The organism is Antarctobacter heliothermus, from assembly GCF_900188425.1.
Classification (GTDB): Bacteria; Pseudomonadota; Alphaproteobacteria; order Rhodobacterales; family Rhodobacteraceae; genus Antarctobacter; species Antarctobacter heliothermus.
In genome coordinates this window covers 1-56,147 of sequence record NZ_FZON01000025.1, presented here as the reverse complement: position 1 = coordinate 56,147, position 56,147 = coordinate 1, and the positions used below count along the sequence as shown (strand labels likewise).

55 protein-coding genes and 1 tRNA gene (1 of these 56 running past the window's edge) are annotated in these 56,147 nt (G+C 63.2%); 22 read left to right on the top strand and 34 right to left on the bottom strand.

Going from position 1 to position 56,147, the window contains the following annotated elements:
* Positions 1-117, bottom strand: partial view of a glutamine synthetase family protein gene (locus CHB90_RS13820; RefSeq protein ID WP_089278454.1) — the 5' end (the start) only. Its footprint begins 1,314 nt before the window's first position; 117 of the gene's 1,431 nt are visible here — the first part of the coding sequence; its start codon is at positions 115-117; its stop codon lies beyond the left edge, outside the window.
* Positions 117-1,433 (bottom strand): aromatic ring-hydroxylating dioxygenase subunit alpha, encoded by a 1,317-nt coding sequence (locus CHB90_RS13815; protein ID WP_089278465.1) that lies wholly within the window; start codon positions 1,431-1,433, stop codon positions 117-119. Before CHB90_RS13815 ends, CHB90_RS13820 begins: the two co-directional genes overlap by 1 nt.
* A gap of 188 nt (positions 1,434-1,621) precedes the next feature.
* Here CHB90_RS13815 and CHB90_RS13810 point away from each other — a divergent pair, with 188 nt between their 5' ends.
* The 5 genes from CHB90_RS13810 to CHB90_RS13790 all read left to right on the top strand — a co-directional run bounded on the left by CHB90_RS13810 (position 1,622) and on the right by CHB90_RS13790 (position 6,456).
* Complete coding sequence (locus CHB90_RS13810; RefSeq protein ID WP_089278453.1) at positions 1,622-2,368, top strand: hydroxypyruvate isomerase family protein; 747 nt, start codon at positions 1,622-1,624, stop codon at positions 2,366-2,368.
* A gap of 117 nt (positions 2,369-2,485) precedes the next feature.
* Positions 2,486-3,976, top strand: a complete 1,491-nt coding sequence (locus CHB90_RS13805) for a UbiA family prenyltransferase (RefSeq protein WP_089278452.1) — start codon at positions 2,486-2,488, stop codon at positions 3,974-3,976.
* Position 3,977: 1 nt separating this feature from the next.
* Positions 3,978-4,400, top strand: coding sequence for a GtrA family protein (locus CHB90_RS13800; RefSeq protein ID WP_089278451.1), 423 nt, complete (start codon positions 3,978-3,980; stop codon positions 4,398-4,400).
* Positions 4,397-5,722 carry an FAD-binding oxidoreductase gene (locus CHB90_RS13795; protein ID WP_089278450.1) on the top strand — a complete coding sequence of 442 codons (1,326 nt, stop codon included), beginning with the start codon at positions 4,397-4,399 and terminating at the stop codon, positions 5,720-5,722. The genes CHB90_RS13800 and CHB90_RS13795 overlap by 4 nt, the downstream gene beginning before the upstream one ends.
* Positions 5,719-6,456: an SDR family oxidoreductase gene (locus CHB90_RS13790; RefSeq protein WP_089278449.1), complete on the top strand. Its 738-nt coding sequence runs from the start codon at positions 5,719-5,721 to the stop codon at positions 6,454-6,456. The genes CHB90_RS13795 and CHB90_RS13790 overlap by 4 nt, the downstream gene beginning before the upstream one ends.
* 42 nt (positions 6,457-6,498) lie before the next feature.
* On the opposite strand, the gene CHB90_RS26180 is transcribed toward CHB90_RS13790, so the two are convergent.
* Positions 6,499-7,530, bottom strand: coding sequence for an L-idonate 5-dehydrogenase (locus tag CHB90_RS26180; protein ID WP_141135882.1), 1,032 nt, complete (start codon positions 7,528-7,530; stop codon positions 6,499-6,501).
* Positions 7,531-7,788: 258 nt separating this feature from the next.
* Here CHB90_RS26180 and CHB90_RS13785 point away from each other — a divergent pair, with 258 nt between their 5' ends.
* Positions 7,789-9,315: a winged helix-turn-helix domain-containing protein gene (locus CHB90_RS13785; RefSeq protein WP_170941065.1), complete on the top strand. Its 1,527-nt coding sequence runs from the start codon at positions 7,789-7,791 to the stop codon at positions 9,313-9,315.
* On the opposite strand, the gene CHB90_RS13780 is transcribed toward CHB90_RS13785, so the two are convergent.
* From CHB90_RS13780 to CHB90_RS13770, 3 genes are all read right to left on the bottom strand, one after another.
* The gene (locus CHB90_RS13780) at positions 9,312-9,500 is read right to left on the bottom strand and encodes a hypothetical protein (RefSeq protein WP_089278447.1); all 189 of its coding nucleotides are present in this window, start codon (positions 9,498-9,500) and stop codon (positions 9,312-9,314) included. The genes CHB90_RS13785 and CHB90_RS13780 overlap by 4 nt on opposite strands.
* A gap of 126 nt (positions 9,501-9,626) precedes the next feature.
* Positions 9,627-10,781: an acetylornithine deacetylase gene (argE, locus tag CHB90_RS13775; protein WP_170941064.1), complete on the bottom strand. Its 1,155-nt coding sequence runs from the start codon at positions 10,779-10,781 to the stop codon at positions 9,627-9,629.
* A gap of 1 nt (position 10,782) precedes the next feature.
* A complete protein-coding gene (locus CHB90_RS13770; protein WP_089278446.1) occupies positions 10,783-11,967 on the bottom strand; it encodes a M24 family metallopeptidase in 1,185 nt (394 codons plus the stop codon).
* Positions 11,968-12,301: 334 nt separating this feature from the next.
* Here CHB90_RS13770 and CHB90_RS13765 point away from each other — a divergent pair, with 334 nt between their 5' ends.
* The 6 genes from CHB90_RS13765 to CHB90_RS13740 all read left to right on the top strand — a co-directional run bounded on the left by CHB90_RS13765 (position 12,302) and on the right by CHB90_RS13740 (position 19,441).
* Positions 12,302-13,675 carry an aspartate aminotransferase family protein gene (locus tag CHB90_RS13765; RefSeq protein WP_089278445.1) on the top strand — a complete coding sequence of 458 codons (1,374 nt, stop codon included), beginning with the start codon at positions 12,302-12,304 and terminating at the stop codon, positions 13,673-13,675.
* A 160-nt stretch (positions 13,676-13,835) separates the two neighbouring features.
* Positions 13,836-14,492, top strand: coding sequence for an ABC transporter ATP-binding protein (locus CHB90_RS13760; protein WP_089278444.1), 657 nt, complete (start codon positions 13,836-13,838; stop codon positions 14,490-14,492).
* Positions 14,489-16,885 (top strand): ABC transporter permease, encoded by a 2,397-nt coding sequence (locus tag CHB90_RS13755; protein ID WP_089278443.1) that lies wholly within the window; start codon positions 14,489-14,491, stop codon positions 16,883-16,885. The genes CHB90_RS13760 and CHB90_RS13755 overlap by 4 nt, the downstream gene beginning before the upstream one ends.
* Positions 16,875-17,915, top strand: a complete 1,041-nt coding sequence (locus CHB90_RS13750; RefSeq protein ID WP_089278442.1) for a lipocalin-like domain-containing protein — start codon at positions 16,875-16,877, stop codon at positions 17,913-17,915. Before CHB90_RS13755 ends, CHB90_RS13750 begins: the two co-directional genes overlap by 11 nt.
* Positions 17,916-18,033: 118 nt before the next feature.
* On the top strand, positions 18,034-18,744 hold the full coding sequence (locus tag CHB90_RS13745; protein ID WP_089278441.1) for a hypothetical protein: 711 nt from the start codon (positions 18,034-18,036) through the stop codon (positions 18,742-18,744).
* Between the two features lie 199 nt (positions 18,745-18,943).
* Positions 18,944-19,441: a pseudoazurin gene (locus tag CHB90_RS13740; RefSeq protein ID WP_212591603.1), complete on the top strand. Its 498-nt coding sequence runs from the start codon at positions 18,944-18,946 to the stop codon at positions 19,439-19,441.
* 130 nt (positions 19,442-19,571) lie between these two features.
* On the opposite strand, the gene CHB90_RS13735 is transcribed toward CHB90_RS13740, so the two are convergent.
* Positions 19,572-19,648, bottom strand: a tRNA-Met gene (locus CHB90_RS13735).
* Positions 19,649-19,746: 98 nt separating this feature from the next.
* Positions 19,747-20,766 carry a helix-turn-helix domain-containing protein gene (locus CHB90_RS13730; RefSeq protein ID WP_089278439.1) on the bottom strand — a complete coding sequence of 340 codons (1,020 nt, stop codon included), beginning with the start codon at positions 20,764-20,766 and terminating at the stop codon, positions 19,747-19,749.
* A 135-nt stretch (positions 20,767-20,901) separates the two neighbouring features.
* Here CHB90_RS13730 and CHB90_RS13725 point away from each other — a divergent pair, with 135 nt between their 5' ends.
* Entirely contained in the window at positions 20,902-21,942 is a 1,041-nt protein-coding gene (locus CHB90_RS13725) for an alpha/beta hydrolase family protein (RefSeq protein ID WP_089278463.1), read from the top strand.
* Positions 21,943-21,995: 53 nt separating this feature from the next.
* Here CHB90_RS13725 and CHB90_RS13720 read toward each other — a convergent pair whose 3' ends face one another.
* From CHB90_RS13720 to CHB90_RS13660, 13 genes are all read right to left on the bottom strand, one after another.
* The gene (locus CHB90_RS13720; RefSeq protein WP_089278438.1) at positions 21,996-23,309 is read right to left on the bottom strand and encodes an ATPase; all 1,314 of its coding nucleotides are present in this window, start codon (positions 23,307-23,309) and stop codon (positions 21,996-21,998) included.
* A gap of 133 nt (positions 23,310-23,442) precedes the next feature.
* Positions 23,443-23,949 carry a prepilin peptidase gene (locus CHB90_RS13715; protein WP_089278437.1) on the bottom strand — a complete coding sequence of 169 codons (507 nt, stop codon included), beginning with the start codon at positions 23,947-23,949 and terminating at the stop codon, positions 23,443-23,445.
* A gap of 3 nt (positions 23,950-23,952) precedes the next feature.
* Positions 23,953-24,804, bottom strand: a complete 852-nt coding sequence (locus tag CHB90_RS13710) for a tetratricopeptide repeat protein (protein WP_089278436.1) — start codon at positions 24,802-24,804, stop codon at positions 23,953-23,955.
* Positions 24,805-24,890: 86 nt separating this feature from the next.
* Positions 24,891-25,463: a tetratricopeptide repeat protein gene (locus CHB90_RS13705; RefSeq protein WP_089278435.1), complete on the bottom strand. Its 573-nt coding sequence runs from the start codon at positions 25,461-25,463 to the stop codon at positions 24,891-24,893.
* Between the two features lie 4 nt (positions 25,464-25,467).
* A complete protein-coding gene (locus CHB90_RS13700) occupies positions 25,468-26,445 on the bottom strand; it encodes a type II secretion system F family protein (protein WP_089278434.1) in 978 nt (325 codons plus the stop codon).
* 12 nt (positions 26,446-26,457) lie between these two features.
* Positions 26,458-27,423: a type II secretion system F family protein gene (locus CHB90_RS13695; protein ID WP_089278433.1), complete on the bottom strand. Its 966-nt coding sequence runs from the start codon at positions 27,421-27,423 to the stop codon at positions 26,458-26,460.
* 5 nt (positions 27,424-27,428) lie between these two features.
* Positions 27,429-28,868 carry a TadA family conjugal transfer-associated ATPase gene (locus CHB90_RS13690; protein WP_089278432.1) on the bottom strand — a complete coding sequence of 480 codons (1,440 nt, stop codon included), beginning with the start codon at positions 28,866-28,868 and terminating at the stop codon, positions 27,429-27,431.
* A gap of 14 nt (positions 28,869-28,882) precedes the next feature.
* Positions 28,883-30,136, bottom strand: coding sequence for a CpaE/TadZ family protein (locus tag CHB90_RS13685; protein ID WP_089278431.1), 1,254 nt, complete (start codon positions 30,134-30,136; stop codon positions 28,883-28,885).
* A gap of 392 nt (positions 30,137-30,528) precedes the next feature.
* Complete coding sequence (locus CHB90_RS13680; RefSeq protein WP_425426625.1) at positions 30,529-31,185, bottom strand: OmpA family protein; 657 nt, start codon at positions 31,183-31,185, stop codon at positions 30,529-30,531.
* Between the two features lie 14 nt (positions 31,186-31,199).
* Complete coding sequence (locus CHB90_RS13675) at positions 31,200-32,633, bottom strand: type II and III secretion system protein family protein (protein WP_089278429.1); 1,434 nt, start codon at positions 32,631-32,633, stop codon at positions 31,200-31,202.
* Positions 32,634-32,850: 217 nt separating this feature from the next.
* Positions 32,851-33,705, bottom strand: a complete 855-nt coding sequence (cpaB, locus tag CHB90_RS13670) for a Flp pilus assembly protein CpaB (protein WP_089278428.1) — start codon at positions 33,703-33,705, stop codon at positions 32,851-32,853.
* Between the two features lie 192 nt (positions 33,706-33,897).
* Positions 33,898-34,077, bottom strand: a complete 180-nt coding sequence (locus CHB90_RS13665; protein ID WP_089278427.1) for a hypothetical protein — start codon at positions 34,075-34,077, stop codon at positions 33,898-33,900.
* A 109-nt stretch (positions 34,078-34,186) separates the two neighbouring features.
* Positions 34,187-34,366 carry a hypothetical protein gene (locus CHB90_RS13660; RefSeq protein WP_089278426.1) on the bottom strand — a complete coding sequence of 60 codons (180 nt, stop codon included), beginning with the start codon at positions 34,364-34,366 and terminating at the stop codon, positions 34,187-34,189.
* 361 nt (positions 34,367-34,727) lie between these two features.
* Here CHB90_RS13660 and CHB90_RS13655 point away from each other — a divergent pair, with 361 nt between their 5' ends.
* A complete protein-coding gene (locus CHB90_RS13655) occupies positions 34,728-35,606 on the top strand; it encodes a lytic transglycosylase domain-containing protein (protein ID WP_089278425.1) in 879 nt (292 codons plus the stop codon).
* 41 nt (positions 35,607-35,647) lie between these two features.
* On the opposite strand, the gene CHB90_RS13650 is transcribed toward CHB90_RS13655, so the two are convergent.
* The 11 genes from CHB90_RS13650 to coxB all read right to left on the bottom strand — a co-directional run bounded on the left by CHB90_RS13650 (position 35,648) and on the right by coxB (position 45,664).
* On the bottom strand, positions 35,648-37,063 hold the full coding sequence (locus CHB90_RS13650) for an FAD-binding oxidoreductase (protein ID WP_089278424.1): 1,416 nt from the start codon (positions 37,061-37,063) through the stop codon (positions 35,648-35,650).
* A gap of 113 nt (positions 37,064-37,176) precedes the next feature.
* A complete protein-coding gene (locus CHB90_RS13645) occupies positions 37,177-38,004 on the bottom strand; it encodes an MBL fold metallo-hydrolase (RefSeq protein ID WP_089278423.1) in 828 nt (275 codons plus the stop codon).
* A 130-nt stretch (positions 38,005-38,134) separates the two neighbouring features.
* Positions 38,135-38,719, bottom strand: a complete 585-nt coding sequence (locus tag CHB90_RS13640; RefSeq protein ID WP_089278462.1) for a GNAT family N-acetyltransferase — start codon at positions 38,717-38,719, stop codon at positions 38,135-38,137.
* On the bottom strand, positions 38,719-39,981 hold the full coding sequence (locus CHB90_RS13635; RefSeq protein ID WP_089278422.1) for a M16 family metallopeptidase: 1,263 nt from the start codon (positions 39,979-39,981) through the stop codon (positions 38,719-38,721). The genes CHB90_RS13640 and CHB90_RS13635 overlap by 1 nt, the downstream gene beginning before the upstream one ends.
* Positions 39,978-41,366, bottom strand: a complete 1,389-nt coding sequence (gene thrC, locus CHB90_RS13630) for a threonine synthase (RefSeq protein WP_089278421.1) — start codon at positions 41,364-41,366, stop codon at positions 39,978-39,980. Before thrC ends, CHB90_RS13635 begins: the two co-directional genes overlap by 4 nt.
* Before the next feature lies 1 nt (position 41,367).
* Positions 41,368-42,045 carry an SURF1 family protein gene (locus CHB90_RS13625; protein ID WP_089278461.1) on the bottom strand — a complete coding sequence of 226 codons (678 nt, stop codon included), beginning with the start codon at positions 42,043-42,045 and terminating at the stop codon, positions 41,368-41,370.
* 124 nt (positions 42,046-42,169) lie between these two features.
* Entirely contained in the window at positions 42,170-43,009 is an 840-nt protein-coding gene (locus CHB90_RS13620) for a cytochrome c oxidase subunit 3 (protein ID WP_089278420.1), read from the bottom strand.
* Positions 43,010-43,033: 24 nt separating this feature from the next.
* Positions 43,034-43,615, bottom strand: a complete 582-nt coding sequence (locus tag CHB90_RS13615; RefSeq protein WP_089278419.1) for a cytochrome c oxidase assembly protein — start codon at positions 43,613-43,615, stop codon at positions 43,034-43,036.
* Complete coding sequence (locus CHB90_RS26570) at positions 43,605-43,775, bottom strand: hypothetical protein (protein WP_170941063.1); 171 nt, start codon at positions 43,773-43,775, stop codon at positions 43,605-43,607. The genes CHB90_RS13615 and CHB90_RS26570 overlap by 11 nt, the downstream gene beginning before the upstream one ends.
* A complete protein-coding gene (gene cyoE / locus CHB90_RS13610) occupies positions 43,772-44,707 on the bottom strand; it encodes a heme o synthase (RefSeq protein WP_089278418.1) in 936 nt (311 codons plus the stop codon). The genes CHB90_RS26570 and cyoE overlap by 4 nt, the downstream gene beginning before the upstream one ends.
* 81 nt (positions 44,708-44,788) lie before the next feature.
* Positions 44,789-45,664 (bottom strand): cytochrome c oxidase subunit II, encoded by an 876-nt coding sequence (coxB, locus tag CHB90_RS13605; RefSeq protein ID WP_089278417.1) that lies wholly within the window; start codon positions 45,662-45,664, stop codon positions 44,789-44,791.
* 179 nt (positions 45,665-45,843) lie between these two features.
* Here coxB and tldD point away from each other — a divergent pair, with 179 nt between their 5' ends.
* Positions 45,844-47,265, top strand: coding sequence for a metalloprotease TldD (tldD, locus tag CHB90_RS13600; RefSeq protein ID WP_089278460.1), 1,422 nt, complete (start codon positions 45,844-45,846; stop codon positions 47,263-47,265).
* Positions 47,266-47,550: 285 nt separating this feature from the next.
* Positions 47,551-48,750 carry a DNA-processing protein DprA gene (gene dprA, locus CHB90_RS13595; RefSeq protein ID WP_089278416.1) on the top strand — a complete coding sequence of 400 codons (1,200 nt, stop codon included), beginning with the start codon at positions 47,551-47,553 and terminating at the stop codon, positions 48,748-48,750.
* 6 nt (positions 48,751-48,756) lie between these two features.
* On the opposite strand, the gene CHB90_RS13590 is transcribed toward dprA, so the two are convergent.
* Entirely contained in the window at positions 48,757-49,191 is a 435-nt protein-coding gene (locus CHB90_RS13590; RefSeq protein ID WP_089278415.1) for a hypothetical protein, read from the bottom strand.
* A gap of 186 nt (positions 49,192-49,377) precedes the next feature.
* Here CHB90_RS13590 and topA point away from each other — a divergent pair, with 186 nt between their 5' ends.
* The 6 genes from topA (at position 49,378) to CHB90_RS13560 (ending at position 55,695) form a co-directional block, all read left to right on the top strand.
* Positions 49,378-52,098, top strand: coding sequence for a type I DNA topoisomerase (gene topA / locus CHB90_RS13585; RefSeq protein WP_089278414.1), 2,721 nt, complete (start codon positions 49,378-49,380; stop codon positions 52,096-52,098).
* Between the two features lie 89 nt (positions 52,099-52,187).
* On the top strand, positions 52,188-52,754 hold the full coding sequence (locus CHB90_RS13580) for a L,D-transpeptidase (protein WP_089278459.1): 567 nt from the start codon (positions 52,188-52,190) through the stop codon (positions 52,752-52,754).
* An 87-nt stretch (positions 52,755-52,841) separates the two neighbouring features.
* A complete protein-coding gene (locus tag CHB90_RS13575) occupies positions 52,842-53,546 on the top strand; it encodes a CoA transferase subunit A (protein ID WP_089278413.1) in 705 nt (234 codons plus the stop codon).
* A complete protein-coding gene (locus CHB90_RS13570) occupies positions 53,546-54,169 on the top strand; it encodes a 3-oxoacid CoA-transferase subunit B (protein WP_089278412.1) in 624 nt (207 codons plus the stop codon). Before CHB90_RS13575 ends, CHB90_RS13570 begins: the two co-directional genes overlap by 1 nt.
* A gap of 315 nt (positions 54,170-54,484) precedes the next feature.
* The gene (locus tag CHB90_RS13565) at positions 54,485-54,751 is read left to right on the top strand and encodes a hypothetical protein (RefSeq protein ID WP_089278411.1); all 267 of its coding nucleotides are present in this window, start codon (positions 54,485-54,487) and stop codon (positions 54,749-54,751) included.
* Positions 54,752-54,849: 98 nt separating this feature from the next.
* Positions 54,850-55,695: a hypothetical protein gene (locus CHB90_RS13560; protein WP_089278410.1), complete on the top strand. Its 846-nt coding sequence runs from the start codon at positions 54,850-54,852 to the stop codon at positions 55,693-55,695.
* Positions 55,696-55,843: 148 nt separating this feature from the next.
* Here CHB90_RS13560 and CHB90_RS13555 read toward each other — a convergent pair.
* A partial coding sequence (locus CHB90_RS13555) for a transposase domain-containing protein (RefSeq protein WP_141135879.1) occupies positions 55,844-56,147 on the bottom strand: 304 nt, incomplete at its 5' end.

Sequence of the window (56,147 nt, the reverse complement as noted above, 5' to 3'; positions counted from 1 at the left end):
GACCATGCGCACCGTTTCGATCCCCTCGGCATCGGCGCGGTCCAGGACGTCGGCTGCCGCCGACGCGTCTATCAACCCGTCACCGGCCAGCCGTCCTGCCGCAATCTGCGCCCGCATCAGAGCTTTGCGTCCCAAGGGCAGGCGGCGCGGCGCTCGGCGTCGGCGCGCAGGCTTGCGGCTTCCCAATCGGCGCTGTCGGCGATGGCGTCGTTGGACAGCGGCCCGGCGAGGGCCGCCACATCCGCATCCCCCCGCATCGGCAGCGCCGCCTCATCGCCCGCCTCCAGTGCCGCGATGGCGGCGCGCAACATGCGGCGATAGCGGATGATGCCCACATCGGTCTTGCCAAGGTGCTCCTGCGTGCGGTCCTGAATGGCTCCCATGCTTTCGACGGCCCACTGGTCATGCACGTTGATGTCCAACCCCATGCCGGTATAGGTCTCGTCGGCCTGTTCTGCCGGGTCATAGCCATAGTCGTTGCGCTTGTTCTTCAGCGGCGCGTAGTCGGGCAGGCGGTGTTCTTTCAGGCGTTGTTCGCGCATCAGCTCCTTGTTCACCGGCTGGGTGAAACTTGTGAACATCGAATACCAATAACACGTCGTGTCATCGATCGGCACATGCCACTGGGTGATGGTCATTTCGCGGCTCATCGGAATGCAGATCGCCTGCGGAAAGATCTGGTTGGTCACGCGGACATGGGTCAACCCGTTTTCCATGGCGCGCAGGGCGGTCAGCTTGAGGCCGAAATCCGTTTCATCGACGCGGATTTCCGGGCGGGGATAGTCGCGCAGCAGCTTGGTCATCGGGATATTAGTGTCGGCGGCACTGTCGCGGAACTGCTTGCCGTAGCTGTCCTTGGGGTCTTCGTCCTGCAGGAAACGGTGCAGGAAAGAGGCATGGGCGGGATCGATCCCGACCTCCATCGCCTGCAGCCAGTTGCATTCCCACAACCCCTTGAAGGCAAAGACATGTGTGCCGGGCGCGCGGAAACAGTCAAAGTTCGGAAACGGCGGCGGATCGCCCGGGCCGAGATAGGCAAAGACGATGCCGTTGCGTTCGATCACCGGGTAGGCGGGGGTGCGGACCTGTTCGTGCATCCGGCTGCCTTCGGGTTCGCCCGGTTGTTCGACGCATTGGCCGGTGCGGTCAAAGTGCCAGCCATGAAACGGACAGCGCAGCCCGTTGTCCTCACGCCGACCGAAACACAGATCCGCGCCGCGGTGCGGGCAATGTCGCCCGATCAACCCCAGCGCGCCGTCGTTGTCGCGGAACAGGACCAGCTGTTCGCCCAGCAGGGTCACCGGCACCACCGGGCGAGGTCCGGCCAGTTCGTCGCTCAGAGCGGCGGGCTGCCAATAGCGGCGCAGCACTTCACCCGCAGGCTGGCCTTGGTTCACGCGGGTCAATTGGTCGTTAAGCTCTTGGCTGATCATGTTTGTCTCCCCCACGTCCCGTTTTTTCGGTGACGCCACTCGTTCCTCATCGGCCAGAGTTTGGGACGCGCGGGCGTGTCACGTCAAGGCGATCACGCCGGGCTGATGCAGGTGGCTGTTCATTGCGGGCGTGCCGTGGCCAAATGCTGACGGGCGCCAGAGTTTGCGGCGCGTGGCAGGAGGTGACGATGCCCCGGTTTTCAGCCAATCTCGGGTTCTTGTGGCAGGACCTCCCACTCCCTGATGCCATTCGCGCGGCGGCGCGTGCCGGGTTTGACGCGGTCGAATGCCATTGGCCGTTCGAGGTGCCGGTGGCCGACTTGCGGGCCGCGTTGTTCGACACCGGACTGCCGATGTTGGGTCTGAATACGCGCCGTGGTCCAGAGGGGGCCATGGGGCTGTCCGCGCTGCCGGGGCAGGGACCGCAGGCGCGGGCACTTGTGGATGAGGCCATCGGTTATGCCGAAGCGACAGACACACAGGCGATCCATGTCATGGCGGGTTTGGCACAAGGACCGGCGGCGCACGAGGCGTTTCTGGAAACGCTGGCCTATGCCTGCGCGCAGACCGAGCGCACCATCCTGATCGAACCGTTGAACCGTCACGACGCGCCGGGGTATTTCCTGCGCGACGCCGGGCAGGCACGGGACATTCTGACGGCGCTGGGTTCGTCCAACGCGCGGCTGATGTTCGATTGCTACCATGTGGCCCGGACCGAAGGCGATCTGCTGACTCGTCTGGCCGATCTATTGCCCATCATCGGTCATATCCAGTTTGCCGCCGTGCCGGATCGGGGGCCTCCGGATCATGGCGAAATCGCCTATCCAGAGGTGTTTGCCGCCATCGACCGGCTGGGATGGCCGCACCCGATTGGAGCAGAGTACCGCCCGCCGGGCGCGACGGAGGAATCGCTAAACTGGATGCGCGCGGGCTGACCCGCGCCCCGCCTGTGGCGCGCCGGACACATCTCAAGAGCGCCACATTCCCGCCTCGACGGCACAGACCCGCTCTTTTAGACTGTCTGCAAAACAGATACCTGAGCAGGCAGCAGTATGTTAGCGCAAGAGACAGCAGGCGGTCCGGACGAGGTGTCTGACCGGGCGGGGGGCGTCGCGGATCACGCCAAGGGCTTGCCGATCCTTGTGGTTGATCTCGACGGCACACTGTTGCGCAGCGACATGCTGTACGAAAGCTTTTGGACTGCCTTCGGCCGGGACTGGACCGTTGCGTTGACGGCTGTCCGGGCGCTGGGTCATGGTCGGGCGGTTCTCAAGCAGCGGCTCGCCGAATCCGCCCGGCTGGAAACCGCGACCCTGCCGTTTGACCAACAGGTGCTGGCCTATATCGAGGCGTGGCGTGCCAAAGGGGGCCGCACAGCCCTGGTTACCGCCTCTGACCAATCGCTGGCCGAGGCGATCGCCGACCATCTCAAGGTGTTTGACGAGGTCCACGGCTCTGACGGCAACCGCAATCTCAAGGGACCGACCAAGGCCGACTTTCTGACCGGGCGTTTCGGGGCAGGCGGCTATGTCTACATGGGCGACAGCGCCGCAGATCTGCCGGTCTGGCAACACGCCGCAAAGGCCGTCACCGTCAACGCCTCTGCCCGCCTGCGCGCCGAGGCAGAGGCCGTCTCGAAAGAGGTCGAGCATCTGACCACCGTGCCGCAAAGCATCCGGCCCTACATCAAGGCGCTGCGCCCGCATCAGTGGCTTAAGAACGTCCTTGTCTTTCTGCCCATGCTTGCTGGACATCAGTTCAATGCAGCGACCCTGGCGTTCGCGGTCGCGGCCTTTGTCGCTTACAGCCTGATCGCGTCCAGCGTCTATGTGGTCAACGACATGACCGATCTGAACGCGGACCGGGCGCACCCGCGCAAACGCAAACGCCCCTTTGCCTCTGGCGAGGTGCCCCTGTCACACGGGATGATCATGGCGGCGGGGCTTTTCGCCGCCGGGGCCATCGTATCGTTGTCGGTGGGTCCGTCGTTTTTTGCCGTGGTCTGCGGCTACTTTGTCCTGACAACGGCCTATTCGCTGCACCTGAAACGCAAGATGGTGATCGACATCTGCGTTCTGGCGGGCCTGTACACCATGCGCATCGTCGCAGGTGCGGTGGCGACCGGCATCCCGCTGTCGGTCTGGATGCTGGCCTTTGCCATCTTTTTCTTTCTCTCGCTTGCGGCGGTCAAACGTCAGGCCGAACTGGTCGACAGCGCCCGGCGGGGAACGCTGCGTGCGCGTGGGCGGGGCTATAACGTAGGCGATCTGCCGATCATCACCATGATCGCCATTGCCGCCGGGTATGTCTCTATCCTGGTGCTGGTGCTCTATCTCGACTCGCCGGATGTCATTGTGCTGTACAAGGCGCCGATCATGCTGTGGGGCATCGGTCCGGTGCTGCTGTTCTGGATCACCCGTACTATCATGACCGCCCACCGGGGTCACATGCACGACGATCCGCTGGTCTATGCTGCTCGTGATCGGACCAGTCAGATTTGCATGGTGCTCAGTCTGGGATTCGCAATGGCGGGAACACTGTAACATGTCACGACAGGCCCTGATCCTGCGCTACGCCGGCTTTGCCGTCCTGGCGACCCTGGCCAATCTGGGCGTGCAACGCCTTGTCCTGCTGGGCGGCGACAGCGGCACGGTCTTTGCGCTGGCCGTCGCGGCGGGGACGCTGGCCGGTCTGGTGGTGAAATACGCGCTCGACAAGCGGTGGATCTTTTTCGACGACGCCACCGGCCTGCGGGCGCATGGCCGCAAGTTCACGCTGTACACGGTCATGGGCATCGTCACGACGGCGATCTTCTGGGGGACAGAGACGGCATTCTGGCTGATCTGGCACACCGATGCCATGCGAGAGATGGGCGCGGTGATTGGCCTCATGGTCGGCTACGTCATCAAGTACAATCTGGACCGGCGTTTTGTCTTTACGAACGCGCGTCTAGGAGTCACGTCATGAAACTGTCAGGCTGGGGCCGCTTTCCCGTTGTCGAAACTCAGCTGTGCGCGCCACGCGATGTCGCGGCGTTGCAGGCGTTGGTGACCGGCGATGAGCCTGTCATCGCGCGCGGCAACGGGCGGTCCTACGGCGACAGTGCTGTGGGTGCGCACACAACGCTGGACATGCGCCACTTTGATCACATGCTGTCGTTTGACGCTGAAACCGGCGTGCTGGTGGCTGAGGCCGGTGTGCTGCTGGGGGACGTGATCGACGCCTTCTTGCCGCGTGGCTGGTTCCCGATGGTCACGCCGGGCACGAAATTCGTCACGCTGGGCGGGGCGATTGCCGCGGATGTGCATGGCAAGAACCATCATGTCGACGGCAGTTTCGGCACCTGTGTCGAGTGGATCGACCTGATGGGACCGGACGGGCAGATCAGCCGCATCTCACGCGAGGACGACCCCGACCTGTTCCGCCACACGTTGGGCGGCATGGGGCTGACCGGGGTGATTGTCCGCACCGCCATCCGCCTGCGCCCTGTCGAAACCGCCTGGATCAACCAGACAACTCTGCCCGCCCCGGATCTGGGCGCCGCGATGGACCTCTTTGAGCAGCACGCTCATGTGCCCTATTCGGTGGCCTGGATCGACTGCATGAGCCGGGGAGCGCATCTTGGCCGCTCTTTGGTGATGTTGGGGGACCATGCGGCACGAGCCGACCTGGATGCCAAAAAGGCGCGGACCCCGCTGGATGCCGGGCACAAGGGCGCGCATACGGTGCCGCTCGATTTTCCGGGTTTCGCGCTGAACCGTTGGACGGTGCGCGCCTTCAATGAGCTGTACTACCGCGTCGGCGCGTGGAAGCCGACCAAGGCGTTGGTGGACTGGGACACCTATTTCTACCCCCTCGACGCGGTCCTGAAATGGAACCGCATCTATGGCCGGCGTGGCTTTGCCCAGTTCCAATGCGTCTTGCCGCTGGACACAGCCCGTACCGGACTGACGGAATTGCTGGAGGCGATCACCGAGGCGGGGGCCGGGTCTTTCTTGGCCGTCCTCAAACGATTTGGCCCCCAGGACAGCGCGTTTTCCTTCCCGATGGAGGGGTATACGCTGGCGCTCGATTTCCCGATGAAGCCACATACGCTGGACCTACTGGATCAGCTTGACGCCGTTGCCGTCAGTCACGGGGGGCGGTTCTACCTCGCCAAGGACAGCCGCATGGGGGCTGAAACCCTGCGCGAATCCGACAGCCGCGCCGCTGAATTTGAGGCATTGCGCGAGGCGCGCGGCCTCAAGGAACACTTCGCCTCTGCCCAATCCGAAAGGCTATCGCTTTGACCCCACTCCCCGTCCTCATCCTTGGCGCGCGTTCGGACATGGGGCAGGCTATCGCCCATGCTTTTGCTGCCGCCGGTCATCCGATACAACTGGCCGCGCGCGGCGCTGCGGGGCTGGATACGGTGCAGACCGACCTTGCCCTGCGCCACGGGGTGGACGTCACGCTGCATGAGTTTGACGTGCTGGACAGCAACGGGTTTGGCGGCTTTGTCGACGGCTTGCCTGCCTTGCCCGGCGTTGCGGTCAGTGTTGTGGGATACATGGGTGAGCAGGCGGAAAATGAACAGGATCAGGCTCAGGCCGCTCTTATGATGCGCACCAACTTCGAGGGCCCCGCCGGTATCCTTGCCCTGCTGGCCAATCGGTTTGAGGCGCGCGGATCGGGCACGCTTGTCGGAGTCAGCTCTGTCGCAGGTGATCGGGGCCGGGCCACGAACTACGTCTACGGCTCCGCCAAGGCGGGGTTCACTGCTTTCTTGTCGGGGCTGCGCAACCGGCTGGCGAAAAAGGGCGTGCATGTGGTCACGGTGCTGCCCGGATTTGTGAACACCGCCATGACCGAAGGGCTGGACCTGCCCGAAAAGCTGACCGCCGAGCCGTCAGAGGTCGGCGCGGCGGTGGTGAAGGCGGTGCAGAAGGGGCGCAACGTGATCTATGTGCGCCGCATCTGGTGGCTGGTCATGGCGATCATCCGCAACATTCCCGAACCTGTGTTCAAGAAGCTGAAGCTCTAGTCGGGCCGCCCCGTCCCGGGCTTGACCCGGGACGCCCAGCTTTCACGAAAACCGGATCTGTGCCTTCATCGCGCGATTGCGATCCGAGGCGATCTTGAAGCCGTCTTCAGCCGCCTCCAATGCCACCTCATGAGTGATCAGCGGCTTCACGTTGATCCGCCCCGTCCGCATCAGGTCCACGGCGGAAAAGAACTCTTCGTGAAAGCGGAAAGAGCCGCGCAGTTGCAGTTCCTTGGCGGTGATCGCCTGCACCGGCAAGGTCATGTCGCCGCCCAGCCCGAGCTGCATGATGACCCCGCCGGGGCGCATCGCGGGGATGGCGGCGATCAGGGCCGGGGCCGCGCCGGAGCATTCGAACAGCACGTCGATTTGGCCCTTGTCGGCGGTGTAAGGGGACAGCCCGTCTGGGGTTGTACCCATGTTGACCACGCGGTCCGCGCCGACCTGTGTGGCCATCTTCAGCGTGAAATCGGTCAGGTCTGTCGCCACGATCTCTGCCGCGCCTGCGGCGCGGGCCACCAGCACGGCCAGCGCGCCGATGGGGCCGCAGCCTGTCACCAGCACCCGTTTGCCCAGCAGATCGCCCGCCCGTTTGGCGGCGTGAAGGACAACCGCGAGGGGTTCTGCCATCGCGGCCTCACCGGCGTTGAGATCATCGGCGGGGGCGCATTGGGCCACGTCGGCGACGAGGTATTCGCGAAAGGCACCCTGAATATGGGGGAAGGGCATGGCGGAGCCGTAAAAGCGCATGTTGAGGCAGTGATTGGGCTGGCCTGCGTGGCAAAAGCGGCAGGCATGGCAGGGGCGAGAGGGAGAGATGGCGACGCGTTGGCCGGGGGTCAGCGAGGCGACGTCCGGGCCGAGCGCCTCGATCTTGCCCGCGACCTCGTGGCCGAGGATCATCGGCTCTTTCAGGCGGACCGTGCCAAAGCCGCCCTGATGATAATAATGCAGGTCAGAGCCGCAGATGCCCCCGGATTCGAGCCGGATCAGGACCTGGCCGGGGCCGGGCGAGGGCATGTCCCTCTCTTCGATCCTGAGGTCATGGGCGCCGTGGGCGACGATGGTTTTCATGTGGGCTCCTCCCGCTGGTCTGGCGGCCATGATGGGGGTGGAACGGGGGCTTGTCGAGAGGGGCGGAAAAAGGGTGTCCACGCGTGGGCAGGCGGGCGGTCACGAAAAATCAAGGGCTTACAGAGACGGATTCACAAAGGCTTAACCTTTGCCACCCACAGCCTGACCCGTCTCAAAGGCTTGCGGGGGCGGGGCCTGTTGACCCATACTGCCGGGATATTTTCCCCGGGGCTGGCCCGGAAAAAGGCGGTTTGTCGGGTGACACTGGAAATTCTTCACGCTCAGCGGATCGTCCTGCTGGATGGCACGGAAATCGCACTGGGCACGCGGGCCTTTGACGTGCTGGCGCATCTGGTCGCCAACGCCGACAGGGTGGTGTCCAAGGCCGAACTGCTGGACGCGGTCTGGGCGGGGCTGATGGTCGAGGAGAGCAACCTGACCGTGCAGATCGCCGGGCTGCGCAAGGCGCTGGGCCGCGCAACAATCAAGACGGTGCCGGGGATCGGCTATCGCTTTGTCGCCACCGCCGCCGCAACTGCCACAGAAGACGCCGGGGACGGGTCCGCACCGCAGGCGGCTGCCTTGCCGGTGCCGGACATCCCGTCGCTGGCGGTGCTGCCCTTTGCCAACCTGACCGGCGCGGTCGAGCGCGACTACCTTGTGGACGGCATCGTCAACGAGGTGATCATGGCGTTGTCGCGGGTGTCGGGCTTTTTCGTGATCTCCAGCACGTCGAGTTTCAACTACAAGGGGCGCAGTATCGACCTGTCGGAGGTCGGGCGCGAACTGGGCGTGCGCTATGTGCTGGAGGGCAGCATCCAGCAGGCGGGCGACCAGATGCGGATTTTCACCCAATTGGTCGAGGCGGAAAGCGGGCATACCCTGTGGCGCGACCGGTTCGACGGGCAGGCCAGCGAGATATTCGAGTTGCAGGACCGTGTGGCGGAACATGTCGCTGCCGCGCTGGAACCGCGGCTGATCTGGGCCGAGGCCACGCGGGCGCAGGCCAAGCCCACCGCCAGCCTTGCCGCCTATGATCTGTGCCTGCGTGCCGCGCCGCTGGTCTACCGGCAGAACACGCTGGACAGCCTGATCGAGGGGCTGGACCTGTTGCGGCAGGCGCTGGCACTGGACCCGGACTACCTTCAGGCCAAGGCACTGATTTGTTACGCCCATACCGGGGCCGTTGCGACGCGCTGGTGGACGTTTGAGCAGGCGCGCGCCGCGCTGCCGCTGGCGCACGAGGTACTGGACGCCAATCCCGAAGACCCGCTGGCGCTGGCCTATTGCGGGCATTACATCGCCTATGTGGGCGGTGAGACGCGGCGCGGGTTGACGGCGTTGCAGCGGGCCAAGGTGCTGAACCCCAATTCCGCCACGGTGGCGATGCTGTTGGGTTGGGTTCACAACTATCTCAGTGAAAACGAGGCGGCGATTGCGGAGCTGCGCCGGGCCCGTCGGATCAGCCCGCTGCATCCGGATATCGGGGTCATTACGGCGGGCATCGGCAATGCGTTGTTCCAGATGGGCAAGATTGACGAAGCGGCGGCGCAGTACGAACAGGCGCTGAGCGAATACCCCGAGTTTGCGACCATTCATCTGGGTCTGATGGGGATCTACTGGGCGCTGGGCCGCAAGGAAGAGTCGGCCCAGATGGCAGAGATCCTGCGCCGCAAGGCACCGGACACGACCGTTGCCAATTTTCGCAAGAACCGGCCACAGGACAGTCCCACCTACATCGAGGCGATAGCCGCCGCGCTGGAGGGCAACGGCTTTCCGCCTTAGCAGAGCAGGCGATCGGCGGCGGCGCGGGCCTCGGCGCGGCGGGCTTGGGCGGCGAGAATGTCTTGGGGTGTTTTGCGCGGGCGGGAGACGGCGCGCACAAGCGCATCGCGGAGGATTGCGGTCAGTCCCGAGAGGAAGGCCGGGGCGGCGGTTGTCGGGCGGGACTGGATCGGGAGGAAGGCCATGATGTGCTCTTTCGTGTGCGTGGATCTGATACCTGATCCTGTCACGAAGGCGCGGGCGCGGTCCTGAAGCGGGAATTAAGAGATGTTAAGCGGCTCCGAAATTCGGGAAAACCTTCGGAAGCGCGATCAGGTCAGATGCCGTTCCAACCCCTTGAGCATGTCCAGACAGGCGGATAGCTGGTCGCGGCTGACGTATTCGTCCGGTTTGTGTGCCTGTTCGATAGAGCCCGGCCCGCAGACGACGCAATCCATCCCCAGCGACTGGAACAGCCCGGCCTCGGTGCCAAAGGCCACCACGTCGGTGCCGTTTGCGCCGGTCAGTTCCGACACGATTTCGGCGATGGCGTTGTGCGGGACCGGGTGCAGGCCCTGGGTTTCGGCGATGACCTCACGGATGATACCGGCCTCAGTGTGGACGGCGCGCATGGCGGGCAGCAGGGTTTGTGCGTAGCGGTCGATTTCGCTCAGGACGTGGTCGGCGTCAGAGCGTTGCACCGGGCGCATTTCCCAGTCGATCTCGGCGTGGTCGGGGATCACGTTATGGGCGTGGCCCGCATGGATGCGGCCAATGTTCAGCGTGGTCCAGGGCGGCGAAAACGGGCTGTCCAAAGGCGCGCGGGTGCGCAGATCCTGTTCCAGTTCCATCAGGCGACCGGCGTAACGCGTGGCGCAGACCGCCGCGTTGACACCATGATCGGGGGCCGATCCGTGGCCCGCGCAGCCGGTGATCCGGGTGGTGTATTCGTAACAGCCCTTGTGGCCGTCGATGACGCGCATCATGGTCGGTTCGCCCAGAATGGCGGTGGCGGGGCGCAACTCGCGGGCGCGCAACTCTTCGACCAGCGCGCGGGCGCCGAAACAGCCCACTTCCTCATCGTAGGTCAGCACGATGTGCACGGGGCGTTTGAGCGGCCATTGCGCGATCTCGGGGGCGAGGGCCAGAACGCAGGCGATGAACCCTTTCATGTCGCAGGCGCCGCGCCCGTACAGACGGCCCTCACGGTCTTCCATGACGAAGGGGTCAGAGGACCAGTCCTGATCCGCGACGGGCACCACGTCGGAATGGCCCGACAGGACCAGCCCGCCGTCGCCCTCTGGCCCGAAGGTGGCAAAGAGGTTGGCCTTGTGCCCGGTTTCGTCCAGCGAGACGTCGCAGTGTGCGCCCAGCCCCTTGAGATAGTTGGACGCCCAGCCGATCAGGTCAAGGTTGCCGTCCGCCGAAACGGTCGGGAAGGCGATCAGCTCGCCCAGCAGGGCCTCGGTCCGGTAGAGCAGTTCCATCTCAGTCCTTTACGAACATCTTGCGGGGCCGATCACAGAGGCATTCGGCAGCGCCGTCCTCCTTGATCAGGATGGATTCGGTGATTTCCAGCCCCCAGTCGTCCATCCACAGGCCCGGCATGAAGTGGAAACACATGCCGGGTTGCAGGACTGTGTCGTCGCTGGTGCGGATCGAGATGGTGCGTTCGCCCCAGTCGGGCGGATAGCTGAGGCCGATGGCATAGCCGCAGCGCCCGGTGCGCTGGATGCCGCCCTTGGCGAGCGCCGCATACAGCGCGCGGGCCACGTCACCGGCGGTGTTGCCAGCGCGGGCGGCCTGCAACCCGTCTTCGAGCCCCTCGACCAGCGCCTTTTCCGCGTCGAGCAGGTATTGCGGCGGTTTGCCAAGGAAGACGGTGCGGCAAAACGGCGTGTGATAGCGGCGGTAGCAGCCTGCGAGTTCAAAGAACGTCGCCTCTCCGGTCTCGAATGGCCGTCCGTCCCATGTGAGATGCGGGGCAGAGGCGTCCACGCCCGAGGGCAGCAGCGGCACGATGGCGGCATAGTCGCCCCAGTGGCCATCCGCGCCGCGCACCGCATCGCCAAGGATTTCTGCCACCAGTTCATTCTTGGGCAGGCCGGGTTCGACCCGGTCTAGTATACCATCGACCATCTTTTCCGAGATCCGCGCGGCGCGGCGCATAAAGGTGATCTCTTCGCCGGATTTGACGGCGCGCAGCCAGTTCACCAGCGCGGTGGCGTCGTGGAATGTGGCGTCCGGCAGTTCTGTCAGCATGGTCTGATGGGCGCGGGCGGAATAATAGTAGTTGTCCATCTCAACACCGATGCGCCCGGTGCCGACGCCGTGGGCGCGCAGGTGGGCGGCGAGATCCTGCATCGGGTGGACCTCTGTCGATTGGACAAAGTCATCGGCGTAGCCCAGCACGCGCTCCGGTTTCATCCAGACGGTGCGAAGCGCGCCGTTGGCGTCCATCGTGCGGCCCCACCACAGCGGCGGCTCACCGGGGATGACGATCACACCCTGGTGGACGTAGAACGACCAGCCGTCATAGCCGGTCAGCCAGGCCATGTTGGACGGATCCTGCACGTAGAGCGCGTCCAGCCCCAGCGTTTCCATGCGCCGTTCGACCAGCGTCATGCGGCGGGCATATTCGGCCATCGTAAACGGGAGATGTGGTGCGGTCATGGGGTTGGTGCCTGTCTGTTCATTCCTCCAGCCCTAGGTGCGGGGGGGCGGGGACTTCAAGAGATTTCGGAGTGGAACAGGTTGAGCTTTTACGCGGCGCAAGATTTTCGTGCAGGGAGATTCCCGGCAGGCAAATGGCGGAAAACGACGCTTTGCCGTCGTCTTGACCACTGGTCGCGGCGTCCGGAATCCGTTACGCAGGCGCTACCCCCTGCAATAAAGGCATTGCGCGCTGCTGCCGGGGGGCGAGGAGCCTCTGGCACCCGATCCGCGCGTGACCCGGGGCCTCCTTTCCAGACAACAGCGGCGCGCTGCCGCGACACAGGAGCCATGGATGAAGACCAATGACCAACTGGCGGAATGGGACCGCGAGAATTTCTTTCACCCCTCGACCCATCTGGCGCAGCACGCACGCGGCGAGACGGCAACCCGTGTGATCAAGACCGGCGAGGGCTGTCACATCACCGACCGGGACGGCACCCGGCTGCTGGATGCCTTTGCCGGGCTGTATTGCGTGAACGTGGGCTACGGTCGCCAAGAGATCGCCGAGGCGATTGCCGAACAGGCGCGTGAGCTGGCCTATTACCATGCCTATGTGGGCCACGGGACAGAGGCGTCAATCACCCTGTCCAAGATGATCCTCGACCGCGCGCCTGCGGGCATGTCCAAGGTCTATTTCGGCCTGTCGGGGTCGGACGCGAATGAGACCAACGTCAAGCTGATCTGGTATTACAACAACATCCTTGGCCGTCCCGAGAAGAAAAAGATCATCTCGCGCTGGCGCGGCTATCACGGCTCTGGTCTGGTGACAGGGTCACTGACGGGGCTGGAGCTGTTCCACAAGAAATTCGACCTGCCGCTGGCGCAGGTGGTCCACACCGAGGCGCCCTATTACTATCGCCGTGATAATCTGGACCAGACGCCAGAGCAGTTCACCGCCCATTGCGTGGCCGAACTGGAGGCGCTGATTGCGCGGGAGGGCGCGGACACCATCGCCGCCTTTATCGGTGAGCCGGTGCTGGGCACGGGCGGGATCGTGCCGCCGCCGCCGGGCTATTGGGCCGCCATTCAGGAGGTGCTGCGCAAGCATGACATCCTGCTGGTCGCCGATGAGGTTGTCACCGGCTTTGGCCGTCTGGGCAGCATGTTCGGGTCCGATCACTATGGCATGACGCCAGATCTGATCACCATCGCCAAGGGGCTGACATCGGCCTATGCGCCCTTGTCCGGGTCCATCGTGGGCGACCGCATGTGGAAGGTGCTGGAGCAGGGCACCGATGAGAACGGCCCCATCGGCCACGGCTGGACCTATTCGGCGCATCCCATCGGGGCGGCGGCGGGGGTGGCCAACCTGCAACTGCTGGACGATCTGAAGCTGATCCAGAACGCCGGGGACGTGGGCGCCTATCTGCAAGGGGCGCTGCGCGACGCGCTGGGCGATCACGCCAATGTCGGTGAGATCCGCGGCGAGGGTCTGATGGCGGCGGTGGAATTTGTCGCTGACCGGGATTCGCGCACCTTCTTTGATGCGGGCGAAAAGGTGGGCGCGCGGGTCTCTGCGGCGCTGCTGTCCAAGGGCGTCATTGCGCGGGCGATGCCGCAGGGCGATATCCTTGGCTTTGCGCCGCCGTTCTGCCTGACCCGCGCCGAGGCGGATGAGGTTGCCGGCAAGGTGGCGCAGGCGGTGACCGAGGTGCTGCCGGGCTGAGCCCCTTTGATTTGACATGACGCGGCCCCGGTCCAGTTGATCGGGGCCGCGTTGCGGTGGCGGGGCGACAAACTGCGGCCTTTGATCCACCCATCTGTTGCGCGGTCTGCGGATTTGCTACCTGCCTGTCAGGTATGGTGCGCCGGACGGAGGACGATGGATGCTGCTGGACGTCAGGAACGTGACCAAAAGCTTTGCCGGGGCGGATGGGCCGGTGCCGGTTCTGGCGGGCGTGGATATGGCGCTGGACCTTGGACAGACGCTGTCGTTGCAGGGGGAATCAGGGTCGGGCAAAAGCACGCTGATGCATATTGTCGGCGCGCTGGACACCGCCGACAGCGGTGAGATCCTGTTTGACGGGCGTGACATTGCCGCGCTGGATGAGGCCGGGCGCGCGGCGCTGCGCCGGTCCGAGGTTGGCGTGATCTTTCAGCAGTTCAACCTGATCCCGTCACTGGATGTGACGGAAAACATCCGCTTTCAGGCGCGGCTAGCGGGGCGGGAAGACCCGGCAGGTGTGGCGCATCTGATCGAGGTCTTGGGCCTTGGCCCCCATGCGCGCAAGTACCCTGAACAACTGTCCGGCGGGCAGCAACAGCGGGTGGCCATCGCGCGGGCGCTGGCGGTGCGGCCCCGGCTGATCCTGGCGGATGAGCCGACCGGAAATCTGGATGAGGCGACGGCGGCAGAGGTTCTGGCGCAGATGCTGGCGCTGGTGGCGGACACCGGCGCGGCGCTGATGGTGGTGACGCATTCGCCTGCGGTGGCGGCGCGGATGGACCGGCAGTTGCATCTGCGCGCCGGGCGGTTGGCATGACGCGCGCCTGCCTACAGGCGTTGTGGTCGCATTGGCGGCGCAACCCCTTGCAGTTGTTCACATTCCTTGCCGGTCTGGCGCTGGCGACGGCGCTGTGGTCCGGCGTGCAGGCCATCAACGCCGAGGCGCGCGCCAGCTATGACGCGGCGGCGACGACGCTGGGGGAGGGGCGGTTTGACCAGGTGTTGCCCAAGGCCGGTGAGGGGTTTGCGCAGGAGGTCTATGTCGATCTGCGCCGCGCCGGGTGGCAAGTGTCGCCGGTGGTCGAAGGCCGCCTGCGGCTGGACGATGGCGCGGTGCGGGTGATCGGTCTGGACCCGCTGACAACACCCGGCGCGCTCAGCCCGGTGGCGGGGACGCGGGACATTGACCTGAGTGGCTTTCTGACGGTGGGCGTGCTGTTTGCCGATGTGGCGACGGCGGCGCGGTTGGCCGATCTGCCGCAAGAGGTGGTGGTGGATGCCTCTGTCGCACCGGACACGGTGCTGACGGATGTGGGCGTGGCGCAGCGGCTGCTGGAGCGGCCCGGAACGCTAAGCCGTCTGATTGTCGCGCCGGAGCAGCCGATGGGCCTGTTGCCGCTGGCCGATGTGGCGCCGGGGCTTATGCGGGTTGCGGCGCAAGGTTCCAGCGATGTGGGGCAGTTGACGGACAGTTTTCACCTGAACCTGACCGCCTTTGGCCTGCTGAGTTTCGCCGTCGGTATCTTCATCGTGCATGGCACCATTGGGCTGGTGTTCGAACAGCGAAGGGGCATGGTGCGGACACTGCGCACGTTGGGGGTGCCGTTGCGGCGGCTGATGGGGCTGATGGCGGCAGAGCTGTTGGCGCTGTCGCTGGTGGCCGGGATGATTGGCGTGGTGCTGGGCTATATCGTGGCGGCGCTGTTGCTGCCGGATGTGGCCGCCACGCTGGAGGGGCTGTACGGCGCGCAGGTGGCGGGCGGGCTGCAACTGCGCCCGGTGTGGTGGCTGTCGGGGCTGGGCATCGCGGTGCTGGGCGCGGGTCTGGCCGGGGCGGGGGCGTTGTGGCGGATCGCGCGGATGCCGATATTGGCCAGCGCGCGGCCCCGTGCATGGGCCATGGTGGCTGGGCGCGGGCGGCAGGTGCAGGGGGCCGTGGCGGTGGTCCTGTTGGCATTGGCGGCGGTGATCGGGGCGCTGGATCTGGGTCTGCTGGCCAGCTTTGTCCTGCTGGGCTGTCTGATGATCGGCGCGGCGCTGGCGCTGCCGCTGATCGTGGGGGCGGTGCTGGCGCTGGGACAGGCGCGGGCGCGCGGTGTGATCTCTGGCTGGTTCTGGGCGGATACGCGACAGCAATTGCCGGGGTTGAGCCTTGCACTGATGGCGCTGCTGCTGGCGATGGCGGCGAATGTGGGGGTCTCGACCATGGTGTCGAGCTTTCGGCTGACCTTTGTCGATTTCCTCGACCAGCGGCTGTTTGCGGATGCCTATGTGCGCGGCATCGACCGCGACCAGATGCCCGGGGTTGAGGCCTATCTGATCGCCCAAGGCTATGACGTCCTGCCGTTGCTGTCGGTCGATACACGGCTGGCGGGGGTGCCGTCCGAACTGATGGGCGCGCGGGTGGGACCGGCCTATGCGCGCAACTGGAGCTTTGTCGATGCGGGGCCGGACGCGTGGGCGCAGGTTGCGGCGGGCGAGGCGGTCATCGCCAATGAGCAGTTGGTGCGCCGCGCTGGGCTATGGCTGGGCGATGCGTTGGATATTGGCGACGGGCTGCGCCTGCCGCTGGTCGGGGTTTACGGCGATTATGGCAACCCGGTTGGGCAGGCGATCGTGGCGGAAACGCTGTTCACATCGTTGTTTCCCGAAGAGGCGCCGCGCCAGTTTGGCGTCCTGGGCGCACCGGCAGAGGATTTGCGCGCCGATCTGGGGGCAGAATTTGGCGTGCCGTCCAGCAGCGTGGTGGATCAGGCGGCGGTGAAGGCCTTTTCGCTGGGGATCTTTGAGCGGACATTTACCGTGACGGCGGCGCTGAATGTGCTGACACTGGCGGTGGCCGGCTTTGCGATCCTGATGAGCCTGCTGACCCTGTCGGCGATCCGCCTGCCGCAGCTTGCCCCGGTCTGGGCGATGGGCCTCACGCGCGGGACACTGGCGCGGATCGACCTGTTGCGCGCGCTGGTGCTGGCGGCGCTGACGGCGGTGCTGGCGCTGCCCTTGGGGCTGGCGCTGGCCTGGGTGTTGCTGGCGGTGGTCAATGTGCAGGCCTTTGGCTGGCGGCTGCCGATGTACCTGTTCCCGCTGGACTATGCGCGGCTGGGGGTGCTGACGCTGGCGGCGGCGGGGCTGGCGGCGCTGTGGCCTGCGTTTCGAATGGCGCGCACGCCGGTGTCGCAACTGCTGGGGGTGTTCGCCAATGAGCGTTAGGTGGGTGTTGATCCTGTTGCTGTGGACGCAAGGCGCGCTGGCGCAGGGGTTTGCCGGGCTGGGGTCCGGGGCGGATGGCTTTGCCGTGCCGCGTCCCGATCCGGTGTTCGACTTTCCCGCCGACCACGGCCCGCACCCGGATTACCGGATCGAATGGTGGTATCTGACCGCCAATCTGGCGGCAGAGGACGGCACGGAGTACGGGCTGCAATGGACGCTGTTCCGGTCGGCGCTGGCCCCCGGGGAGGCACCGGGATGGACCTCGCCCCAGGTTTGGTTTTCCCATGCGGCGGTCACGACGCCGGGCGCGCATCACGTCGCCGAACGGTTTGCGCGGGGCGGGATCGGGCAGGCGGGGGTGACGGCGGAGCCGTTCAACGCGTGGATCGACGACTGGCAAATGGCGGGTGAGACGCTGGACACACTGGACCTGAGCGCCAGCGGCGCGGCGTTTCGCTATGACATGCGGCTGGAGGCCGAGGGGCCTTTGGTGTTTCACGGCGATGGCGGGTTTTCGGTGAAATCCGCCGAGGGGCAGGCGAGTTACTACTATTCGCAACCCTTCTACCGGATTGAGGGCACGCTGGACCTGCCAGAGGGGCCGGTTGCGGTCAGCGGGTCGGCGTGGCTGGACCGGGAATGGTCGTCACAGCCCCTGGCAGAGACGCAATCCGGCTGGGACTGGTTCTCTCTGTCGCTGGATGGGGGGGCCAAGCTGATGGGCTTTCTACTGCGTCAGACCGATGGCAGCAGCTACAGTTCGGCCACATGGATCGGCCCGGACGGTGCCACGCAGGCCTATGGCGACGGCGCGTTTGCGGCCAAACCGTTGGAGGTGGCAGAGGTGGCAGGGCGGCAGATCCCGGTGCGCTGGGCGGTGTCGCTGCCCGACAAAGGGGTCGCGGTGACGGTTGAGGCGATGAACCGGGACGCATGGATGGACCTGTCGATCCCCTACTGGGAGGGGCCGGTGCGCGTCAGCGGCAGCCATGCGGGACGCGGCTATCTGGAAATGACGGGATACGAATGACAGGGCGGGCAAGACCCCCCTGTTGCGCGGAGCCTGCGGTGCGGGGCGTGGCGCTGTCGCGGTTTGTCTTGGGGGAAAAGCAGGCTAGACCCCTTGGAACAACCGGAGAAGGACCGTTGTGATCGGACTGGGTCATACCTGCAAGAAACTAGTGCGCGCTGCGGTCCTTGGGGCGGCGGCCTTTTGCGGTGCCGGCCTGTCAGCGGGTGCGGCAGAGCAGATCGAGGTGATCGTGGATCGCGGGACGCGCGGGATCGAGATCTTCCTGGGAATGCCGGCCCGCACTGCCATCACCCGTTTCGGGCTGAACGCCGAGTTTCTGACCGGGCCGGGCGGCGCGGTGGATTTCGCGGATTTCAGCGGCGGCACCTGGGACATTGGCGACCATCTTCTGGCCGGTGTCGATGTTCGGATCGGCAAGGCGGAGGCCGGGTTCGAGGCGACATCTCTCATGGTGCATCTCAAGGACCAGCGCCTGCCGTTCCTGACGCCGATCGACGGGCTGACCGCAATATCGGTCTGCGGGGTGGCACAGCCCGCGATCCCCCCGACGCTGGACGACCTGTATCTGTATGCGGGTTTTGTCGCCTATCCGCCGGATGCGCTGGCGCCGTTGCGATTCACCTTGCCGCAAGCGCCGGGCGAGGCCCTGTCGGTGACGCTCCGCGAATACGGGCCGGGACATGCGGGAACACCCCGGCGTTTGCAACTGGCCCCGGGGGAGCCTTTGATCCTGGGGACGCAAGGCCGGTCGTTTTTCGGGGTTGCGATCCTGGCGGTTGTTGCACTGATTGCGGTGGTGGCGTTGCGCGGTTTCCGCCGGGTCTGATCTGAGCGGACTTGGCGACACCTGCGACAAAGCGACGTGTTTGGGGCATGGTTAGCGCTAAACCGCGACTAAATGCCAAGGGATGAGGGCGTTTGCAGACCCGTGTCGCGCTGGACAAGCCGCCGTCAAATACCGCACCTTGGCGGCATCGCGCCCCGGCCTAGATAACGACCGGACAGCAAACCCGATGGAGGAAATCTTGACACAATTCATCACCCGCCGCACCGCCCTGCTTTCGGCGGCCGCGACAGCATCGCTTGCCCTGAGCTTGCCCGCCCGCGTTCTGGCGGCCACCACGCATGACGTCCAGATGCTGAACAAGCACCCCGAGGACCGCAAGCTGCGCCAGGTGTTTTTCCCGCGCATCATCGTGGTCGAGCCGGGCGATACGGTCAAATTTCTGGCGACCGACAAGGGCCACAATGCCCAGTCGTCCGATGGCATGGCCCCGGACGGCGCCGCCGAATTCAAAGGCAAGATCAACGAAGAGATCGACGTCACCTTTGAGACACCGGGCTTTTACGGCTACCAGTGCCAGCCGCACTACGCCATCGGCATGGTCGGCCTTGTCGTCGTCAAGGGCGAGGGCATGATGGACAACCTGGAGGCCGCCAAAGGCGTCAAGCACCGCGGTAAGGCCAAGGCCGTCTGGGGTGACATCTGGGCCGAAGTGGACGGCATGGAGTTGTCCGCCTGAACGGGCGACACGCAATCGTAGACGACGAAAGGGGGGGCGGCGACGCCTCCCTTTTTTGTGGCGACTGCCAAGAAGACAAAGGCGCTTTTGCGGCCCGTGGCGTCTGCTGTGTGTCCAGGAAAGGGATGACTGGTGGCGTGGGGGGGACTCGAACCCCCGACCTAACGATTATGAGTCGTTCGCTCTAACCAACTGAGCTACCGCGCCATTCAGTGGGTGGTCGGATACGAAAGGCGCGGGCTGGCGTCAAGCCGTATTTCGCCAAAACACGCAGGCAATGCGCCGGTCAAGCGAGATGGGGGCCGTTACATGGCGTCGGCGGCTGTATCCCGCCATGCTGAGGGCGACTGGCCCGTCACGCGCAGGAACTCACGGTTGAAATTGGACTTGGTGTTGAAGCCGCACGCGTAGATCGCCTCTGTGACGGGCACGCCGTTCCGGAGTAGGGCGCAGGCATGGCGAATCCGAAAGCTGTTGACGTGGCGCGACACGTTTTCGCCGGTCTGGCGGTTGATCACGGTCGACAGTTGCTTGGCCGGGACGCGTAGCCGCCGCGCGATGCGGGCCAATGTCAGGTCGGGTTCCAGAAACAGGCGTTCGGTCTGCATCAAACGTTCGAGGCGGGTCAGCAGGTCGGCATCGCTGGTATCCTCGGCCCGATCTTCGGCTCGGTCCTTGGGCGGTGCGGGCGACGAGGGGTCGGTTTCGGGCGGGGCCATGCCGTCGCGGGTCAGGGCCAACACCGCGACCATCACCAGCGAGACGGACGACACCAAGCTGACCACCAGCCCGTGCACCTCTGGCCGCCCGGTCATGAAGGCCAGCGCAATGACCAGATCGCCGACCGCTGACAGCAGCAAGGCGGCGGCCAGAGCCTGCCAAGTGCGGGCGGGCCAGGGGCCGGCGTCCAGTCGGGCGCGGGGCAGCGGATTGGCGGGCCGCAACGCCCAGAGGATGGCCGCGCCGTAGCCGACAAACAGGGCTGGGACGGCAAGGTCCAGCGACGCCGGGGCCGCGATCAGGCAGAACAGGCCAAAGGCGGGAGCCAGCGCATGGGGGGCGGCCCGGGACAGTGTCACGGGTTCAAACAGCGCGGCGCGAAAGGTGAGCCACGCCACCGGCGGCAAGGCACAGGCGACCAGCGGCAGGGCCGGCATCAGCCAGCGCAGGCCATAGTAATGCACCAGCGAAATCGCAAAGCTCTGCCAGGCGCAAAGCGCCAGCAAGGCGATCACCTCACGCCCAGTGCCGCCGTGGCGCAGCGCATGCACCAGCAGGAACAGGATCAGCAGGGCAAAGATCAGCGGCAGCGGCAGGGCAATCATGTCAGGCACCGGATGGTCAGACGTTCGAGGACGTCCTTAAACCCGTTCCGCATGTCCGAAAACCGGTTTCAGGACGCGTTTGGCCGGGGACGCGCGCAGGTTGGCGACAGTGAAACCCAATACCGGAGTGACCCGATGAAACACCTGCTGACCCCCGCGCTGATCGTTCTTGGTGGCCTTGCCCAGGCGCAACCCATGCTGCCCGGCTTTGACCGGATGGATGTCTCGTCCACGCACCGTGCGCGCCCGCTGGATGCCAGTTTCTACTATCCTGCCGACAATCGCACCTACATGACCGTCATTGGCGACAACCCGATCTTTGACGGGGTGCGCGTCTACATGGGGCCGCGCTTTGCCAAGGGGGCGCATCCGCTGGTGCTGTTCTCTCATGGCTCTGGCGGCAGTACGGACGGCATGGCCTGGCTGATGGCCGGTCTGGCAGAGCGCGGCGCCATCGTGCTGGCGGTGAACCACCCCGGCAGCACCAGCGGCGACAGTTCCCCGCGCCGCTCTGTGCGGCTGGATGAACGGGCGCAGGATCTGAGCGCCGCCTTGGACCGTTTCCTGGCAGAGCCAGAGTTCGCCGGGGCCGTGGACCCGGACCGGATCTATACGCTGGGCTTTTCGCTGGGTGGGGCGACGGCACTGGGCCTTGCGGGGTTGCGGTTTGATGCCGGGGCCTATGCGCCCTATTGCCAGGACGGGGGCAACGACGGGGCCAAAGACGGGGCCAACCGCGCCGATTGCGTGTTTTTCGACAAGGGGGGCGTGGATTTCGGCAATCTGCCCGCAGGATTTTCCGCCGACATGCGGGATGTGCGGGTGACGGGGGCAATGGCGATTGACCCGGCCTTTACCTTTGTTGCGACACAGGACAGCGTGGCCGCGTTGGACATGCCGACGCTGTTGATCAACCTTGGCAAGGAACACCGGCTGGGGGCATCCGACATGGGACCGCAGGGCAGCGGTTTTGCCGCGCGTCTGCCGCAGGCGCAGTACGCCGAGATTGCCCCGGCGATCCACTTTACCGCGCTGCCAGAGTGCAAACCCAGAGCCGCCGAAGTGCTGGAAGAAGAGCAGGACGACCCGATCTGCACCGATCCCGAGGGCACCGACCGCAAAGCCGTCCATGAGCAGATGCTGGACCAGATCGCGGGGTTCATGGGGCTGGACTGACGGGCGAGGGCAGACCTGTCAGGCGGGGGCTGCGCGACGGCGCAGCCCATACGTCATTTGACGATATGTTCATCCTTGACGAACATGTTGTCCCAGGCGCGGTCGATCAGCTCTGGCGTCATCTTGTAGGGGATGCCCTCAAAGTCGCAGACAGAGATCATCTGGTCGATGAGAAAGATCGGCTGATAGTTGGCGTAGATATTCTTGATCGTCGGATACTTGTTGCGCAGCAGGTGGACGAGGCTGGCCTCATCCAGTTGCATCTTTTTCTTGCGTGCCACGAGGCTGAAGATCTTGAGGAAGTCCTGCTGGTGCGGCCCGTCGATCTTGATCTTGAAAAAGATCCGGCGCAGGGCGGCCTGGTCGAAGATCTCATTCGGGTGAAAGTTGGTGGAAAAGATCACCAGAGTGTCAAAGGGCACCTCGAACTTTTCACCCGATTGCAGGGCAAGGATGTCCTTGGATTCCTCCAGTGGCACAATCCAGCGGTTGACCAGCTTTTGCGGCGGTTCGGCCTGTCGGCCAAGGTCATCGACGATAAAGATGCCGCCGGTGGATTTCAGTTGCAGCGGTGCCTGATAGGTGCGCGCCGTGGGGTTGTAGACGAGGTCGAGCATGTTCAGCGACAGTTCACCCCCGGTGATGATCGTGGGCCGCTGGCACAGCACATAGCGGCGGTCGAACCGGGCGGTGCGGCGCAGGGAATTGGGGTTTTCATCGTCGCCTTCGGCCTTGGAATGCACGATCGGGTCATAAACGGTGATGACCTGACCAGAGTATTCGATGGCGCGCGGGACATAGATCCGGTCGCCCATGGCGTCGCGAATCCCGTTCGAGATCGAGGATTTGCCGTTGCCCGGCGGGCCATACATCAGGATCGAGCGGCCCGAGGACACCGCAGGCCCAAGGTTCGAGATCAGATCATCGGGCAGCACGAGATGGCCCATGGCCCCCGTCAACTGGTCACGGGTGATCTGGATATTGCGGATCGATTGGCGTTTGACCTGTTCGGCGTAGACAGCCAGCGGGACGGGCATCGGGCCAAAGTATTCCGACTGCGCCAACGCATCCAGCGCCCGCGCCTTGCCGGTATCGGTCAACTGATAGGGCATCTCGGACGACACCTCGCCGGAGGGGCCCATGGTGCCCATGGCCTCCATCAACCCCTGTCCGCGGCACATGTCGATCAGTTCCTGGGTCACCGGGACGGGCAGGCAGACCGTCCGGGCCAGATCTGTCACCACGTTGGTGTTCTTGCGGAACATCGTCTTGAGGATGATGTCGCGCATCATCACCAGCGGAAGCTGCATCTCTTCGATGCGCTTGGGTAGCGGCGGGGCCATGACGGCGCCGGTCTCCATGTTCATGTCGGATCTGCCCTCAACTGCGTTGCATCAACACTGCCGCCGGATTGTGGCGGCAGGGGGGCAGAGGTGAGGAAACACGCGGACCGATGGCCCTGCGGGTGGCCAAGGCGCGCGGTGCGGCCTTGGCTGGGGGTCAGGGGATTGCGGGCTGACCGTAGAACAGACCCAGTCCGAGGTAGATCGCCAGCGTTCCACCCAGGGCCAGACCCATCGGGAATTTGGAGCCTGCCTCCCAGCTGTGCCAGTCCGGGGCCAGCTGTCGCAGGGGGGATCTCTTGGCCAGCCGGTGCGCCACGAAGGCCGCCAACAGATTGGCCGCGAATAGCGCCATGAGAAAGCGCAGATCGGCAAGGTGGATAAAGGGCGCGGCGGCGGCGGCGAATTTGGCGTCGCCCGCGCCCATGGCCCCGCCGGCGTTCAGCGCAATTCCCGCCACCAGAACGACCACCAGGTGCAGGTAGCGCCACAGGTAGGCCTCCAGCGGCAGCGCGATCACACCAACAAACAGATAAACGATAAACAGCGCCACAACCGCATGGTTGGGGATGCGCATACCCTTCATGTCGGTGTAGCAAATATAGATGCAGATCGGCAGCGCGAAGGGCAGGAACCACGCCGCCGCAAGAACGCTCTGGGACACGGGTCAGACCTCTTCGAGGGCGGCCAGCGCGCGGGCGGCGGCGTCAAAGTGCTGCGGATGGGTTTCCAGTGCCTCGCGCAGCAGCGCCTTGCCGGTCTTGACGTCGCCGCTTTTGATGGCCGCCAGACCAAGGGTGTGCAGCAGTTCGGCGCGTTCCACCTGAGTCATCGGGATCACGGGCAGTTCGTATTTGCCCTGCGCGCCGCGCGCCATCACCAGGTTGTTCTTGGCGGTGAACAGCTTTTCATCGTGGCGGATCGCCTCGACAAACAGCTTTTCGGCGGCGGGCAGGTCACCGCGCGCCAGTTTGGAATAGCCCCAGTTGTTCAGGACAGAGGCGGGTTTGGTCGTCAGGCCAACCGCCACCTCATAGAAACTGTCGGCCTTTTTCCACTCTTCGTTGCCGTCGGCGATCATCGCCTCCAGCCGGTAGCGTTTGAAGGTTTCAAAGGTTGGCGGGATGGCGTCCAGCACCTTTTCGGCCTGATCCCAGTCGCCCGCGCGGATCAACGTGTCCGCCAGTTGCACCTTGTCACCGTCGTTGCTGTCGGCGTGGTCGACCACTTTGGCCCAGGCCACCTTGGCCTCTGGGATGCGTTTTGCCCGCACCAGTGAGATGGACAGCCCGCGCAAGACGTCGATCCGGTCGGGGTTTTCCGATGCGGTGCGCTGGAAATAGGCGACGGCCTCATTCGGGTCGCCCACGGTCAGCATGACCTCGTTCAGATCGCTTTCGTCGACGACGTTCACGCCCTGGAACTTGCGGTCCATCTCGGCGCTGTCGATGCCTTTTTCACAGGCCGAAAGCGCGACCACGCCGGCCGCGCAAATAGAAACGAGTATGGGATGGCGCATGTTGCCTGCGTCCTTGTGCTGCTCTGCCTCTGTCCCGCCTTTTTGGCGGTTGTTTTTGTGCCCTGATGTTACAGGGCGGGTGATCGTCAGCTGCCGGTGTGGCGGATGAGATAATCTCCGTGCCCGCGGCGAACGATCTTGTATTCTTGCTCTAACTCCGGACCATAAACGGAATTTTCCATTTTTGCGAGCGCCAAGCGCAGATTGTCGCGAATTGAGTCACTTTGGCCATTGTCCAGCGCATAGGCGCGGCGAAAGACCTCTGACGCCTCTGCCGTCTCGCCCTTTTCGATCAGCACGATGCCCAGATTGTTCCACGCCTCTGCCCATTCCGGTTCGGCCTTGACGGCGCGGCGCAGCAGCGGTTCGGACTGGTGCAACCGCCCCAGCCCGAGGTTCGCGGACCCCAGCGCCATCAGAACCTCGCCGTTGAGACCCTGATCCGCCGCGGCGCGCGTAAACGCCTCCAGCGCCAGTTCGTATTGCCCCGCCGCCATCAGCCGATGGCCGACGGTCAGCCCGTCGACCGCATCGCCGCCCGGATCAAGACCCGGCGCATAGGGCGAGGCGTCCGGGTCAGGCCCAACCGCAGAAGGGCCGCCTGCGGTGCAGGCGGCCAGATGAGTCAGGATCAGTATGGCCCAAAGAGCCTGTTTCATTCGGTCATTGACCCACAGCAAGCGAACCCATTTGCGTGATGCCAACCGCGGACGGGCCCACGAGGATGATCAACAGCGGCGGCACTGTCAGCATCATAGTGACCAGCGTCATCTTTGTCGGCAGTTTGTTGGCCGCTTCTTCGGCACGCATGACTCTTTTGTCACGCATTTCATCCGAGTAGACGCGCAAGGCGTCGGAAATCGAGGTGCCGAAGGAGGTCGCCTGGTTCAACACGGTCACAAAGGACGAAATGTCGGGCAGGCCACAGCGATCGGACATGTCGTTGAGAACCTGGTTCCTGTCCTTACCCGCCTTCATTTCGTGACTGATGATCTCGTATTCGTCGGCGAGATCGGGAAACGAGGTCCGCAGTTCCTTGGCCACGCGCACGATGGATTGATCCATCGACTGCCCGGCCTCGACGCAGACCAGCATCATGTCGAGACTGTCGGGAAACCCCTGCTGGATCTGTTCCTGACGTTTGCCGACCCGTTTGTTGACCCAGTATTTCGGACCCATATACCCAAGGCCGCCGGGGCCGAGGATATACATGATCTTGTTCTGCATGGTCGCCGTTTCGGGATCGACGAACATCAGGTAGTAGAAGACCCCAGCACAGAGCAGGGCGATCCCCAGCGCGAATTGCGCAAAGTAGTAGATCTGCACCGCGTCCTTGGACCGATACCCCGCCTGCATCAGCTTTGTGCGGATCTCGGACAGTTCCTTGGCGTCCTGCGGTTCCAGGAATTGGGCATATTTGTTGAGTTTGTCGTTCTTGCTTTTCTCGCGCAGGACAGCGCGCGTTTCTGCATCCATCCGCCGCTGACCGCTTTCCTTCAGCTTGTCCAGCGGATCGGGCTTGGAATTGAGGAAAATCGGGATGGTGGCGACGATCAGCAGCGCGGCCAGCCCGGCGACGACGATCAGCGGCCCGGCCGGGCCCAGCAGATCGGTGATCGCAGTATTGAGACTATCGAACATTGGCAGCGTTCCTCAGACCTTGATGTTCACCAGCCAGCGCATGACAAGCATGTTGGCGACCAGCATGATACCCACGATAAAGCAGGCGGGAATGAACCAGGGGTGGTCCAGAACCTCGTCGTAGTAGTCCGGTTTGGCGACCTGGATGAAGATCAACGCCCCGATGGGAAAGCCCGACAGGAACTTGCCCGACCATTGCGCCTCGGCGGTGATGGCCTTGACCCGGCGGAACAGGCGGAACCGCGCGCGGATCACCTTGGACAGGCCTTCGAGGATTTCGGCAAGGTTGCCGCCCGCCTGCTGCTGGATCGCCACGGCGACGGCCAGAAAGCGCAGATCCTGCATGTCCAACCGTTCGGCCATGTGTTTGAGCGCCTCGCCCACGTCGCGGCCATAGGTCGATTCGTCCGCGATGATGCCAAATTCGGTGGCTAGCGGGTCTTTGAGTTCCTTGGCGACGATGGAAATGGCCGAGGAAAACGGATGGCCGACGCGCAAGCTGCGGACCATCAGTTCCACTGCGTCGGGCAGCTGTTCCTCGATCATGCCAAGGCGTTTCTTGGCGCGGTGGTTGACCCAGAAATAGACGCCACCCACGCCCATGAAAACGGACATGACCGCGCGCACGGCCACGCCGGCCTCTGTGCCGACGCTCAGACCGACAAAGGCAAAGACCGAGGCCGCCGCCATCACCATGATCAACTGTTGTGGCGTAAAGGCGAGCGCCGCTTTTTGAGCCTGGCTTGCCAGCATCGAATAGATGGGCAGCGAGCGGCTTTGCATGTGCTGGTCCATCTCCTTGCGGAGCTTGGCCAGAACGTCCTCTCGGCGTTCGCCCTTGTCGAGCATCTCAAGGCGGCGGTTGACCCGGCTGGTCAGGCTGATCGACTTGCCGAAGGCGACAAGATAGACGCCGTTGACCAGGATCAGGACCCCTAGAAAGATCCCTCCGTAAATGATCGGTTCTGCGCTGAGCATCTGCCTTACTCCGGTCTGAAGGGTTCGTAGATCGAGGCCGGAACATCATAGCCCCACATGCGGAAGCGTTCCGCATAGGCGCTGCGCACGCCGGTGGCGGTGAAATGGCCCAGGATCTTGTTGTCCGGGGTCAGGCCGACGCGCTGAAAGCGGAACAGTTCCTGCATGGAAATCACGTCGCCCTCCATGCCGGTGATCTCGGTGATAGAAGTCATCCGGCGTGAGCCGTCCTGAAGGCGGCTGGCTTGCACGATCAGGTTCACAGCCGAAGAGATCTGGCTGCGCATCGCCTTGAGCGGCATTTCGATGCCCGCCATGGCGATCATGTTTTCCAGACGCGCGACACCGTCGCGGGCGCTGTTGGCGTGGATCGTGGTCATGGAACCGTCGTGGCCGGTGTTCATGGCCTGCAACATGTCGATGACTTCCTCGCCGCGCGTCTCGCCGACAATGATCCGGTCGGGACGCATCCGCAGGGCGTTCTTCAGGCAATCGCGCGGGGTGACAGCGCCTTTGCCCTCCACGTTGGGCGGGCGGCTTTCCATCCGGCCCACATGGGACTGTTGCAGCTGAAGTTCGGCGGTGTCTTCGATGGTCAGGATGCGTTCGGCATCGTCGATGAACGATGACAACGCGTTGAGCGTGGTGGTTTTGCCCGAACCTGTACCGCCCGAGACGATGATGTTCAGGCGCGTGGCGACAGCGGCCTGAAGGTAGACGGCCATTTCCTCTGTAAAAGCGCCGAAATTCACCAGGTCGTCGATGCCCAACTTGTCCTTCTTGAACTTACGAATGGAGACAAGAGAGCCGTCGATGGCGACAGGCGGGACCATGGCGTTGAAACGCGATCCGTCCTGGAGACGCGCATCGACATAGGGATTCGATTCATCGACGCGGCGACCGACGGCAGAGACAATCTTGTCGATGATTCGCATCAGGTGGCGTTCGTCCTTGAACGTCACATCCGACAGGGTCAGCTTGCCGTTTTGTTCGATAAAGATCTGGTGCGGGCCATTGACCAGAATATCCGAGATATTCTCATCCTTGAGCAGCGGTTCCAGCGGGCCAAGGCCCTTAACCTCATCATAAAGGTCGGTCATCATGGCGCGCCGCTCATCACGGTTCAGCACAACGCCTTTGTCTTGCAGCGTTTCCTGCGCGATGGAACTGATCTCTTCGCGTAGATCACCCTCTGATGCCTTGTCCAGCGCGGCAAGGTTGAGGTTTTCCAACAGGGCGCGGTGCAGCTCCAGCTTGATTTCGCCCAGCCGCTCCTTGCGCTTTTTCTCCTTGTCGACAGGCCCGGCCTGGGCGGCGGTGCTGGGCACCACCTTGCGTCGCGACGCGGTAGGTTTGGCGGCTGTGGCCGCCGGGGCCGGGGCAGGGGCCGCGGCCTTGACAGGTGTCGCGTCTGGCGCGGCAGGTTTTTTATAGCGCGAAAACATCACGGTCCTCGTATTCAGGCGGCCTCGGCATCACTGGCGCCGATGGCATTAAGCTGTTGTGCAAGCTTGACGATCTCGCGGCGGAGCGGGTTCTTGGCGGCATGGTTGGCCAGCGGCATACCGTGGTCGCAGGCCTGCATCACGGTGCGGCCACCGTCCGGCAGTTGCACATCCAGGGCGATGGCCAGACTGTCGGCCAGACGTTTGACCCTGCTTTTGCCCTGAAGATCGGTGAATTTCGGCGCGCGGTTGAGCGCAAACCGGATCTTTTCGAACGGCAGGTCTTCGGATTGCAGCGCGCGTTTCAGGCGCAACGTGTTTTGCGCCGACCGCATGTCGAGTTCGATCAGGGCGAAATACAGCTGCGATTCCGTCAGGACGGTTTCGGTCCACTGCACCAGCGTCGAAGGCATGTCGACAATGACATAGTCGAAATGCTCCCGCGTGATGTTGAGAAGTTTCTTGATTTCGGGGGGGCCGATGATGTCCAGCGGCAGGATGTCGGTGGGTGCGGTAAAGACCTGCAACCTGTCCTCGAAGCTGACGAGCGCCTGAGCGAAGGCGTCGCCGTCCATCGATTCGATGTCCGACAAGGTTTCAAAGACCGCCTCGCGGCGCGGCAGGTCGAGATAGGTGGCGACCGATCCGAATTGCAGGCCGAGGTCGATCAGGCAAACCTTGGGCTGTTTGTCCTTGCCGCCGATGGCCAGCTCATAGGCCAGGTTCACCGCCAGCGTGGTGGCGCCGACGCCGCCGGCCAATCCGTGTACCCCGATCAGCACACCGTCGCCGCCGCCTGAAAGCTTGACCGCCTCAGAGCCGGCACCAGCGGCAGGTGCGGCAGCGACAGCCGCAGGGGCGGGTTTGCGCAGACGTTCCAGCGCACCGGCAAGTTCGCCCTCAGGCAGGGGGTAGGGCACAAATTCATCCGCCCCGTCCCGCAACAGATGGTGCAGTGAGGCAGGGGTGACGTCCTCTGCGATCAGGATCACCTTGACGCCGTTTTCCTTGGCCGCGCGGATCACGCTGGTCAGCATCGGCAGGTCGGGTTCGTCAATGGCGTCGATGGCCATGGCGACAAACTCCAGCGACCGGGCATCCGGCTGGCGCAAAAAGGCGGCGGCCTCGTCAAAGCCCAGGTCGCCCCAGCCTTCTCCCAGCAGGGCTTCCATGTCGTCGATGAGCAGGTCGAAGTTCTGGACATCGCGGCTGATCGTGCAGGCCACGATCGGCGCTGGCTCCATTTGCTGTGATGTCGCGTTCGTCATGCCTGTCGTCCTCTAGGTTTGCCGGATCGGATGGACGTGGTGTCGTGGTGTCCCCCGGTCCCGCGGTGCGCGACTCGGGTCGCGGCACGCACTGGTTCTCCAAGGGGACATTCCCCCACAAACGAGGCAACATTTGGGCCAAAAAACCGAAATTGTGCGGTGAACGGGGACCGAAGCAGGGTCCGGGGGCGCAATCGTGCTGGTCTGGCGGTCAAACGAAAACCGGCAACAATTTTCAGTTTCGCGGCTGCGGGCAAGGGGCAAAACGTCCCCGACCTGGGGGCTGGCTGTGCGAAAAACGGCAGGTCCGGGGACAGATCGGGCACTGCAGACCTGACAGCAAAAAGGGGCCCAAAGGCCCCTTGTCGCGGTGTCGCTGGTGTGTGGCCGAATTACTGGGTTACTGCCAGATCCTGCCCCTGAAGGCCGGTCAACCCGGTCACAGGTTCCGCGCTGCGGATATATTCGCGGTAGATGACTTCGGCATATTTGCCGTCCATTACTGTCGGGTGACGCGCAACAAAGCCCGAAACCTCTGTCACGGTGCGCCGGTTGCGACGCTCGCGGCCTTCGGTCACGATCAGGGGCTGGGTTTCGCCGTAGGACACAACCGCCTCCAGCCGCGACTTGCTGATGCCCTGGCTGGAAAGATAGTTCACAACCGCGTGCGCCCGGCGCAGGCCCAGCCGCTTGTTGAACGCATCGCCGCCAACCTTGTCGGTGTGGCCATAGACGCGAAAGCGAATCTCGGGGAATTGGCGAATCCACTGCGCCTGTTCGCGCAGGGTGTCGCGAGCGCCGTGGTCAAGCTCGGCGCTGTTGAAGGCAAAGTTGACCGTTGTCATCACCTCAGAGGCAAACCGTTGCGACAGATCGTAGATGATCTGTTTTTCGCCGGTCATCAGCTGATGGTTGTTCATCGTCGCGTTGCCAAAATGGCCCGTGTCGATCAGCGCGCCCGCCTGACGGTCAAACCCGTCCGGTGTCTGAGTGCATCCAGAGATCACAAGGCCCATTGCCAGGGCGGCGGTTATCGGAAACCTGGTCATTTTGCGCCTCTGCATCAGTCCATCACATATCCGTAAGACCCGGTGAAATCCTGCTTGGCCACTTCGCCCGCAGCGCCAGTTTTCGGCACGTTGCCGCCGGGTTTGCCAGCCACCTTGCCGCGCAGGAAAAGGTCACGTTCGGTCGGTGGGACAACGCGGTCGGTGGGCAGGGCAAAGTATTCGCCCCTTGTCGGAGTCACCAGATGCGGTGTCACGATGATCACCAATTCGGATTGCGCACGCTCAAACTCGGCGCTGCGGAACAGCGCCCCCAGAACCGGCACATCGCCCAGCCACGGCAGCTGGGAATTGGAGTCGGTGAAATCATCCATCAGCAGACCGGCGATGGCAAAACTTTCGCCGTCGCGCAGTTCCACCGTGGTCGAGGTCTCGCGCCGCTTGAAGGCGTTGACGGAAATGTCCGACAGAACGATGGCGTTGCCGGTGTCGATGGACGAGACTGCCGCCTCGAGCTCGAGGTTGATCAGATCGCCGTCGATCACCCTGGGAATAAAGTTCAGCTCAACACCGAAGGGTTTGTATTCGATGGTGATCGTGTTGTTCTGTTGGCTGACCGGGATCGGGTATTCGCCGCCTGCAAGGAACTTCGCCTCTTGGCCCGAGAGGGCGGTCAGGTTCGGTTCAGCCAGTGTGCGGACAACGCCTTTGCGTTCCAGCGATTCCAGCATGATGCCCACTTCGAGCCCGCCAGCGTTGAACCCAAAGAGTACCGCACCTTCAACGTCTACCGCCTTGGGCGCCAGTTTGTTGGCCACCGCGTCCACATCGGCCAGCGAGGCCGCGTTTCCGGTGCCCAATTCCAACCCAAGATCGCCGTTCAGCACCGACCCACCAGTGGCCAGCGATGTACGCAGCATCTTGGCCGCCGTGCGTTCCATTTCGGCAAAGCGGACCTTCAGCATGACCTGCTGAACGCCACCCACCGACATCAGGTTCGATACCCGATCAGGGGCATAGCGTTCCGCTAGGTCCAGCGCGCGCTGCATCCGTCCAGTCGAGGTGACGGTACCTGACAGGACAATGCCGTCGTTTGCTGTGCGCACTTCGATCTTTTCCTGCGGCAGGATCTGCCGCAGACGTTCCTTGAACTCGGACACATCCGGCGACACCCGGATATCGACGTTGGTGATCAACTCACCCGCCGCATCCAGAATGGTCAGCGTCGTTGTCCCCGGCGATTTGCCCAGAACATAGATGTTTCGGTCGTTGAGTGACGAAATATCGGCGATGGCGGGGTTGGCGATGGAAAGCTCCGCAAAGGGAAGGTCGCTTTCGACGACCAGCGCCCGGTTCATCGGAACATTCAACACCGGCTGAGAGCCGTTGCGCAGGATGCGCAGCGTGTCCGCCTGCACCTTTGCCGCAAACGGCGCAGCCGTCAACGACAGGCCCAAAAGGGCCGCCTTAAGGAATCTGTCAATTTTCATGTGACCTGCCTCTCGATCACGCCTCGGTCGCAGGTCTAGCGCCTGCCTTTTCCCGAACATGCGGCAATTCTTGTTTTTTTGCAAGAATCAAAGGCTTCAGGGTGGTCATTTATGTGGATAACCCGCAACAGGCGGGTTTTTGCAACACACGAAAGGCCCCCGCGATGGCGGGGGCCTGTGTGAGGCAAGCGGTTGAATTCGCCCGGTGAAACAGCGGTCAGTTGGTGCAGGGGATCGGGATCTCGACCACGTCAGCGCCGCGGCGCACGCGGGTGGTGCAGGTCTTTGCTATCTTTTTCTCCACCCGTTCCTCGGTGGTGATGCCCAACAAAGAAAGCTGATCGACTTCAATCGCCTCTGCAACGGTGTCGTCCAGCTGGGACATCAACGACAGAGACAGTTTCCCGGTCGACTGGGCCTGCGCCAGCGCGGCAACCTGCTGCGGGCTGGCCGCGACGGTTACGGTGCGCGCGATGGTGGCGGTGTTGTATTCGGTGTCCGAAGTCTGGTCGATGGCGATCAGATTGATGCCCGTCTGGATAAGTTTGGTTACTTCGCCAGAGGACCGCTCACCGATTTCACCCGGCAGGCGACCTGTCCAGTAGACGTCAACCCGGTCACCGGGGCGCAGGAAGCCAGACACGCCAGAGGCCACGTCAACCTTGATGGCAAAGGCGCGCTGCCCACGCGCCAAACGCGAGGTCAGACCGGCATCGCCGCCCGGCTCCGAGACTTTGACGGCCATGAGGACTTCGGCCTTTTCGATCGGGCGCATGGCAAGGCGCGCGCCTTCCCCGGTCACGAAAAACGGGTTTTCCGCGTCGAAGAACGTCTCTGGCAGGGCCTTTTGAGGCCAGGGTGTCAGGACCACGTCTTCTTTCGTGATCTCTTCGCCATAGCTGATGGCCCGCGTTGTGACGTAGACCTCCTTCACTGGAACAGATGAGCCCGATTTGGCACGTTCCTGCGCCAACGCACTTTCGTAAGCGCCAATGTAATTCTGCGCCATGTAGACGGCAAAGCCCGCCAGGGCGAGGCCGGCGATGAGCACAAGTCCGAATACGAGTCGCATGGGTCACCTCACTTGGAATGTCACTGCTTTTTCCGGCGAACCGGCTTGGGGTCAGAATGCCCTGCAATTGCGGCAAGAACGGGACAGGGGCGGGGCGCTTTGGCGACCCACCCCTGTTCCCGCCAAGCGGCCGTTGCACAGCATAGGGCGGCCCGGATACCGGGCCGCCCTGGGTTTGCGTGGCAGCAAGGGTCAGAAATCGTTCTGGCGCACCAGTTCGGCGGACACGCCGTCGCGCAGGCCGAGCGTGGCGGTTTCCGCAGCGGTATAGGCAGCGATGCAGAGACCCACGATAGCAGCAGTCAGAACGACCCAATCCACGGTCACGGCACCATCTTCCTTTGACAAAAAGGCACTGAGCAGAACGCGCATGGTGTAACTCCGGGGCTGGGGGGCCGCACGTCAAGACATGCGGGTGTGAAAAAGGCGCGCACCGCAGCGCGCGCCTGGTCGTCAGGTGATCGTCAAGCGATCAAGTGACTTAGAAGTTGTTTTCGAGAGCCACACGAGCAGCCGCTGCGTCGATCAGGGCCTGGGAGTTGGTTTCGATGGTCGAGTAGGCGGCCACGGCCAGGCCCACGACGGCTGCGGTCAGAACGACCCAGTCAACTGTTACGGCGCCGTCTTCGTCCTTGCGGAAGTTCTTGATGAAGTTGATCATTGTTCTCTCTCCGTAGATGTGTGCGTTTGTTCGCATTCACCGTCTCGGGGTCGTAGCGGGCCTCTCTCAACTTGCCCTGTCCCTCGTCGGTATGACTGTAAATTGCCGGTGGTTTGGGGCGAGAGTGTGGCTTGAATGGTTTGATTTTGGAGCGTCGCATTTTTTTGACTTACATTTCGTTAAGCGACTGCTTTTTATTGATAAATTAAATTTGGCCGATGCTCATCCAGTAGGAGTTTGACCCGGTGCCCCCCGCTTTGGCGGGCGATGGTTTTCCAAAGCGCAACACTGATGGATAAATCAGTCGGATTGTGCGAGAATGAGAATAATAAGGACCGAAAAACAGGGATCGAGCAGGCCCATGGTCGTCAGAACGTTATTGAGCGCCGCAATTGCGGCCAATTTGATCTGTGCGGCGGGCGTGCAGGCGCAGGAGGCGGCCAGTTCGCCCCCGGCTTTCAAGGATTTCACCTTCAAACGGGTCAAACCACCCGAATCCGGCACCAAGAAGCGGATCACCGTGCAGATTGCGCCGCGCGCGAATCCTGCGGTTGCTCCGCCGCTGCCATCCGCGCCGGCGCCAAACCCTGCGCCGCAGTCCGGCGTGGTGACGGGCGCCATTGCAGGTGCGCCCGCCGTTCCGCTGGGCAGTTATGCGTGGTTCTGGAACACGGTCTCTCCCGAGGTTACGGCCACCGGGCCGGGTCGTCTGTCGCCAGCGCTGGCCACATTGACAAAGGGCCCAGAGGGGCAAAGCGTCGGTGCGCCGCGTCTGCAAGGGTTGCAGGAGATTGCACAAGTGCATGGAATTGATCTGTTGCGGGAAACGGTTGGGACGCGTGTGTCTCCCGCGCTGGCGCTTGCGGTGATTGCGGTTGAATCAGCCGGAGAGTCGCGCGCCAAAAGCAAGGCAGGCGCGCAGGGGCTGATGCAGTTGATGCCCGCCACGGCAGAGCGTTTTGGCGTCAAGGATGCCTTTGACGCGACGCAGAACATCCGGGGCGGCGTGGCATTTCTCGATTTCCTGATGGAAAAATTCGAGGGCGATCCGATCTTGGTGCTGGCCGGGTACAACGCCGGGGAAAACTCTATTGGAAAGCACAGCGGCGTCCCGCCCTATGCCGAGACGCGCGACTATGTTCCCAAGGTGCTTGCCGCCTTCAGCGTGGCGCGCGGCCTGTGCATGACCCCGCCGGAACTGATTTCGGACGGCTGCGTCTTTCGGGTGATGTCGCCGTAGAACGACCCTGTCCCGGACTTGATCCAGGACCTTGCCGCGACTCAGGCCCGCAAGACCGCGCCCGGGTTCATGATGCTCCTGGGGTCCAACGCCGCCTTGATTGCCCGCATCGCCGCCAGTTTGGCCGGGTCGCCGTAGCGTTCCAGATCGTCGACCTTGAGCCGCCCGACGCCGTGTTCGGCGCTGATCGACCCGCCAAGGTCATGCACGAGGTCGTGCACGCAGGTCTTGATCGCATCGCGCTGATTGACGTGATCTTCGCGGGTGCGCCCCGGCGCGGGAAAAACATTATAGTGCAGGTTGCCATCCCCCACATGCCCAAAGCAGTTGATCCGCCAGTCACCCAGCGTGGCCAGCGCGGCCCCGGCGCGGGTGATGAAGTCGGGGATCAGGCCCAGCGGGACGGAAATGTCATGGCTCGACACCGCTCCGATACGCCGGTTCGCCTCGGGGATGTGTTCGCGCAGGGTCCAGAGATCCCGAGACTGCCCGACCGATTGTGCGATAATCCCGTCCGACACCAGACCGGCCTCAAAGGCCTCGGCGAAGATCTCTTCCAGCGCGGCCGACGGGTCAGCGCCCGCGCCTTGGCCGATCTCGATCAACACCGACCAGTCCGGCGCGGTGGCCCAGGGCTGGCGCAGGTCCGGCAGGGTTTCGGCCAGAAAGTCAAACCCGGTGCGGTGCAGCAACTCGAACGCGCTGACCGTCTCGCCCAGCTGTCCGCGCGCCATGGCCAACAACGCCAGCGCCGCCTCGGGGGAGGGGACGGTCATCAGCGCCGTCCCGATGGTGGTGGGACGGGGGGCAAGTTTCAGGCTGGCGGCGGTGATGATGCCCAGCGTGCCCTCGGCACCGATCAGCAGGTGACGCAGATCGTAGCCGGTGTTGTCCTTTCGTAACCGTTTCAGGCCGTGCCAGATCGACCCGTCGGGGAGGACCGCCTCCAGCCCCAGCACCAGGTCGCGCGCATTGCCATAGCGCAGCGTGTTGACGCCGCCCGCATTGGTTCCGAGCAACCCGCCGATCTGCGCCGACCCTTCGGAGGCCAGCGATAGCGGAAAGAGTCGATCCGCCTCTTCGGCGGCGCGCTGAACATCCGCCAGAATTGCCCCAGCCTCGACCACGGCGACGTTTTCCTGCGGGTAGACGGCGCGGATCGCGGACATGCGTTCCAGCGAAATCACCAGCGGGGCGGGGCCTTCGGGCTGCAACTGTCCGCCAACGAGGCCGGTGCCACCCCCAAAGGGGACGATGCCGATCCCCTCTTCGGCGCAGGCAGTCACGATCGCTGCCACCTCTTCGACCTTGCGCGGCAGGGCGACCCATGTTGCGGTGCTGGTCCAGCGCCCGCGCGGTTCTTCGAGGAAGCGCGGCTCTGCCGGGCGCAAGGTGTCAGCTGGCAAGGTCTGGCCCAGGCGGCTGGCAAAGGCATCGTCGGCGGGGGCGAGTGGCATGAAGTCCTCCGGGCAAAGATCGATGCGTTTGTGGCACGGGCAGGTGTGAGGGGCCAGCCCCTCACGCACCCCGGAGTATTTCGGCAAAGAAGAAGCACAAGGAAGTGTCCGGGTCAGTCCGGGTCGCTCAGGAAACTTGGCTGCAACACGATGACCGTGGGCCGGGAGGGCAGATCGCGCAAAGAGATTTCCAGCGCGGCGCTATCGCGCCTGTCTATGGCAAAGGTGTCGCCGACGCTGGTGAGGAATTGTTCCAGCGCATAGCCCGAAAACCAATGCATCGGGATCACGACAGAGCTTTTCAGCCGGTCCACGATTCGTTCCACCGTTGCAAGCGGGATCGTCATGCCACCGTCCACCGGCACCATCAGGATGTCGGCCCGCCCCAGCGCTGCGTATTGGCGCGAGGTGGGTTCATGGTGCAGGTGGCCCAGGTGGGCGATGCACAGACCCTCGACCTCGAAGATGAAAATCGAGTTTCCGTTCGGCTCATCGCCGCCATAGGCAGAGCGGATATCAGTCGAAACATTGCGGATCAGCATTTCGTCCAGATCGAGATGGTGTTCGATCCCGCTGCCAAACTCTTCTCCCCAGCCGCGCAGCACATGCGGAATCGCCGGGTCCAATGCGTTGGTCCAGTGGGTGGTGTGGGCATGGTTCATTGTCACGACGTCGGGGATCAGCCGCGTGTTGCCAATGAAGCCGTTGAAATCGGTCACCGCCTCCAGCCCGCCGCGCGTCTGGATCATGAAGGACGCATGGGCGATGTAGTGGATGCGCACGCTGTAGTCGGGGATCGGATCTGTCCAACTGGCCTTGTGCAGGTATTCCAGCCCGGGCGCTGCGTCTGCGATGGCGATGCAATGACTGGGGCGGCGCTGTTCCTGCGCGCTGAGGGCGCTGGCAAGAAGGCAGAGCATGGCGGCGGCGAGGCGGATCATCGGACGCTCCTACGGCGGACACTATGGGGTGCCGTAAGGGTAGCGCGTGGGCGCAAATTGCCAAATGCACAACTGCGTGGATCGGGGGCAGAGCAGGGCGGATGCCGGAAAACCATGCACGCGGCGCGGATCAGCCGATGTCGGTTCGTCCGCGCCGGTCGATCCTGAGCGCCGCGTACAGAACATGGGTCCGCCAGCGTCCGTTGATCTGCAGATAGCTTTGCGCGACGCCTTCGTATTTGAAACCCGACTGTTCCAGCAAGCCGCGCGAGGCGACGTTTTCGGGAAGGCAGGCGGCCTCTAGTCGGCTGAGCCCCATGTGTTCAAAGGCGTAGTGGACCATGGCGGCGATGGCCTCGGACATGTAGCCGTGCCGCGTATATCGCTCGCCGACCCAATACCCCAAGGTGCCGGCCTGCGCCGGGCCGCGGCGGATGTTGTCCAGCGTGATGGCGCCCAGCAGGGCCTGATCGTCACGGCGCACGACAAACATCGGCAGCGCACTGCCGGACCCGATAGAGCGGGACGCCCAGTAGACGCGGTTGGTAAACGCCTTGCGCGTCAGGTGGTCCGGAGCCCAGGACGGTTCCCACGGGGTCAGGAATGTCTCGCTTTCCCGGCGCAGGAGCGACCAGGGCGTGTAATCGGAATGGATCGGCGGGCGCAGGGTCAGCCGCTCGGTCTCTAGCTTAACCTTGCGCCGGAACGCCAGCATCATGCCGCTCGGCGCGCCTGCACATCGGCGAGGGTGGGAGCCGTGTCCACCGGACCGTAAAGCGCCAGCGCGGCGGCGGCCTGAGCGGCCTGCTCTTCGGCAAAGCGCAGCACGTCGGCGCGGGTGACGGCATCAATCTTGGCCACGGTCTTTTCGATCGGCGGCACCTCTCCCCAGATCTGGATCATGCGGGCGCTGCGTTCGGCACGCGACGACGGGCTTTCGAGACCCATGAGCAGACCGGCCTTCATCTGGGCGCGGGCACGCTCGACCTCGGCGTCGCTCATGTCCTCGGTGGCGCGCTTCATTTCATCTATGGTCAGGTTGATGAGTTCGGGCATCTCGGCACCCGAGGTGCCTGCGTAGATCGTCGTCATGCCCGTGTCGGCATAGGCGCCGTTCTGGGCGAAGATCGTGTAGCACAGGCCGCGTTTCTCGCGGATCTCTTGGAACAGGCGCGAGGACATGCCGCCGCCAAGGGCCACGGAATAGATCTGGGCGGCGTAAAAGGCCGGGTCGCGATAGCCGGGGGCCTCAAACGCAAGCGCCAGATGCGCTTGTTCCAGATCCTTGGTGCGCCGCGCCTCGCCGCCGTGAAAGCGGGCTGCGTCGGCACTCAGCGCGCTGCGCGGGACCATGTCGCCAAACAGGTCTTCGGCCTGTTTCACCAGCGCGTCGTGATCGACGCCACCAGCGGCCGACAGGATCATCTGGTCCGGGCCGTAGTGTTCATTGACAAAGGCGGCAAGGTCGTCGCGGTTGAACCCCTGCACGCGCGCGGTTTCGCCCAGAATGGTGCGACCGATGGGTTGATCCGGATAGGCCTTTTCCTGCAACCAGTCAAAGATCACGTCGTCGGGCGTGTCATGCGCCTGACCGATTTCCTGCAGGATCACATGGCGCTCTACCTCGATCTCTGCGGGGTCGAAAACTGGATTGCGCAGGATGTCGGCGATCACGTCCACCGCCAGGCCGACGTCCGCGTTCAGCACGCGGGCGTAATAGGCCGTCACCTCGCGCGAGGTATAGGCGTTGATATAGCCACCCACATCTTCGATCGCCTCGGCGATCTGCAACGCGCTGCGCCGCTTGGTTCCCTTGAAGGCCATGTGTTCGAGGAAATGGGCAATGCCGTTCTGCTCGACCCGCTCGTGGCGTCCGCCTGCCGTGACCCAGAGACCGACAGCCGCCGATTGAAGGCCCGGCATGTTTTCGGTCACGATACGCAATCCGTTGGAGAGGGTGGCGAGTTTGACGGTCACTTGGCAATACGCTCCTGAATGAGGGTCTCTAGGGCGGTGAGGTCGTTTTCGACCCGGGTTACCCGTTCCGAACGCTCATAAAGGTCCGCCATGCGATTTGGAAGAGGGGGGCGAATGCCGCTGGCCTTTTCAACCGCGTCGGGGAACTTGGCCGGATGGGCGGTGGCCAGCGTGATCATCGGTGTGGCCGGGTCGCGCATGTCCTCACCCACGCGCACGCCGATGGCCGAATGCGGGCAGAGCAGTTCGCCCATCGAGGCGTTGGCGCTGCGGATGGTTTCCAAGGTCTGCTCCTCGGACACGCGACCGCTGTCGAAATGTTCGCGCAGCGCCTGCAACGCGCCCTGGCTGACGTTGAAGCCGCCGTTTTTCAACTCGTCCATTAGCTGCGCCACGGCATTGCCGTCGCGGCCATAGGCGTCGAACAGAGCGCGCTCAAAGTTGCTGCTGACCTGAATGTCCATCGAGGGGCTGATCGACGGATGCACCTGCGACGTGGCGTATGCGCCCGACGACAGGCAGCGGTGCAGGATGTCGTTCTGGTTGGTGGCGACCACCAGCCGGTCGATGGGCAGGCCCATGCGCTTGGCGATGTAGCCTGCAAAGATGTCGCCAAAGTTGCCGGTGGGCACCGTAAAGCTGACCTTGCGGTCCGGCGCGCCAAGGCTGACAGCGGAGGAGAAGTAGTAGACCACCTGCGCCAGAACGCGCGCCCAGTTGATGCTGTTCACACCCGCCAGCCGCACGGTGTCGCGGAACTCAAAGTGGTTGAACATGTCCTTGAGGCGGGCTTGGCAATCGTCGAAATGACCATCCATCGCCAGAGCGTGTACGTTGGCCTCGGGCGGGGTGGTCATCTGGCGCCGCTGCACCTCTGATACGCGACCATGCGGGTAGAGGATAAACACATCGACATTGTCGAGCCCTTTGAACGCCTCGATGGCCGCAGAGCCCGTGTCACCAGAGGTCGCGCCGACGATGGTGACACGCTCTCCGCGCCGTTCCAGCGCCTCTTGGAACAACTGGCCGATCAGCTGCATGGCAAAGTCTTTGAAGGCCAGCGTGGGGCCGTGGAACAGTTCCAGCAGGAAATGCCCCGGCGCGATTTGCACCATTGGCGCGCGGGCGTTGTGTTCGAACCCGGCGTAGGCCTTGGCGATCAGGTCGGCAAAGACCTCATCGGTGAACCCATCGCCCACAAAGGGGCGCATCACGCGAAAGGCGGTTTCCTCATAGCTGAGACCGTGCAGGGCGCGGATGTCATCGGCGCTCATCTGCGGGATGGTCTCGGGCACATATAGACCGCCATCGCGGGCCAGACCGGACAGCATGGCCTCTTCGAAGGTCAGCGCGGGGGCCTGTCCCCGGGTCGAAATGTAACGCATGTCAGGACTCCTTGCCTGTCTTGAGACGCCGCATCCAGACGCCAGTCATGATGAGCCAGACCGCGGCGAGCGAAAACCACGTTATGGCATATTGCAAGTGATCATTCGGGATGCCGTCGGTGTCGACGGGCAACGGCGTCACGCCCGGGTCGGCGGGGGACATGTCGCGGACGATCACCAGCAGCGGTTCGGTGTCCAGCGCCTCGGCCATCGGGCCGATGTCGCGGGCGTACCAGATGTTCTTGGCGGGATCGTTGGCGGGGGTGGAGGAATTGCGGTCATCCGTCCAGTGCAGATTGCCCCGGATCGTCGCGGGGCCTGCATAAAGTGGCAGGTCCTTCTGGTCGACCGGAACATAGCCGCGATCCAGCAGGATGCGCCGCCCGTCGTCGGTCTGGAAGGCCGAAATAAATCGCCAGCCCGCGCCGCGATGTTTCACAGACACTAGAACCGCGAGCGCGTCGCCGCCCATCTCTCCTGTCAGCTCGACAGGTTGATAGCGTTGCGCGTCGGGGTCGATGAGACGGGGCAGGGGCTGTGGGGCGTCCGCGATGGTGGTTTCGATCTCGGACAGGATGTCCTGTTTCCACGCCAGTCGCTGGATTTGCCAGGTGCCCAGCCACAGCAGGATGGCTATGCCGGTCAGACCAAGGACAAGAGGGGCGGTGTAGCGGTTCAAGAGGCCGGCTCCGAAACGAAAAGGCGCGCCCATATGGGCGCGCCTTGGTTTATCGTGTGAGGCCGTGGGTGCAAGACCCATCCTTGCCAGTGGGGCACTGGATGGGCTTGTGGCCTGCCGGTCCTCAGCCGCCCCAGATGTAGACGGCGCAGAACAGGAACAGCCAGACCACGTCGACAAAGTGCCAGTACCAGGCGGCGGCCTCAAACCCGAGATGGTTATCGGCGGTAAAGTGGCCGCGCAGCACGCGCATCAGGCAGATGAACAGAAAGATCGTGCCGACAACAACGTGGAAGCCGTGAAACCCGGTCGCCATGAAGAAGTTGGCGCCATAGATGTTGCCGGAGAAGCCAAAGGCGGCGTGGCTGTATTCGTAGGCCTGGAACACCGTAAAGATCATGCCCAGCAGGATGGCGATGATCAGACCGTTCTTGACGTCCCGCCGGTTGTCCTCATGCACCAGGGCGTGGTGCGCCCAGGTGGCTGCGGCGCCCGAACAGAGCAGGATCAGCGTGTTGATCAGCGGCAGGTGCCAGGGGTCGAATGTTTCGATTCCAGCAGGCGGCCAGACACCGTCAACGGCGGGCGAATTGCCGGCTGGGTCCATCGGGTACATGGCGTGTTTGAAGAACGACCAGAACCAGGCGAAGAAGAACATCACCTCGGACATGATGAACAGGATAAAGCCGTAGCGCAGGCCGATCAGCACAACGGGGGTGTGATCGCCGACCTTGTTTTCGACGACGGTCTCTGACCACCAGCCGAACATGACGTAGAGCACGCCGACAAAGCCGATCAGGAACAGCCAAGGCCCGCTCAGAGTGATCGCCTCGAACAGGATGGTCATTTCCCCAGACATCCAGGCCACTGCGCCGAACAGCATGGCAAAGCCAAAAACCGCGCCGAGAAGCGGCCAGATGGAGGGGTTCAGAATGTGGTAATCGTGGTTCTTTGCATGCGCCATGTCAGTTCATTCCCTCGTTTGGCGTTAGTTGACGGACGCATCCGCGTCTCTTTTGGCGTCAAGAGCGGCCTGCGTCTCTTCGGGCAGGTCGATCTCGTAGAAAGTATAGCTTAGCGTAATGTGGCCGGTGTGTTTGGCATCGCGGTCGGACACGATGCCGGTGTCGACGAAAAAGCTGACCGGCATCATGACCCGTTCGCCGGGCATCAGCACCTGCTCTTCGAAGCAGAAACAGTCGATCTTGGAAAAGAAGGCGCCCGCCTCGTAGGGGGTCACGTTATAGCTGGCCTGCCCGGCAATGGGGCGGTTGGTGGGGTTGTACGCCTCATAAAAGGCCAGACCCTGTTCACCGATGCGGATGGTCATCTCACGCTCGACGGGTTTGAACTCCCACGGCATGCCGCGTTCCTTGGAGGCGTCAAAGCGGACCTTGATCGTCTTGTCCAGAACGTCCCCGGCAGCGGCGGCCACGTTGGGTGTGCCGCCAAAGCCCGTAACCTTGCAGAACCAGTCGTAAAACGGAACCGAAGCCCAGGCGAGGCCGCCCATGAGCACCACAACGCCAACCGTTTGCAGAAGTGTTTTCTGTTTTCCGTCAACCGCCATCGGACACTCCCCGCTCGGGCTGCATCTGGAGCCCGCCTTGTGTGATTTTCACATAGGTCAATCCCAGAATGATCACGACAAATGCCGCCAGAACCAGACCGACGCCGGTGTTGCGGCCCTGACGGCGTTTGTGCAACTCATGCTGTTTGCTCAGGCTCATCCCCAGACCCCCGCGCGGTCAAGACCGGCGTCCACCAGGATCGCCCCGAAGTGGGCGAAGAGGTAGAGCAGCGAGAGTTTGAAAAACGACCGTTCCGCCTTGTAGCTGTCCGCTTCGGCGGTGTCCTCGTCACGGCGGGCAATCTGCACAGCGCCCTTGAGGAACAGCGCGTTCAACACGAGCGCCGTCACCAGATAGATCGGCCCGCCCACCTGGGTGAAGGCAAGGCCGATGGCAAACGCGGCCAGAAGCACGGTGTAGACAAGGATGTGGCGGCGGGTGGCGCGGCGACCGTGGGTGACGGTCAGCATCGGCACGGTGGCGTTGTCGTAGTCCATGCGGACAAACAGGGCGAGTGCCCAGAAATGCGGCGGCGTCCAGAGGAAGGTCAGACAGAACATCAACACCGAGGCGGTCGAGATATCGCCCGTTGCAGCGGCCCAGCCGATCATCGGGGGAAAGGCCCCGGCGGCACCGCCGATCACGATGTTCTGAGGCGTCAGCCGTTTCAGCCACATGGTGTAGATCACGACGTAAAAGAAGATGGTAAAGGCCAGCAATCCCGCCGCCACCCAGTTGGTGGCGAGGCCAAGAAAGACGACGGCAAAGGTCGACAGCGTCAACCCGATGGCCAACGCCTCATCCCGGGTGACCTTGCCGGCGGGGATCGGGCGTCTTGCGGTGCGTTTCATCACCGCGTCGATGTCCGAATCGTACCACATGTTCAGCGCGCCAGACGCACCACCGCCGACGGCAATGAACAGCACGGCGCAAAAGCCCACAAAGGGATGAACGGCAACGGGCGCGGCCAGCAGGCCCACGAAGGCCGTGAACACCACCAGCGTCATGACGCGCGGCTTCAGCAGGGCGAAGTAATCGCCGAACTGAGCCTCGTTTTCATAGGCGTCCGAATGCAGGCTTGCGTCGCTCATTGTGGATCCCTTGGCAAAAGATGCGCCGAGGCGGCGCACCTTGTGTGCACTATGTAGGGCGGGTTTTCACCCTGCCGAGGCTCAGTTGGTCAGCACCGCGCGCACGTCGGTATAGCCACCTTCGTCGATCGACGCAGCAAGCCATGCCTCATAGGCCTCTTCGCTGACAACCTTGACGGTGATCGGCATGTAAGCGTGGGCGATGCCGCACAGCTCCGAACACTGGCCATAGTACACACCCTCTTTTTGCGGTGTGAACCACAGTTCCGCCAGACGGCCGGGCACGGCGTCCTGCTTCACGCCAAAGGCGGGGATGGTCCATGAGTGAATGACGTCCGCGCCGGTGACCTGCATCACGACCGTCTTGCCCACGGGCAGGACGATGGCGGTGTCGGTGGCCAGCAGGAAGTCGCTCTTTTCATAGCCGGCATCGACCAGCTGTTCCTCGACACCGGCGGACATGCGGTTGTCGCCGCCGGTGGCCGGTGAGCCGATCATGTAGGCGTCATAGGCCAGATCGGTGCCGACATATTCATAGCCCCAGTACCACTGGTAGCCGGTCACCTTGATGGTGATGTCGCCCTCGGGGATTTCCTGTTGTTTGAACAGAACCGGCAGTGAGAACGCGCCGATAAAGACCAGGATGACGATCGGGCCAATGGTCCACGCCACTTCGAGCGGCGAGTTGTGGGTAAAACCCTTTGGCACCGGGTTGGCCTTGCGGTTGAAGCGGACGGCGGCGAAGGCCAGCAGCCCGGTCACAAAGAGGGTGATAATGGTGATGATCACCAAAACCATGCCGTCCAGCCACTGAAGATCGGCGGCCAGTTCGGTTGCGGCGGGCTGAAAACCCATTCCGCCATCGTGCGGTTTGCCCAGCACGGGAAGGTCTTGCGCCAGTGCCGGCACTGCAAGGAAGGCACTCAAAAGGCCCAGAAGCATCGATTTGCGTTGCATGTCTCACCCTGATCGGTTGCGAGTGTGGTCCACGGGAGGGCCACGGCGGCGGACCCGAACGGCCCACGCACCTCCCATTGCGTTCTGCCCTGCTTAAAATCATATTCCGGTATGCCGGGAAAGCTCGGCCCTTGCGGCAAACCGCCGCTTTTTTGATCCAGATCAAGCCGGAGACGCCCATGACCCCCTCTGCCTTTCGCCCGTTCGAGACCCATCTGGACCTTGAAAACACCACCAGACTGGTGCGCACGGCGCTGAACGGTGCCGAGGACGGCGAGTTGTTTCTGGAACGGTCCCGCTCGGAATCATTGGTGCTGGACGACGGGCGGGTCAAGACGGCCAGCTATGATTCGTCCGAAGGATTCGGTCTGCGCGCCGTCCGGGGCGAGGTGGCGGGATATGCTCATGCGACAGAAATCAGTGAAAGCGCGCTGAAACGCGCGGTGGATACGGCGCGACTGGCGATCGGTGACGGCGGCGGCATCATGTCCCCGCCCCCGGCAGGCACCAACCGGACGCTCTATACCGATGCCGATCCCATCGACGGCGCCAGTTTCCCGGTCAAGCTGGAAGTGCTGCGCGAGATTGACGCCTATACCCGCGATCTGGACCCGCGCGTCGTCCAGGTGACGGCGACCATTGCGGCCTCCCTGCAAGAGGTTTCGATCCTGCGGGCGGACGGGGCGCTGGTCAGCGACACCCGCCCCATGACCCGCGTCAATGTCTCTGTCATCGTCGAACACAACGGCCGCCGCGAATCCGGCACGGCAGGCGGGGGCGGACGTGTGTCGCTAGAGGGGCTGCTGGCACCGCAGGACTGGCAGTCCAAGGCCCGTGAGGCGCTGCGCATCGCGCTGGTGAACCTGGAGGCGGAACCGGCCCCGGCGGGAGCCATGGACATCGTGCTTGGCCCCGGCTGGCCCGGTATCCTGCTGCACGAGGCCATCGGCCACGGGCTGGAGGGCGATTTCAACCGCAAGGGATCTTCGGCCTTTGCCGGGTTGATGGGGCAGCGGGTGGCCGCCAAAGGTGTGACCGTTCTGGATGACGGCACGATCCCAGACCGTCGCGGGTCTATCACCATCGACGATGAGGGCACGCCTTCTGGCAAGAACGTACTGATCGAGGACGGCGTGCTGGTGGGCTACATGCAGGACCGGCAGAACGCCCGCCTGATGGGGGTGGAGCCGACGGGCAACGGGCGGCGGCAGAGCTTTGCCCATATTCCGATGCCGCGCATGACCAATACCTACATGCTGGGCGGCGACGCCGATCCGGCGGATATTGTCGCCGATCTCAAGGACGGCATCTGGGCGGTGGGCTTTGGCGGCGGGCAGGTGGACATCACCAACGGCAAGTTCGTGTTCAGCTGCACCGAGGCGTACCGGGTCAAGGACGGCAAGGTTGGCGCCCCGGTCAAGGGCGCCACGCTGATCGGTGACGGCGCGACCGCGCTCAATCAGATCCGGGCACTGGGCAACGATATGGCGCTGGATCCGGGTATGGGGAATTGCGGCAAGCAGGGTCAATGGGTGCCCGTCGGCGTGGGGCAACCCACGGTGATGATCGGCGGCCTGACCGTGGGTGGCGCGCAGGCCTGACGGTCGGGGCGGGGCAATACAAGGTTCCGGCCACGCGCATTTGCGTTCGTCGACAAAGTCCACCAATCGGCTGGAAACCACTCGGCGCACTGGTTTGGGGCCGGTGGCAAGCCATCGATTCGATTGCGGGCGGCGTGGCGGTTTTTTGTAAAGCGCCATGCCTTTTCACCTGTTTTTCCACGAATTCGGTGAGTTGTGCCTTGTAGTCATGGAATTCGAACTGGGATTTACCTGCCGTTAACCAGCTTGCCGCTATGACTTCTGAAGCAAGACGACGGGGTCCGGATGCGCGACGAAACTCACTCTTCCACTCACCCCCCACTCCCACCCACCACGGAAGATCATCGTGTGGCCTGGCTCCGTCTCTTGCGATCACGCCGCGTCGGGCCGACGACTTTCTGGAGATTGCTGGCCGAACACGGAACTGCCGAAGCCGCGCTTGATGCGCTGCCCGAGGTTGCCCGCGCCGCAGGGGTTGATCGCTACGAATCCTGTCCATTGGGTGTGGTTGAGGCGGAACTGGCGGCTGGACGGCGTATCGGCGCATGGATGATCTGCCGTGGCGAGCGTGACTACCCCGAGGACCTTGCAGAGATCTCTGATGCGCCCCCGATTCTTTGGGGTGTCGGTGATCGTGCCGTGTTGCGCCGGGCCAAGGTGGCCTTGGTGGGCGCGCGCAGTGCCTCGTCGCTGGGTACACGGATGGGCCGCCGTCTGGCCGAGGGGCTAGGGGCGGCAGGCCATGTTGTGGTGTCCGGGTTGGCACGCGGGATTGATACCGTTGCTCATGTGGGCGCAATGCCCACCGGAACGATCGCCGTCATGGCTGGCGGGGTCGACGTGCTCTATCCTGCCGAAAACACCCGCCTTGCAGAGGAAATCGCCGCCAATGGTGGTGCGCGCATCAGCGAACAGCCTGTCGGAATGCAGCCCGTCGCACGCCACTTTCCCACCCGCAACCGCATCGTCTCTGGCCTGTCGCGGGGGGTTGTGGTGGTTGAGGCGGCGGCCAAGTCAGGCTCACTGATCACGGCACGCACCGCGCTGGATCAGGGCCGTGAGGTGCTGGCCGTGCCCGGCCACCCGATGGATGCGCGCGCCAGCGGTTGCAACATCCTGATCCGCGATGGTGCCCGGCTGATCCGCAACGTCGAGGACATTCTGGAGGCGCTGCCCCCGGCAGAGGCCCCCACGATGCCGGTTCGACAGGTGCAATTCGACCTTCCTGAGCCCGATGTCGTGCCACCCGTGCCCGCACCCGCAAGTCAGGCCAAACCCTCTGCCAAGAGCAAGCTGCGTGAGACCGCTGCCTTGCACCAGAGTATCCTTGACCGGCTGGGGCCATCGCCCGTTGCCGAGGATCAACTGATCCGGGATCTTGGCGCATCCGCCGGCAAGGTGTCGCCCGCCTTGACGGATCTGGAACTTGACGGTCAGATCAGGCGGCAGCCCGGGGGGCTGTTGTCGCTTGTGCCGCGCAATTGACCGGGGTCAGCAGACCTCCGGAATCACTGCGCCCCATGTCGGGCAGAACTGGGGATCCGCCCACCAGACATCGGTGGCACCCATCGCATGATGGACCGCAACCCATGTGTCGCCGGACCGCAGGTAGAGGGTCTGAATATCGACGCCGTCCCAGTCGAACGGATTGTCCCAGCCGGGGCGCTGCGGGATTTCGCTTGCAGTGATCTCGCGCCCGCCGGGCCGCACCGGATGCAGGCTGGCAAAGGCCACGTTGCCATCGACTCGCAGGTCGGACACGACAAAGGCAACGGGCGCGCCAAGGACCCACTCGGCGTGTGGTCGCATCGCATCCATCAAATGCGTTCGCAGGTCGGACCCGCGCTGCGGCGTCTCCCACGCCGCGGCGCACAACGGCGTAAGGGTCAGAGCGGCAGCAGCCAGCGTCATGGCAATTCGGAACATGGCAATCCTCCTCGGAATGCCCTGATACTAAGCGCAGAACTCGCCTTTCGAGAAGCCTGATCAGGTGCGCCCCATCCCCGTTGATTGACAAATCGGCCTTGCACCCCACATGTTGCGCCGCCATACGCGGCACCAGACAAGGCCCCCGCAAGGCCATAGAATTTATTCGCGAGAAAGCAGAGTCCCATGCCCGTCGTTGTCGTCGAATCTCCGGCCAAGGCCAAGACAATCAACAAATATCTGGGTTCCGACTACACGGTTCTGGCATCCTACGGCCATGTGCGTGACCTGCCTGCCAAGAATGGTTCGGTCGATCCCGAGGATGATTTTGCGATGACCTGGGAGATCGCGAACGATTCGCGGAAACACGTTGCCGCCATCGCCGAAGCGCTGAAATCCGACGACGAACTGATCCTCGCAACTGACCCCGACCGCGAAGGCGAGGCGATCAGTTGGCACCTCAAGGAGGCGTTGACAAAACGCCGTTCGATCAAGAAATCCACCAAAGTGGAGCGGGTGACGTTCAACGCGATCACCAAGGCCGCAGTGACCGAGGCGATGAAGAACCCGCGCGACATTGACGCGCCGCTGGTCGAGGCTTATCTGGCTCGCCGGGCGTTGGATTATCTTGTGGGGTTCAATCTGTCGCCGGTGCTGTGGCGCAAGCTGCCGGGCGCGCGGTCTGCCGGGCGGGTGCAGTCGGTCTGCCTGCGTCTGATTGTCGAGCGTGAACAGGAAATCGAGGCGTTCAATGCCCGCGAATACTGGCAAGTGCGCGCGGCGCTGACCACGCCGCGCGGGCAGGAATTTGAGGCGCGGCTGGTCAATCTTGCTGGCAAAAAGCTGGACCGCTACGACATTGCCAATGTGACCAAGGCCGAAATGGCGGTAAGCGCGATTGAAAAACGCGCGCTGAAAGTGATGAGCGTTGAGGCAAAACCAGCTTCGCGCAACCCTTCCGCACCCTTCATGACCTCGACCCTGCAGCAAGAGGCCAGCCGCAAGTTCGGCATGGGCGCCAAAGCGACGATGAACACGGCGCAACGATTGTACGAAGCAGGCTACATCACCTACATGCGGACCGACGGCATCGATATGGCGCCTGAGGCGGTGCAGGAATGCCGCGCCGCCATTCAGGATCGGTTTGGCAAGGAATATGTGCCGAGCAGCCCGCGCATCTATAAAAACAAGGCCAAGAACGCGCAGGAAGCGCACGAGTGTATCCGCCCGACCGATATGACCAAGGACGCAGAGGCGCTGCGATTGGCGGAACCCGACCAGCGTAAGCTGTACGACCTGATCTGGAAACGCACCCTGGCGGCCCAGATGGAAGGCGCACGGCTGGAACGCACCACGGTCGAGATCAGCAGCGACGATGGTCAGGTCGGCCTGCGCGCGACCGGGCAGGTTGTTCTGTTCGATGGTTTTCTCAAGGTCTACGAAGAAGGCCGCGACGAGCCGGTCGAAGACGACGACAAGCGTTTGCCGCAAATCATGCAGGGCGAGCCCGCCAAATTCTCGACGGGCAGCCTAAAATCCGACCACGCCAAGGCGATGGAAAAGGGCACAGAGCGCGGTTTGCCCGCTGTCATGTCCGGCGACGGCGCGACACTGGCCACGCAAAGCTTTACCAACCCGCCGCCGCGCTACACCGAGGCAACGCTGGTCAAAAAGATGGAAGAACTGGGCATCGGTCGGCCCTCGACCTATGCATCGGTCATCACCACGATTCAGGACCGCGAATACGTCCGCAAGGAGCAGAACCGCCTGTTCCCCGAGGACAAGGGCCGGATCGTGACGATCTTCCTGCTGAACTTCTTCAAGCGCTATGTGGAATATGATTTCACCGCCGCTCTGGAAAACGAACTGGATCAGGTCAGCGCGGGCGACAGCGATTACAAGGAACTGCTGGCCAAGTTCTGGCGCGATTTCAGCGTGGCAATTGCCGAAACCTCTGACCTGCGGATCTCCGAAGTTTTGGATATCCTGGACGAGGCGTTGGCCCCGCAACTGTACCCACCGCGGGAGGATGGCAGCGATCCGCGCATCTGCCCGAAATGCGGTCAGGGGCAATTGCACCTCAAGACGTCCCGCACCGGCGGCTTTGTCGGCTGTGGCAACTATCCCGAATGCACATACACCCGCCCTATCGCGGGTGAGGGCGCCGATGGCGAAGAAAAGCTGTTGGGGCAGGATGCGGGCGATGAGATCTGGCTCAAGGCCGGGCGTTTTGGCCCCTATGTTCAGCGCGGCGAACCCACGCCCGAGAACAAGAAACCGCCACGCGCATCGCTGCCCAAGGCCAAGGGCAGCTATCTGCCCGGCTGGGATCCAGCGGATATGACGCTGGAAAAGGCGCTGACGCTGCTGACCATGCCGCGTGAAGTCGGGATGCACCCGGACGGCGGCGTTGTCAGCGCCAACCTTGGCCGGTTTGGTCCCTATATCATGCACCAGTTGCCGGATGAGGAAAAACCCATCTACGTCAACCTCAAGGAATTTCAGGAGGTTTTCGAAATCGGCATGAACCACGCGGTCGAGCTATTGGCACACAAACGCGCCAATCCGGGGCGTGGACGCCAGGCTGCCAAGGCGCTGCGCGAGATGGGGGAGCACCCCGATGGCGGCAAAATGTCGGTGATGGAGGGACGCTATGGGCCTTACATCAAGTGGGAAAAGGTCAATGCGACCCTGCCCAAGGATGTGGACCCCAAGGACTTGACGTTGGAGACGGCGGTGGCGCTGGTCAACGAAAAGGCTTCGAAGGGCGGCAAGAAGAAGCCTGCTGCCAAGAAACCCGCTGCCAAAAAGACACCCGCCAAGAAAACGCCCGCCAAGAAAACGCCCGCCAAGAAGCCGGCGGCAAAGAAGGCCGCGCCGAAAAAGGCCGCGGACGACGCGGACTGAGTCTCTGCACACATCCTGTAAATAACATGTGATTGGTGCCGCGCCGCAGCGAGATGTATCTTTTGCCTGAAACAGGCAAAGAGGGCATCATGACAGGAAGAATTTCCAGACGCGGCCTGCTGCTTGCAGGCGGGGCGTCCCTGATCGTTCCGGCGCAAGTCCGCGCGCAACAGAGATCCGAAATGGCCGGCGCCCGCCGGAATGTGTCCAGCTTCGCCAGTCAGGACTGGCGGGACCATTTTGATGAATTGGGCGTAGGCTGCATTGTCTGCGACACCACCAGCCGCGCGTTGCACTACTGGAACGCCGACGGCAGCGACTATCGCGTTTACCCGACTTCTGTACCCAAGACGGACGAGCTGACCAAGCGCGGCTATACCAAGATCGTGCGCAAGAAGGTGGGCCCGTCGTGGACGCCGACAGCCTCGCAGATGGAGCGGTTCCCCGATTGGCGACCCGTCGAAGGCGGCGCACCGGACAATCCGCTGGGTACCCACGCGCTGTATTTCGATTGGCCCGCGTATCTGATCCACGGCACCCACGACACGCGCAAAATTGGACGTCCTTCCTCGGATGGGTGTATCGGGCTGTACAATGAAAAGATCGCCGAATTGTTCGAGATCACACCAATCGGCACGCAGGTGCGGCTGATCTGATGTGAGCGCTCACATCCCGGAGGTGCGTTGACATCCCGCTGCGGGGCAGCGAAAACTCTCCTGATCCAGAAAACAGGGGAGTTTTCCATGAAAAAGGTCTACGGCACGGCTGCCGAGGCATTGGATGGGGTGCTGTTTGACGGCATGCTCATCGCTTCGGGCGGCTTTGGCCTTTGCGGCATTCCGGAATTGCTGATCGACGCGCTGGTCGAGAGTGGCGTCAAGGACCTGACCGTTGCGTCGAACAACGCCGGGGTCGATGGTTTCGGCCTGGGCAAGCTGCTTGAAACGAAGCAGGTCAAGAAGATGATGTCTTCTTATGTTGGTGAGAACGCCGAGTTCATGCGCCAGTACCTGTCAGGGGAGCTGGAGTTGGAGTTCAACCCGCAAGGCACGCTGGCAGAGCGGATGCGCGCCGCTGGCTGCGGCATTCCGGGCTTTTACACCAAGACCGGCGTCGGCACCCAGATCGCCGAAGGCAAAGAAGTCAAAACCTTCAACGGAGAGGATTATATCCTCGAAGAAGGCATCTTTGCCGATCTCGCCATCGTCAAGGCCTGGAAGGCGGACGACACCGGCAACCTGGTGTTCCGCAAGACGGCGCGCAACTTCAACCCGCCGGCGGCCATGTGCGGCAAGGTCTGCGTCGTCGAGGTCGAAGAGATTGTAGAGCGCGGCTCGCTTGATCCCGACCACATCCACCTGCCGGGGATCTATGTTCACCGGATCATCCAGGGGGACCACGAAAAGCGGATCGAACAGCGGACCGTTCGCAAGCGGGAGGAAGCATAATGCCTTGGGATCGGAACCAGATGGCGGCACGCGCCGCCCAAGAGCTCGAAGACGGCATGTATGTGAACCTTGGCATCGGAATCCCGACGCTGGTGGCCAACTATGTCGGTGACAAGGACATCACCCTTCAGTCGGAAAACGGCATGTTGGGCATGGGGCCGTTTCCGTTCGAAGGGGACGAAGACCCCGACCTGATCAACGCTGGCAAACAGACGATCACTGAACTGGCGCGCACGTCCTATTTTGACAGCGCGACGTCCTTTGGCATGATCCGCGGCGGCAAGATCGCAGCCGCGATCCTTGGCGCGATGGAAGTGGCCGAAAACGGCGACCTTGCGAACTGGATGATCCCGGGCAAGCTGGTCAAGGGCATGGGCGGCGCGATGGATCTTGTCGCCGGTGTCGGTAAGGTCATCGTGGTGATGGACCACACTAACAAGCACGGCGACAGCAAGGTGCTCAAGGCGTGTACCCTGCCGCTGACCGGCACAGGCGTGGTGGACCGCATCATCACCAACCTTGGCGTGCTGGACGTGGTCGAGGGCGGTCTGAAGATCGTCGAGACCGCCGAGGGCGTCACCGAGGACGAGCTGCGCGCAGCGACCCAGGCGACCATCGTCTGATCCTTCCGTGCCCCGGACCTGACAGGGTTCGGGGCACGATTTCAGACGGGCACGCGGTGCCGCGCGCTGACCCCGATTTGCGAAAACAAATGGTCTGCTGTGTGGAACGATCGGGGGCCGTGGTGCGCCCTCAGGTGGATTTCCTCGTCACGCACCATCGCATAGATTGCATTCAGCGAAAAATCATCAGGCATCGGCACAATTCCATTGCGCGGTGACGCTGGGAAGGGAACCGTGTGCGCGGGTAAACCGCTCCTGTCATCGGTTGTCCGACGGTCACTATTTTTCTGATCAGACAGATTGAAAGGATATCCTATGCGTTCATTTGTTGTTGCGCTTGTTTGCACCCTTTGCGCCTCTGCCGCCTCCGCCAGTCCGTTGACCTGCTGGTACAATAGCTCTGGCGCGTCCACCGGCGCGGATGGCGGCAGCATGGACGTCCCCGAAGCGCAGTGGGGTCTCTCTTATGCCATTCCGAACCCGCGTGCGAATGGAACGGACGACTATGCCTATGTGATCATTCTGCCAAGCTACGACAGCGGCAACGATTGTCCCGAAACGGCCGAGCTTCGCGCCGAATAGTCAGAACTCCTTGAAACTCGTCTCTGGACCGCTGGCCCGTAGCGGATACGGGCCAGCGAACGGGTTTTTGTGACGTTTGAAAGCATGGGAACAATTTGATGGGCATTTTGCGAAACGTGGCGCTTGCGGTGGGCTTGGCCTGTGCCGGTCCCGCCGTGGCTGATGGAGTGAACCCGCTATACGATCAGAACGGCAATTACCTTGGCGACGTCGAAATTGTCGGCGACGTGGTTGATCGGACCGGGACCGAATACGCGCGTCTCGACATCCGGTCGCTGCGGCTGACCCTCTATGTCGACCCGGACGCGATCTATGTGATGCTGGACCCGAACAACCCGATCATTCGGGGGCAGACGCCGTTCAGCGGGTACTGGATTGGCTGGGACCCGGACCCAAGCGGCGACTGGCGCCGTTGCGACTATGGCGTCTACCCGGATCATACAGGGCGTGAGCATCAGCTCTATGGCGACCTTGTCTGGACCAACCTCAGCTACTCTGAACAGGATGACCTAGTTTTTGCAATCGACCTTGGGCATTGCGGTGATCAGGTCACGTCTTGGGTCACCAACTATTCCGGGCCGGCCGCCAATGGCCACGGCGCGGTGGGAATGGACCCCTGGGATCTTGATCATGTGCGGGACATTTGCGGCAACGCATCAGACTTGCAGGAGCGTGCGATTGGCTGCTCTCGCGTGATCGCGCATCCAGAGGCCACGGTGGACGATGTGACCTGGGGCTTGTGGAGCCGCGCCTACGTCCGATGCGGGCAGTCCGTGCCGGATACAGAGATTGTGGCTGACCTCATGACGGCTGTCCGGCTGGACCCGTATACTTGGCAGGAGTACTTCCGCAAAGCGGGGGGCTATGCGGGGCCGCTTGATGGCCAGGTCTCATATGAGTTGTATGAGGCGGTGGGACGGTATGTGACCGGAGGCTGCCAGTAGGCCGTCGTCAACACACAGCGAAAACGAAGACGGGGCAGGATCCGAAGACCCTGCCCCATCTCATTGCGCCCTGTTCGGGAGGAGAGAGCGCAAATTCCGGTTCGACCGTGGCCGAATTACTTGGGTAAGCATCCGGCGAGGGACGCGGTCACGCGGCCTTGACAGCTTTCTGCTCGGCCTTCCAGTTCCATGGGAGCAATTCAGGCAAGCGTGACACGGTGATGTCTGGCAAGCGCGCCAGGACATCTGCCATCCAGGCTTGCGGGTCGATGTCGTTCGTCTTGCAGCTGACAATCAGGGTATACATGAAGGCCGCCCTTTCGCCGCCGCGCTCTGATCCGGCAAAAAGCCACGACTTTCTTCCCAATGCGATCCCTCTGAGGGCGCGTTCGGCGGCATTGTTGGTCAGGCAGATGCGCCCATCCTCCAGGAAAGCGGTGAAGGCATCCCAT

Excerpts from the sequence above, each read along its gene's own strand:
- CHB90_RS13795 (WP_089278450.1), top strand. The coding sequence starts at position 4,397 with ATGAAACTGTCAGGCTGGGGCCGCTTTCCCGTTGTCGAAACTCAGCTG.
- CHB90_RS13580 (WP_089278459.1), top strand. The coding sequence starts at position 52,188 with ATGACAGGAAGAATTTCCAGACGCGGCCTGCTGCTTGCAGGCGGGGCG.
- CHB90_RS13675 (WP_089278429.1), bottom strand. The coding sequence starts at position 32,633 with ATGAAAATTGACAGATTCCTTAAGGCGGCCCTTTTGGGCCTGTCGTTG.
- CHB90_RS13685 (WP_089278431.1), bottom strand. The coding sequence starts at position 30,136 with ATGACGAACGCGACATCACAGCAAATGGAGCCAGCGCCGATCGTGGCC.
- CHB90_RS13765 (WP_089278445.1), top strand. The coding sequence starts at position 12,302 with ATGAAGACCAATGACCAACTGGCGGAATGGGACCGCGAGAATTTCTTT.
- tldD (WP_089278460.1), top strand. The coding sequence starts at position 45,844 with ATGACCCCCTCTGCCTTTCGCCCGTTCGAGACCCATCTGGACCTTGAA.
- CHB90_RS13560 (WP_089278410.1), top strand. The coding sequence starts at position 54,850 with ATGGGCATTTTGCGAAACGTGGCGCTTGCGGTGGGCTTGGCCTGTGCC.
- argE (WP_170941064.1), bottom strand. The coding sequence starts at position 10,781 with ATGGAACTGCTCTACCGGACCGAGGCCCTGCTGGGCGAGCTGATCGCC.
- CHB90_RS13725 (WP_089278463.1), top strand. The coding sequence starts at position 20,902 with ATGAAACACCTGCTGACCCCCGCGCTGATCGTTCTTGGTGGCCTTGCC.
- CHB90_RS13780 (WP_089278447.1), bottom strand. The coding sequence starts at position 9,500 with ATGGCCTTCCTCCCGATCCAGTCCCGCCCGACAACCGCCGCCCCGGCC.
- thrC (WP_089278421.1), bottom strand. The coding sequence starts at position 41,366 with ATGCGTTACATTTCGACCCGGGGACAGGCCCCCGCGCTGACCTTCGAA.
- CHB90_RS13800 (WP_089278451.1), top strand. The coding sequence starts at position 3,978 with ATGTCACGACAGGCCCTGATCCTGCGCTACGCCGGCTTTGCCGTCCTG.
- CHB90_RS26180 (WP_141135882.1), bottom strand. The coding sequence starts at position 7,530 with ATGAAAACCATCGTCGCCCACGGCGCCCATGACCTCAGGATCGAAGAG.
- CHB90_RS13620 (WP_089278420.1), bottom strand. The coding sequence starts at position 43,009 with ATGGCGCATGCAAAGAACCACGATTACCACATTCTGAACCCCTCCATC.
- CHB90_RS13655 (WP_089278425.1), top strand. The coding sequence starts at position 34,728 with ATGGTCGTCAGAACGTTATTGAGCGCCGCAATTGCGGCCAATTTGATC.
- CHB90_RS13680 (WP_425426625.1), bottom strand. The coding sequence starts at position 31,185 with ATGACCAGGTTTCCGATAACCGCCGCCCTGGCAATGGGCCTTGTGATC.
- CHB90_RS13645 (WP_089278423.1), bottom strand. The coding sequence starts at position 38,004 with ATGATCCGCCTCGCCGCCGCCATGCTCTGCCTTCTTGCCAGCGCCCTC.
- cpaB (WP_089278428.1), bottom strand. The coding sequence starts at position 33,705 with ATGCGACTCGTATTCGGACTTGTGCTCATCGCCGGCCTCGCCCTGGCG.
- CHB90_RS13730 (WP_089278439.1), bottom strand. The coding sequence starts at position 20,766 with ATGATTGCCCTGCCGCTGCCGCTGATCTTTGCCCTGCTGATCCTGTTC.
- CHB90_RS13565 (WP_089278411.1), top strand. The coding sequence starts at position 54,485 with ATGCGTTCATTTGTTGTTGCGCTTGTTTGCACCCTTTGCGCCTCTGCC.
- CHB90_RS13815 (WP_089278465.1), bottom strand. The coding sequence starts at position 1,433 with ATGATCAGCCAAGAGCTTAACGACCAATTGACCCGCGTGAACCAAGGC.
- CHB90_RS13570 (WP_089278412.1), top strand. The coding sequence starts at position 53,546 with ATGCCTTGGGATCGGAACCAGATGGCGGCACGCGCCGCCCAAGAGCTC.
- CHB90_RS13750 (WP_089278442.1), top strand. The coding sequence starts at position 16,875 with ATGAGCGTTAGGTGGGTGTTGATCCTGTTGCTGTGGACGCAAGGCGCG.
- CHB90_RS13705 (WP_089278435.1), bottom strand. The coding sequence starts at position 25,463 with ATGAAACAGGCTCTTTGGGCCATACTGATCCTGACTCATCTGGCCGCC.
- CHB90_RS13660 (WP_089278426.1), bottom strand. The coding sequence starts at position 34,366 with ATGATCAACTTCATCAAGAACTTCCGCAAGGACGAAGACGGCGCCGTA.
- CHB90_RS26570 (WP_170941063.1), bottom strand. The coding sequence starts at position 43,775 with ATGAGCCTGAGCAAACAGCATGAGTTGCACAAACGCCGTCAGGGCCGC.
- CHB90_RS13710 (WP_089278436.1), bottom strand. The coding sequence starts at position 24,804 with ATGCGCCATCCCATACTCGTTTCTATTTGCGCGGCCGGCGTGGTCGCG.
- CHB90_RS13760 (WP_089278444.1), top strand. The coding sequence starts at position 13,836 with ATGCTGCTGGACGTCAGGAACGTGACCAAAAGCTTTGCCGGGGCGGAT.
- CHB90_RS13755 (WP_089278443.1), top strand. The coding sequence starts at position 14,489 with ATGACGCGCGCCTGCCTACAGGCGTTGTGGTCGCATTGGCGGCGCAAC.
- topA (WP_089278414.1), top strand. The coding sequence starts at position 49,378 with ATGCCCGTCGTTGTCGTCGAATCTCCGGCCAAGGCCAAGACAATCAAC.
- CHB90_RS13615 (WP_089278419.1), bottom strand. The coding sequence starts at position 43,615 with ATGGCGGTTGACGGAAAACAGAAAACACTTCTGCAAACGGTTGGCGTT.
- CHB90_RS13695 (WP_089278433.1), bottom strand. The coding sequence starts at position 27,423 with ATGCTCAGCGCAGAACCGATCATTTACGGAGGGATCTTTCTAGGGGTC.
- CHB90_RS13810 (WP_089278453.1), top strand. The coding sequence starts at position 1,622 with ATGCCCCGGTTTTCAGCCAATCTCGGGTTCTTGTGGCAGGACCTCCCA.
- dprA (WP_089278416.1), top strand. The coding sequence starts at position 47,551 with ATGCGCGACGAAACTCACTCTTCCACTCACCCCCCACTCCCACCCACC.
- CHB90_RS13640 (WP_089278462.1), bottom strand. The coding sequence starts at position 38,719 with ATGCTGGCGTTCCGGCGCAAGGTTAAGCTAGAGACCGAGCGGCTGACC.
- CHB90_RS13665 (WP_089278427.1), bottom strand. The coding sequence starts at position 34,077 with ATGCGCGTTCTGCTCAGTGCCTTTTTGTCAAAGGAAGATGGTGCCGTG.
- CHB90_RS13805 (WP_089278452.1), top strand. The coding sequence starts at position 2,486 with ATGTTAGCGCAAGAGACAGCAGGCGGTCCGGACGAGGTGTCTGACCGG.
- cyoE (WP_089278418.1), bottom strand. The coding sequence starts at position 44,707 with ATGAGCGACGCAAGCCTGCATTCGGACGCCTATGAAAACGAGGCTCAG.
- CHB90_RS13720 (WP_089278438.1), bottom strand. The coding sequence starts at position 23,309 with ATGAACATGGAGACCGGCGCCGTCATGGCCCCGCCGCTACCCAAGCGC.
- CHB90_RS13770 (WP_089278446.1), bottom strand. The coding sequence starts at position 11,967 with ATGACCGCACCACATCTCCCGTTTACGATGGCCGAATATGCCCGCCGC.
- CHB90_RS13650 (WP_089278424.1), bottom strand. The coding sequence starts at position 37,063 with ATGCCACTCGCCCCCGCCGACGATGCCTTTGCCAGCCGCCTGGGCCAG.
- coxB (WP_089278417.1), bottom strand. The coding sequence starts at position 45,664 with ATGCAACGCAAATCGATGCTTCTGGGCCTTTTGAGTGCCTTCCTTGCA.
- CHB90_RS13690 (WP_089278432.1), bottom strand. The coding sequence starts at position 28,868 with ATGTTTTCGCGCTATAAAAAACCTGCCGCGCCAGACGCGACACCTGTC.
- CHB90_RS13590 (WP_089278415.1), bottom strand. The coding sequence starts at position 49,191 with ATGTTCCGAATTGCCATGACGCTGGCTGCTGCCGCTCTGACCCTTACG.
- CHB90_RS13700 (WP_089278434.1), bottom strand. The coding sequence starts at position 26,445 with ATGTTCGATAGTCTCAATACTGCGATCACCGATCTGCTGGGCCCGGCC.
- CHB90_RS13575 (WP_089278413.1), top strand. The coding sequence starts at position 52,842 with ATGAAAAAGGTCTACGGCACGGCTGCCGAGGCATTGGATGGGGTGCTG.